Here is a 53,553-nt window from a genome sequence, read left to right on the forward strand (position 1 = left end):
ACTGATAAACAATAATGCTGCGCCTTTGACTGTATCGCCATCGAACCACAGCATAGGACGTAGCACACCCATTTCATTAAGCTCAATGTACCGCTCAACTGGAATGTCAACCGTCTGCGGTTCAAGGTGCAACATATCCATCATCATTGCTGTGATCTCATGCTGATAGTCTGCGAATTTTACCTGAGTTACTGGCATAATTACCCCGTGATTTCAACAACCGTGACCATGATGTTTAGACCTTCGCCTGTCATCGTTAGTGGTTCGTCTGCCTGTAACTGCTGATTGAATAGTGTTGATACGACTTCGGTTGCCCCTGCTGCAATAGAGCGTGACACCATAGCCAGTGCGTTAACCTCGACTGTGTAATTGATAGCCGCGCCTGTCGGATTGTGAACCGTAAAGGCACGTATCTGCGCGTCAGTCGGTGGCGTGTAAATTAAATTACTGCCAGTAGTCAGCGCGAGTTCAGCCGCTTGTTTGTTTGTGAAGCTCATAGTGTGCCCTTATACGGTATCTAGTGTTTGTATGCAGTCAGATTGACCGCTGACGGCTTGTAGTTGGTCTTGATGCGTCATTGATAGTGATACTGGCTGTAACGCGGTATCAGGCGATACAGGCACACTAACAGCACTAAGATACGGCATAACCTCTTGTCTCAACTGGTTCGCTATCGTAGCGGCTTGCTGTGCGTCTGCTGCTGCTGTCTCAATAATCGCTTGAATGTCTTGTGGCAGTAGGTCAAATGCAGATAGCTGCAAATTCTCCATTGCCTTGACCGCTTGCATATCGCCATTGAATACAGCCATCAACACTTGGCGCGGTATTTTAAAGGTTTTATTAAGCGCCATTACCGAATGCCTCCACGTCTGCCTCAATCGCTGTAAATGATGCTAGTGAGTCGTCACAGCCTCTGAATTTAAGCCCAACCATTTGTCTGAACATGCCGATAGCTCTTAGCCAAATAATCCGCTTGCTGTACTGACCGCGCATACCTTGTCTATGCAATCGCTCGTTACTCCATGTCATACCGTCTTTTGTCCAGGATAAAAACACCTGTGGATCAGCAATTGTGTTTGTGCGACCAGTTAAGCCGACAAGCTCAATCGATTTGATTTGTCCTGCTTGACCACCGTTGTACAAGAATGTCGTGTTAATTTGCCAAGCAACCGCTTCGCCATAGTGACTCGATAGCTTGTTAGTGAGTAAGCCCACATTGCTGTTGAATCTATCGCCCACTATCCACCTGTTGTAGCACCATACGTGGTTGATAGCTCGATACGCACCTTTGCCGTCGCTAGACGATGACAGCTCAAACCAAATAGGCTGCCCCATAACCTGACTTGCTGCATAATCAAAAACCATCGTCCTATCAGGTAAATGTAAGTACAAGTGCTTGTGGTGGTTATGCTCTTTAGACTCAAGAACTACCGTTGATAGTTGCTGCTCATCATACTTAGACAGAATTATCTCTATCTCTCTTGTAGCAATGGGAGTCAAGCCCCCATTAGCGCCCAAATAAACGCTGCACGGCTGGTTCTTACTGCTGCCAATAAAGGCGAATGAATCCAAGAATGAGCACTTAGCATGTGCACCAACAAGCCCTTTGGTCATCATTGCGCCATCGACACGACTAAACGCAAAGCCTGCATTGCCCGTGTTGTCAAAAACCTCAATGGTGTACCGGTTCAACACCACAAGCTCATTACGAACTTTCATGAGTCCGACAATTGGGTCGGGGTCAGCCTCACTTGAACCATACTTAGTAGGGCTAACCTGTGTTGGGTCGTTCAATTCAGTCTGAACAATAAACTCGCCATCGGTTGTGATGAAGTAACCGTCAATCCATTCAACATCAACGACCGTACCAAGATCAGTATCAGTTACCTGTGTCAACTCACCATCTTGCAGGTAGTACAGATTGCCACCTGACGCGATGCCTAAGCGGTCAAACGAATAAGCAAAGCTGCACTGCTCACCGCTGGCAATCTCACCTATTGATGTGCAATTGCCTTGCTCACTCACTTGCCACAGCATGGCGCCAATAACACGATAGCAAATGCCATTCCAATTGATACCACCTCTATCAATACCGTCCTTGTCTTTGCCACAAAACAGCTCGATGCCGTCAGCCTTTTTTAGATAGCCGTTAGCGACACCGTTTTGCTTTGGTACTGGCACAAGGTTAAGCGGGTATGATGTGCGATAGTCAGCCGTGTTATCTGTGTAGATACCGTTGATAATTGGGATTTGCATGTGGCACTACCTTATTTTTGGCATTAAAAAACCCCACGGTTAGGTGGGGTCTTTTAATATTATTTAATTTCGAGATTTTTACATGCTGGATATTTTAGAGTTATCAAATTCACCGTACTGTCTTTTTGCATCAGCAATAACAGTATCTTCATAAACCTCTCGAATCATATCAAGCCTATCCGATAGGGTTTCGCTAGTTGCAGGGTCGTAATCTCCTCTGCATACAAGGTTTACCAGTTTTTCGTTAATCAGCACTCGTGTTAATACTAAAAACTTAAAACGGTTTGATGTTTCAGACGCGAAGTCTATATAGACCTCTGTGGCATCTGAAAATTTGGATTTAACCGCATTTTTTATGGTTTTTCTTTCGTGCCACATTTTTAATGTTGATTGCTCAAAACTTTTTAAATCACTCATATCATTAACACCTATTCAGATAAAACACCCTATAAGGTGCGGCAATCGGGGGTGTAATCCGACTTTCGGGAGCTACCCTAGCCACATGGTTATTATACCACTAAAACCACCACCTTGCTTTATTACCAGCACCTAAAACTACGTTGTCAGTAGAGTATTCAACCGATGGTATATTTTGGTAGATGGTCAGCATGGCATTGTATGCATCGTCAGCCTGATTGAGTAGCAGGACTGGCGGTTGCTTGCCGAATAGACTACAAATGCGTAATGCTAGCTTATGAGAGATACCTGAGAGCGCGTCACGCTTAATACCTGAATCATCGCCTAGATAGCTGTCGGTTACGTCCTCAGCCAAGAGATAACCAAAGTCGTAGTTATCTGTTTGTAGCTCTGCCATCATGTCGTCGAGCGTTTGCAGAATGTCTTGCTCGTCCTCGGGCGAGTCGTCAAGTTCCATCCCGCTCATAGACAGCAACTTAAAAGCGCGGTCTACAATATCTCGTTTCGTGATGTTCATAATTTACTCGCTGTCTTTAGCCTTTTGGATTAGCGCGTCTTTGCTGTCACGTTCGACAAACTCAACGTCACGCTGCTCAAGCAGTGTTTTGAGCTCATCTTTGGTCATCTCGTCATAGCTGACCACGCCATCACCGTTTACGTCTTTGCTTTCTTCATAGATGGCAAGTTTGGCTTTCAGTCCTTCATTCTCTGCCTCAAGCTCTGCAATGCGGTCTTTGTCTGCACTGTCTGACAACACACCTTTCATCACTTTGTTTTCAGCTTCGAGCTTTTGTGTTTCAATCTGCTCGATAATGTCATCGGCTTTCGATAGCCAACCATCAGCCTTGGCTTGCTCTACTTCTTCTTTGTCGCTTGCGTCAATCGTGCGAACGCGCATCTTATGACCATAGACGTTTTCAATGTTGCCACCCGTAGCGGATAGCGGTGCATAAATCATCATGTTTGACATTGGTTGTTCTCCGTTGGTAAATTCATCGGCACATGCACCGACCTGAGCCAGTGCATGTAACTATGTATCTAAGTCGTTGATTTTGCTCCGTTGCTCACATCTGAGCATCGGTATTATGCAGGTAAATCAAGGAACGCTAGCGGATTAGTCGCACGATATGTCACGACCGCACTGCGCTTGGCTTGGTATTCGTTATCACCGAAACCTTCTGCTTTTACGGTTGTACCTGACACCGTATAACTTGCCTTAAACAAGCCCTTGATTGCGTTAAAAGTCACCACTGGTGCTGTAAACGATGGAACTGCCATAATCTACCTCTCTATGCTTGGTTAAATAACTGGATACCTGCCATTTCAGGATTTAGCAACGCTGTACCGAATGAAATATCCCAACGATACTTAGTTGATAAGTTGTTGATCTCACCTTGACGTGTGTAGTAAAGCGTCAAACCGTTATCAAGTGTTGCTTGCATGGTTGACCAACCATCTTTAGCATCGATAGCTAGTTTTGATGGTAGCAACTCAAGAGCGCCTTTGTTAAACGCTGTGTTAGCGTAGGCTGCGTTCTTGTTCAGCATTGTGATAGCTGCACCGTTAGCAGGTGTGGTCGTCACGTTAGCGTATGCCGTCTCAGATTGTGTTGCTCCGCTGTGGTCAGCAGCGACGATAGCAGGGACAATTCGTACAGACGTTGGGCTAACAGCCTCTACAACACGGAAGGTTTTAAGCTCACCTGTTGAGTCTTTGCTCTCATGATGCAATGCGTAAACACCTGCAATCGTGAAGGCATCACCAACTGCGAACGCGCCACCGGTAGCAGCAACGGTCAACAACATTGAGCGGTTATCAACGTTATGCTCATCACCTGACGCTGCGTCCTTCTTGGTTGCAACTGGAATGTGACGCTGATTAGCAGCAGCAACGGTTGCGCCTGTAGCAGTAGCAGCAGGTAGCATGATTGCATTAGGGTCACTATGGACCGTAAAGCCTGCAATCTCGTTGATATAAGCCTTTTCATACGCTGTTTGCGTCTTGCCGTTCAGTGTCTGACGGCTTGCAAGGTCGCTGGCCATCTTCACAAAGTCACGGCTTGAGTAGTTCGCCATACGCTCATCAGTTGCCACACCCAAGCTGTCAAACTTAGACATTAACGATGCAACATCATCAAAGCCGCTTGCTGCACCTGCGCGAGTATCAACAATTGATGCGTAGTAAACAGCCTGACGACGTAGCGCGTTATTCACATCACTAGCTAGTTTGCGTTTAGCTGCATCACCATAGCGTTTCAATGCGCGTGGGTCGCGTAGCTCTTTAGCGTTCATCGAGCCTGGCGCTGAACGCACACGGTCAACTTTCACTGGTACAGCCATTTCAGTTTTGCCGCCAAAGTTACCTGTCTGGTCTAGACCTTCGTAGGTATCGGCTTGCATTGGCATTGGACGCCAAATCGTATCGTTCGAGCTTTCACTATCGACAGGATAGTTGCTTGCTTGCTCTGTGTAGATAAGTGCTTCTTCAAAGCCTTTTAGAACATCATCAAACATGACGATTTCTTGCTTTAGGAAGTTATTAGTTGTAGCCATTAGGCATCACCTCAATTAGTTAAGTTATTTGTTTCGCTTGTATGCGATTACTTTTGATCTATCGCCAGTCTTGGCGGCTTCAGCTTCCAACTTAGCCAGTTTAGTATCAACACCACCTGCTGCACCTTCCAGCTCATGCGTTTTCGGCTTTGGCTTGTTTTGGTTACGTGATTTTGATTTGGACGACATTTGCTGCTCCATCAAGACGATTTGTTTTGTGAACTGAACGTCATCAAGCTCTGACAGTCGCTCTAGCTGTGCTGGTGAGTTCTTGCCGAGTGCGTAGACTATCTTTGCAGGGTTATCAACGAGCATTTGCAGTAAGCCTTGTTTTTGCTCAGACAATACCTCTACAACGGATGACTCCACCTCGTCATAATCGGGCGCTTTTGTCTTGATTGCATCAACATCAGCTTTGTATCTATCACGATACTGTTGGTACTTTTGCTGCTCAGCTTGTACCGCTGCGTTATACTCTTGTTTTTCACCAATCCATCTTTCAAGATCAGCTTTATACTCGGGTGACTGCTCGTCATAGTCGTAGTCAGCAATGGATGGCATCTCGCGCAACTCTTGCTGCTCAGGTTGAGATTGCTGTTTCTGCAACTCACGAAGCTGTCGCTTTAATTCACGGTTTTCATTACGAGTATTTTTAACCCACTCGGGCGCAGGCTTACCTGCAAACTCGTCTTTTTCATCACCGTCATCATCAAAACTAAACTCAAGCGCGTCATCATCTGCGCTATCGTCCTGCTCGGTATCATCGTCTTGCTCATCGTCTTGACTATCATCAATATCCTGCTCGTCATCGATAACCTCGTTATCTTCGACTTGCGGGGTGTCTTCTTGATAATCTTCGTTGTCGTCTAAAATATCGCTCACGTTGGTATCTCCTCAGATTTATAGCATCTGGTAGCTGTTGGTTAATTTTTGGCAATAAAAAAGCCACCTACTCAGGTGACTCTTGTTCTTCATGTTCTTTAACTTTCTTGTCCATATACCGTAAGAATTTATCGGCAAGTAGCAGTAGGATTAGTTTCATTGGTCATCGCCTTTTGTTTTGCGATTAGCAAGCATTTTATCTACACCTTCTTTTAGCTCGTCCCATTCGCTAATGGAGATAAAGAAGTTATCGTAAGGGTCTACTGGACACTCAACAACAATGTCGTTGTTAGATAATCGAACTCCAGTCCGACCTATCACTATCACCTCGTCGCTCATCACATACCCTCCATTGGTGGCATACCTTCTTGCATAGCTGCCATTTGTGCCATCTGCTGCATATCAGGCTGCTCTTGTGGTGTCACTTCTTGCTTAATCTGCTGCTCATTCTGCTGCTGTGCTTGCGTCATGAGCTGCATCATCTGCATAAGCTCTTGCAATGTCTGCTGTGTCTGCTGTTGAGCCTCACGTTGAGACTGTTCAATCTCAAATAGCTTTTGAGCGGTCGTTGCGCGCGTCTCGTCAGTCTCAGCAATCGTTTTCTGTGTGTCAGCTTTCGCTTTCTCTGCACCTGCGAGTGCTTTCGCTGCCTCTGCCTCAAAGTATTGCGTCTGTGCGTCAGGCGGCTGATTTGCGGCTGCTTGTTGCGCGGCTTCCATCTCTTTTTGCTCTTGCTCATCAGGTTCTACAATCCCCATATTGATTAGGTTCTTGCGAGCGTAACGGCTCAAGTCGTGCATACCCTCACCGTCTTGATTGGCTAAGATAGTGTTAAGTAGTGCTGCCTGTTGTTGTGAGTCTTGGATCATAGGAACAAGGTTAAGCAGACGTTTAATTGTCTTATCGCGCTGCGTGCTAAACGCTTCGCCAATATCAACCGTTACCTTGTACTTACCGCCCTGCATATCGTTTTCGTATGCAAGCTGACCATCTTTGATAGTGGGTTTATTGATAACAACCTTACTATCAGAATCATCATGACTAACGCCTGACATTTCGCGGTTTTCTTCATCGTAAACCACTTGAGCCATTGACAACCAAATGCGCCCAACGTGCTTTATGGTCTTACCAAAGTTATCAAGATAGATGTACGCCTGAGCATCAACCTTGTCTTGCACCATCTCAACCGCTTCGGTAGATACGTTGCTAACTAACTGCTCACCGTTCGACTGGTTGCCTGTCAACTCACCAATCAATGCACCGCTTGACTCAATCAATGCACCCATAGCTTGCGGTATTACTGGCGCTTTGGTGTAGGCTTGTGGCCCGACTGCGACTAAATTACCTTGCGCATCTTTGGTTTGGTTAATAGTTAAGTACGGCTTACGCTCAACCTCTTTGCTCGCCCACTGTCCTTCATGGCCTTTCACCTGTGCTGGCGTAAAGATAGGCGTTTCATCTTGTGGACGGCTTGCCAAGTCAATAAGGCCTGACATTTTAAGGTTAAATGCTATCTGAGCGTCACGAGATAGCCCTACATGCCCTTGCGTGACCTCTCGACCACTCACGTACATGCGTTTGCCGTAGAATGGCGCTACTGGCAGATAATCACCTGCTATCACACCTAGTTTTTCGACAATCTCACTACCACTTAATACATAACCTTTGACTTCTTTACGCTTAACCTTCTTAACAAATTCAATCTCATAGCCTTGCACTGTGTAGGTGTTTAGCTGTTGGTCAAAATCCTCGTCATCTTCGTATAGTTTGACTGGTTCGCCACCATCAGGATGAACGAGTTTAGTAACTTCAATCCTGCGCTCTGTCAGCTCGTAATGTTCAGCGACTCGTACATTGTCACCGTCACGCCAATCAAAGCGATAACCTTGCAGCTCATCAAAGCTAGACACGTCTTTATTGTACTTAGACTCAAACTGAGCCTTTGACATTGCGGTAACGATAGTTACATGCTTTGCGTCTGCCTTGTCATAACGACGTGCATTAGCATCCCAATAGACCATGGTGTCAGCTTCAAAGATCGGTTTGATGCGAATACGTTGATACTCATCATCGTCACCGTCTTCATCGTCATACTTAGCTTCAAGTAATATAGCACCGATACCGCCACTAATACCTTCCATGAACGCAGTAGAGTATGCTTCATCAGCATTACTGTCGCGCTCATCGGCTCTGAATAGCTCTTGCAAGTTATCCGCTGTATCTGTGTCTGCTGCGTTGTTCTGCGGTCTAAATTCAACGGTAAAGCGGTTTTTAGCCCATTCATTGTAGATACGGATAACAGATAGCTGAATCTTGTTGAACTCAAACTTAGGACGACCTTCAAATTGTCTGCCAATATCACCGTCCCACTGTGCGCCCTGCACAAAACAAAAACGCCTGTCATCATAGGACTGGCGCTGATTGTCGTGTGATTGGTCGTAGTCTGCATCGATACGCTCAAGCAAGCGTTGATGCAATGCTTCATTTTGCTTGCTCATAGTTTATTACCAATAGGTTGTGATTCTAGGGATGGGGGCTTGCTCAGGCTCAGGTGTGCCTATCAATCCTTTCTGTACAGCAAAGCGTCGCATCATGTATGCGTAGCGCATAGCATCCAGCAAGTCATCACCAGTTTTTACAATGCTGCCTTTTTCGTCACGGTGATACTGTAGAAACTCGTTCAGCAACTCTCTAAGTGTGTTAAATATCTTGAATTTACCGCTTTTCATGAGTAGTAATATTTCAAGCAAGCCAATCTCTACACCGTTTGTATTATCGGTCCACTTAGCATAAGTCGGTAAAAGGTCAAAGCCAACATCATCATATGATTTCTTTTGCTGATTACCTGAGCTTTTCTCGGACTGCAAGCCATCTAGCGGCCATGCAGTCGGAACACCATCAGACCATTTCTTTGTAGCAGTCCACGCCTCACTTGGCGTAACCTGTCTTTGCTTCCAAGCGTGAGTAACGTAGATAATGTCATTCTCAAGGTCGATAGCTAATTGAATCTGTGCTTGTGGATGGTCCCAGCCAAAGTCCATGCCATCAATAAGCATGAAGTGATTAGGTATTTCAAACGGATCACAAGTGACAAACTCCTCACCCAAATCATAAATACGACCATGACCTAACATTGGAATACCCTTAGTACGCATATCGCGTTGGTGAGCTGGAAATGACTCAAGCAGTGTTTTCTTGGTTCGTTCGTCCAAATGTGGTGCGTCATCCCAACCTGCATTAAGCATAATTTGTCCGTCAGCAGGATTATCCATAAACTGAATAACCAAATCGGTACGGCCATTCTCAGGCGTAAACGTCAAGATACCTCGACCACCTTTGCCGTTGTCACCTGTTGCTGTACGAGTTAATACCTGCGGATAAATATTAGGGTCTTTTGGCTCTTCGTCGATGTGAAACCAATCAACGTTATCACCCATCAAAGCGTGCTGACCTTGACTGTATGACCAAAGCTGAACAGCTGCTGTTTGATGCTGAACGTCACCGCCGCCGCCATGCCTAACATACACGGTACGCATGGCGTTAGGTGTTCCGGTCATTGACTCATAGTCAAGTATGTACTCAGGCGGAATCAAGCCACCTACCCACTCATTCTCTCTGCGAATACCAAAAATAGGTTTTTGCAAAAGGTCGCGGCACTTCTCGCCCGAATAACCAAGCAGCCATAATAGCGGTGCATGGTCAAACGCGTGCCCATCCCACCAATCGGGATATTGACCTAATGCGTGAATAGCATCAATGTATGTACCTGTCATGGTCTTACCAACTCGGTTGGCAGCCATTAAACAGACCTGGGTGTAACTCTTAGTGCATTGCAGCATTTCTCGTTGAATTGGATATAACTGCTCACCAAATGTCTTGTAGCGATAGACCTGCTCTCTGCGTCTTTTTTCTTTTAGCAGATGAATAAGTTTTAATTTTTCATCACGAGTCGCCATTGTTTAGCACCGCAATTTGTGCGTCCAATTCGTCATCAGTTAAATTGGTGACGCTTAGGTTGATATTGCTGTCTATCTCTTGCTTATCACGCCATCTTGCAGGCTGCCTATTCTTTAGCCAAAAGATAGCGGCTGTCGTATCAGGCTGCACATGCTTCTTAGTTGGTACAATCAACGGCTCACCATTGTTGTTGAATATCTTATCTTCATCATGCTCATAACCCACAGCACGTTTATACAATCGACTAGCAACATTTGCATCTGCTGAAATCTTGCCTCTTTTTATGGACTCGCAAAAGTCAGGATATTCAACCTTCCATCTATTAATTGTTGACTCGTCCACTTCAAAGAAGTCAGCCATATCTTTATCAGTTGATCCAAGCAAACATAACTTCTCGGCTTGGCGATTAAACTCTGGCTTGTACTTAGTTGGTCTACCCATCACGCTGTCGAGCGCTTCATTAGTCATAGCACCCTCCAGCGCTCGGTTGATTAAAAACGCCCATCTAAATCAATAGTGGGCGAAAGTGGTTATTAAACCTGTCTAATAATATTCACTACGAACAACTGGCCGTCAAAGGTAGTGCTGTGCTCGAACTCATCATCAGGCTCACTATCGCACCATTCCTTAAACTCATCTAATTTACCAACTGGCACATAATGGTTATTGCCTTCATGGTCTGTTGTTATAACTACGTTCTCAGCAATCATCACTCACCTCGTCATTTAGCTTTATCCATTCGATCTACGGTAGCCTTTGCCTTATCAGCATCTTTACCGCCACGCTTGGCACGCTTAGTCATGAACCCATACCAGTAGTCAGCTCCTTGCTTGGTATTGCGTCTATTGCAATCTTGCCAACGCTCAAACACTTCGTCATTAGATAAGTCGCACATAGCGTCCCTGCTAAATTATAGGCATAAAAAAAGCCCCACTCGTTAGAGTAGGACTTGGTATTATTGGTTCGCTTTACGTAATTCGCTTAGCGTATCACTAATGTATATTATTCAGGGTACTTAGTCAAGTTATATCAGCAAGATACTCACTTATCTCTTTTTGATTAGCTTTTAGTAGCTTAATCAAATCACCTTTGACCCAATCACTGATCGGTCTATCACCTGACAACCATTGCCTGATACGCCTACTGTCAATATCAAAGTCACGCGCTAAGTTTGCTTGCCATTGGTCGCCATACAATAGGCGACCTCCTTGCTCTAGTTTCTCAATAGTCATCATAACCTCCTATGCAAGCACCCATTACACCGTCCTCACTCTCTACGTTGATCGGCAAGATATAATCAGACTCATCATCAAAACGTTTGATCGCAATCTTTAGCGCCTCGTCGGAGCTTGCAGCTTTTACCCTAAAGCTATTATTTGCGCCATTGGTGCATAAAAACTCAGTATCATCTATCTCTAAGTCCTTACTGCCCGCAATCAATGCGTCAAAAACTGCATCTATATCATCGACTGGCTCGTGTTGTGCTAAGTCATACATACCATCTTGTTTACCAAAGCCGTGTAAGCTCTCATTTGGTTGTAGTGGATAGACATCAGATGGAGAGCTTTGCTTTATCGCATACGCCTCCCATTTAGCTAGCGCATCGTCAAAATTATCGACAAATCCGTACTTATCGCCCACCACCATCACTGGTCTGTTATGTCCGTTGTAAATAGCGCCTTTGTTTTTAATTGAGTTAGTCATGATCTTATCCTTGATTTAGTTTTGGTTGATTACTTGATAAATTTAACACCTTTTTTTGCTTCCATTTTTTTAACGTTTGCCAAAACTGATTTAGTAATTAAAGACCAAACGTTTTGACGCATATCTTTATAAGTTTTATCAGCAGCTAAGGCGATCAGCTCATTAAAACCCATGCTTGCATACTTAGTAACAAAATGAGCTATACCTTTGTTTAGCGTGGCGATAAGAGCTGGCATAGCGCGTACATCAGTGCGTTTGTTATAAAAATGATTTAAAGAGTCAGACTGAGCATTGTTAAGAGCAGTGATGATGTTAGCGATGATTGTGTTAGCCCATGCCACTTGCTTGACTGTACCGTTGATGTTGCTGATAGATTTGATGTACTTAACCGCAGCGCCAAAAGTTACTTGGTAATTATCGCCAGCTTTGATTGTTGCTTTGGTTAAGATATGAGCTAGTTTGAAAGTGTTTGAGTTATTCATGATTTTATCTCTCTTAGAGTTAGTCTGGTACGATTACCTCGACTTGATGATTTATTGTACCTCGTAATAGGTACTAGCGCAAGCACTTATTTAAAATAAATTAAATTATTTCGCATTTTAATGCTTTCCTTAAATAGCCCTCGGCTCGTGCTAAGTGCTGATAAACGACATGCTTGCTCACTTTGCGCTTACTATCCTTACCGTACTTGATGCGGGTAAAATGATTACTAGCGATATAATCTACTTTTTGCCCTATGTAGTAACGCAAAAATACGCTGTTATAAGCGTCCACGTCATCATCTCTTAGCTCAATCAGCACCTCGTTGACTCGCATAGCATCATCATCATTGAGCATTGCCACACTGCGATACTTACGGCACGTTGTCACATCGACAATCGGCGCTTTGTGCATGATAGATTCCATGTTTGACTTGTAGCTCAGATTGTCTAATCCGCTGCGACTCCATGCGCCCCATTGCTCTAGTAGCTCTACGATATTGTCAGTCATCACTTAATCTCCAACAGTCCGTTATCTACCCAATACTGCAATGTCTCAAAATGCGCTCTTAAAATATCTTTGTGGACGTCCTCGCCCTTTACCCTGCCATCAATTTTGTCGTGACAGCTACTACACGCAAAGCACGCCATATAATCAGGTGGCTTGATGCCGATACCGCAAAACCTGTTAATCCGTATATGAGCGAGTACCACCGTTTCAGGATTGTAGTTGCAGCCTGTGAGCCGTAACGTGCAATTCTGACCTCTTGCTGATTTGCGTAGCTTGCTCATGCGAACCTCACGAATGTAAATATAGTGGTTAAGAAAAGCCCAACTACAATAAACAACCTGCCAAAACCACCTTTGCGCCTAATGTAGTAATCCAAGTGATAACTTATTAGAAACGTCTCAAATAATATGAATATAGCTAGCGTCAAATCACTCATAGTAGACTCCATCAATCGGTGGCTGGGTAAGGTGTAATCCGCGTTTAATGACAAAGTGGTTGTACATGGCATCTAAGTATTCTTGCATCTGTGATTTGTCCATTAGTCTTGTCACTGGCAGATCAATCGGTCTTGTCATCAGTGCGACCTTTGTCTCATAAGGTAGCGGCTCAACGTCAGCCATGTAGACCGCTTCATACTCATCATCTGCCGCACAGAGTATGGGCACTCCAAACCATAATTTGCATAACGCCCTGTACTGCTCGTAGGTGTGCTCTTTGTTTTGCTCTGCTACCTCGGTTAGCCATTTGTGCTGTAAGCTGTTCTGTGGGGTGCTACGTTTCACCTTTTCGCCATCTTCCTCTGTAGCTGTGTAGGGTAATGAGCGACTAGCCAAATAACTCATGTGCTTTAATCTCTCATCGTCATTACGCACTATTCGGCTGACTTTGGTTGATTTAGTCATCGGCTGCCTCGCTATCGAACCACATCAAAAACATCAAGCAACAAATAGCGTGTGCCAAGTGATGCAACCCTGTCTCGTCGTCTTTTAGGTCACCGTTAAACCAAGCGTCGATATGTCTCATTGCTGCGTCGTAGTAGCGCGTTCGTGAGTTATCGACCTTCTGCCAGTTATTGTCTGCGTATTTCTTTGAGCCAAATTCAAGCACCTGCACCACTTGATTTACCGTTCCGCTTGGCAGTAGCGAGTAGCGTAGTTTTGAGCTGTCGTCTTTTCGACCATCTGCAAACTTACCGCTTAGTGCTGCATGACACATTTGACAGTTGTTGTTTTCGTCCATGCACATGATTTCCATTTGTTCGCCCGTGTAATCGTGCTTGCAGTGATTGCAAATAGGGCTTTTTTCTTTATGTCCGAGAATCGGATAATCAACTTCAAAATTCTCAGCATCAACTAAGCACAAACAGTTCTTTTCTAGCTTTCCGCAGTTCTTGCATATCCAACCCTCTTTGCTCCCATCCTTCCAGCTTTGTTCGTAACCACAATTACCGCAAACTGCGCCTTTCTTATAATGGTTATAACCGCATTTCTCACAATCCCATAAACTAGCCATCTCTAATCCCTCACCTAAACCCTTAATTGTATTTAAGCCACCCTTGCATCAAACCAACTTTAAAACCTCGCATTTAGCCGATTTGATGCGTTTGTGTGCGTTATTTACGTCTCTAGCACCTCGATACCGTGGATAGCTAGCATCATGTGTTTTTTTATTCGATACACTGGACTTTTCTTGGTTATCACTGACTTCACATCTTCCACAAACGTCAATCCTGTTTTGCAATCGATGTAAGAAAAGTCTGCAAAATACCTAATGGCAGGCTTAGCTCTTGATGAGCCTTTGAATTTAACGCTCTCAATCAGCGTAAATTTTGGTTGTAGCTGCAACTGTTTAATCTTGCCGTCGCGCTGTAGTGTTTTTAGTTCAATGTAGCGATTACCCTCCTTGATGCTTTTAAAATTGACACCATCAATGACAATCTCTTTGTTTTTGTACTTAGATTGCTTAGCCATCACTCACCGCCTCCCTCATAATTGTTTAGCGCATCAATAAGCAAGTCGACCGACTCATGAATTGCATCTGCATAGTGAATTTCACCCATTGCACCGCTATCGGTGTAATCAGCACTTGCTTTACGTAAACCCTTAGCGGCGATAATCAAATCAGTTAGCGCGTTGCATTGACCATCCGCATACTTGCCACTTAGCTCGGCTCGGCACATTTGGCAATTGCCATTTTTATCAAAACAAAGATGGTCGATTGAGCCTGACGTAAATGTGTCATCACATCGATTGCACCTAACTGGATTCGCTGGCACTAATCTTGGCTGCTGCTCTGATAGTTCGGTCATTTCTTGCCACCTTTTTTCGTCTTACGATTATTACGTGGGTTATGCGGTATTCGGTCTTGACCCTTAAAATCCTTAGACGTAAGCCACTTATGCTCACTATGCGCTGCTAATATCGCTGCTGCTAAACTTGACTTGTGCATCACTCACCACCTTTTAATTCGTTAAACGTCAACTTCATAGCTTGCAAGACCTTATGTAAATAACTTGCTTTCGCCTCCGCCGCAAAACGTGCATCGCGTTCTTCTTCGTAGCGGTCTTGTAGTTGATCTAAGTCCTCAGCAACCCATTTGCGTTCTTGCGCCCTTGCCTTACTTCGTGCTTTTTTGGCTGCTAGTCGTACTTGTTTATGTTCTGACCAATCATCTTGTGCGTAGCGTCGCACTGCGTCACGGAACGCCTTAGCATCGCGCACCACTGTCACCTGAACACCCATCATGGCAAAGCATATGTAATTGTTAGCGCCACCTGTCACGCTTTGGCTAGTAAACCGCTTAAATCGCGGAAATATCATTCTTGTCGTTTCAATAATTAGCATCACTTAACCTCCCTAATGATCTGCTTGGCTTTACTCGCTGCCATTTCCTCGCTCGTGCCGTCCGTGTAAGTCACAATCACAGTCGTCATGCCTTTGGGTGTCACTCGCTGCACGTATTTTTGATTATTGAGGTTTTTGCGTTTGATTTCGTTTTTCATGTTTAAGCCCTCACCACCGCATAGCTGTTAACCAAATCCACTTTCAATGTCTCGTCACCAGCTCTCAGCTCATCGACAAAATCATTACCAAAACCGAATATCACCTTGGACAAATCACCTTGACCGCCCTTGTCTCTAAAAACCATGCTTTGCAATCCGCGCTTGTGTCCGTCAATGTCGAATATGTGCAGCGTGACTTGAAACTTGCGGTCTTTCTTCATAATCCGCTTGCGTCTGCTTGCTATCCACTGACCAGTAAATTGCGCTCTATCGGCTGCCTTCTTGTAATCGTCATCGTGTAGGAATATCTTGAAATAGCCGTCGAATACTTGCTTAAAGTTGCTCATGCTGACAATCTCCGTAGTTCTGCTAACTCAGGCTCAATATCAAAATCCAATCCGACTGCGCGTAGTTGCTTGCGCTTTTCGCGCTCTTTAGTCACCGGACAATTCATAATCATGTGCCAGTAGCGTTTTGGCTCATCGAACGGATCAGGGAATAACTGGCTTTTGGTTTGAGTAATCATGATTCGCTCCCATAGGCAGGTATAACGTCAGTGTGATAACTTGGCAGTAAGTTGCTAAAGCGGCTGTATTCACCCTCAAAGCTCAATAGCACCTTACCAACCTGTCCTTGTCTGTTCTTAGCAATACCAACCTCAGCAATTCCTCGCGCCTCTGTGTTTTCGTTGTAAACCTCATCGCGGTAAAGGAACATAATCACATCCGCGTTTTCCTCAATCGCGCCTGACTCTTTTAAATCACTCATGATTGGGCGCTTGTCTGGGCGACTCTCCAAGCTACGGTTAAGCTGTGACAGTCCGATAACTGGACAATTAAACTCTTTACCGAACCGTTTAAGCTCTTTTGCAATCTCACCAATAGCATTTGCCTTTTGCCCTGCATCTTTACCACTAGCACCGCCCATGATTTGTATGTAATCAATCATAATCACGCCAATTTCACCGTGTTTACTGCGAATCATGTTTAGTGTGGTTCTCATTTGATGCACTGTCATAGCTGGCTGTGACTCGATGAACATTGGGTATTCTTTGCTGTAATCGCGTACTGTGTTGTTTAGGTTCTGCCAATCCTCTGTCTCGACGTTCGTACCGCTACGGATTTTGTGAAGCTGTACGTTTGACTTTGACGACATGAAACGCTGAACAACTGAGTCGTCTGTCATTTCGATACTAAAGAACACACCAGCGCGTCGCTTATAGTTGCCGTCCTTGTCTGTGTAGAAGTCATGCTCAACCATGTTTTGAACCATCGTTTGCGCGTAAGTCGTTTTACCCATTGATGGACGACCACCGACAATAACCAGGTCGCCATTTTGAATGGGTGCTTTTGCGTCGATTTCCTCAAATCCTGTTGGCTTGAATGGCAAAACATCACCCTTACAAGCTGACTGCAAGTCATCAAAGAACTTGTCCATCATTGAGCCAACCGTGCGAGCACCTGCGCTGATACGCTGCGTGTTGATAACCTTGGTCAACCCTTCAATCGTGCCGTTAATCTTGTCGTCTAAGCGCAATTCAGCGTTTTTTAAGTCCTCACGCGCCTGTACTAGCAATCTATCGGCTGCGCGGTACTGTGATAGCTCTCTGATACGCTCAGCGTAGGCGTTCAGGTTAAATAGCGTAGCTGGTGTGGTGGCTAACATTTCAGCAAGGTAACTATCACCGCCTGTGGCTTTCATTAGATTATTTGCCTCTAACCAGTCATGGATCATTACGCTGTCGTATGGCAAGCCCTCAGCGTGTAGCTGCTTGATACCGCGATAGATAGTTTTATGTCTGTCGGCTGCAAAATCCTCTATCTGAATCTTGTCAATAACGTGGTCAAGCGAACCTTCGATGCTAAGTAGTGATGCAATAACTGATTTCTCTAAGTCGATGTTGTGATAACTCATGCTTGTAACCCCGCTTCAATCATTGCTTGTTTGTTTTTTTCAATCTGCTGCTGTCTGGTCAGTCTTGGCTCATTGGTTTGGCTAAATGCGTCACTACGGTTGCTGTGTGGTCTTGCTACCGTGTCTGCTGCCTGCTTTGGCTGTCTGTCTGCAATACTTGCTAACCAATTTTTTAACTTTGACTGTCTTAGGTTTTCGCGCTTGATTGGTTTTCCATTGGCTGCCTGTTCTTCGTAATAAGCCTTAAAGTCACTAACATGAGATAGATATTGGCTATCTGTCATATCGAGCTTTTTACCTGCCATGAATAACAAAGAGTTCATCGTTTCTTTTGATGGTGGTTGCCAATTACTGATTGATTCAGTGTTGCTATCTCTAACTGCTAAAACATCGCCTTCAATTTTTTGTGTGCGCCCACTCTCTTTATTAGTCTCTTGTTGTTCTCTTAGAGATGGGCCCATTTTGGGCTCATGAGATGGGCTCATTTTGGGCTGTTCCTGAGCCCAATCTGATTTGTTCGATGGGCTCATTTTGGGCTGTTCGGTAACTTCGGGCGTTTGACGATGTTTTAGTTCAATTTTCATCAGTTCTGCATAGTTGATTGTGTAGTGATTAACTCTGTCAAAAGAGTTTGGAGCTAGTTTTTCAACAAAAATTAAATTCTGATCTTTCAAACTTTTTACTGATCGTTTGATTGTATTTTTTGACCAAAACGGAAAGTCTTGCTCCTTCCATTTATCTAAGTTTTTATAAATCCACATCTTGCCGTCATGCTCAACTTTGGCGTGTCTTAACCAGTAATGTAGTTGCTGTAGTAAAAGTGCTTCATTTAAACCGATAGCTGCTGCCAATGAAGGGAGTACCTGTAGTGGTGGCTCATTAATTAGTAAATTACTCATTCTTTATTACTCCCAAACTCTATGCACCAGTTCCACTCATGTGTGTCTACGTCGCGCTCAAGCGTTATGTTTGTGATCTTGTAGTGATGATCTTTGTTAAATACTACGAACCTGCTTGCATCATGCTTGGTAACAAATTCTAGATTGTCGCCAATAGCCATAGTTGGATGGTCAACGCCCCACTTTGGGTACGTGCCTTTTGCTACTGGCGTTCTAAAATTTATTAATAAGCCGCTTTTAGCTGCATCTCTGAAATACTTATCCGTATCTATAAGGTGTGTTCTTGGTTGACTTATAATTGCTGCCATGGTTATAATCCCCTTGCATATCTTCATATATGTTTGTTAGTTGGTAAGACGCTCTCAGTTCGCGCTGACGAGCGTTTTTTATTACCTTCTACAAATCCAGCCCTGTGTTGCATTCAAGTGGTTGTACTTAACTGAATAACCAAACCGAACCAAAACACCTCTAAGCACTTCTTTATTGAGTATGTGATTGACTCTATCTTTTGGTAAAAACCCTTCATCGTTCGTGCCTTCAATAACTGCCCTTTCCGCTTTGATACGTGCGCCTGATTTAACTGTTCTACCGACCATTGCCCTTGCTCCATTTCTTTGTTTGTTTAATTACGATCTGCTTGGTCTTTTTGCTGTAGTGATTGCTATTGCAAAACAGACCCGTGTTATCTGCTGCTGTGAGCGTCTTAACACCGTGTTGCTTAATGTGCTGCTCTACGTCTGATTGACTTGTTGCCATGACTAAACCCACCACATAACGATTAATCGATAAGCCACTGCTGCCAGTGTGACCACTGTTAAAAATCTCATTGCTCTAACCAAAAACCAGTTGCTATCTATCGTCGTGCGGTCTTTATAAGCCTGATTAGCTTGTTTGACCTGATGCTGTGGCTGATGGTTTTGCTCTGCGTCTTGGACTAACTCCAAGTGTGTGGCGTGGTCACTTCTCATCTTTGCTATCCTTGGCTGAATAAGTGTTGAAAGGGATTGTGATAGTCGCTTTAATAACTGGCTCTTTGCCGTCCCAACCTTCGCGACTCTTTCGCATCATCTGGTTGTGCTTAATCTCACGCTCCAGTGCTGCTTCGTCTTGTGTGTTCATAACTAAGTCCTTGTTTTAAATAGATTATTTTTAGCAGAAAAAAAGCAGCTAATTTTCTGCTATTTAGAATTTAGACGCTTCAACCGCGTACGCGGTCTACTGTCGCTCAATTTTTCTTGAGCCTTTTTTAAATACCAGCGGACAGCTTCGGCTTCCAATTCCTCAACTGTTAACCCTTTTTTGCCTGCTAGTGCTTTAAAGTCTTCGCCTGCTCTTTCTCCAAGTTTTTGGTTTATATTCATAAGTTCGCCTTAAAATTAGCAGCTAATAAAATGTTTTTACGCGCATTGATTGCGTGTACCGGTTGCTGCATTATCTAAGTCATCAAGTTCTCTTTCGCACTGCTCTAAATATGCAAGCATTGCTATACGAGCCAACGTGTTTGGTTGTTCGTTTTTGAGAGTACACAAAGCCATCCAACTGTCGTTTTCATAGTCGTCTAGCTTCGGGTAGTAAGGGTTATCTTTTCTGCGTTTTTTGTCTGCCCAGGTCATGGTTATGCTCCTTCTAGTTCTAAAGCTGATAAGTCAGCCTTGAGTTTGTTGTTAGATACAATTTGGATAACAGCTTGACGCTCAGCAGGTATGCCGTTTTTCTTCCACTTACCAATTGCTGTCTTGGTTAGATTGAATTTACGACCAACCTCTGCGTCATACTGAAACCCATAAAACGCTTTTACGTCGTCAAGAGTCATTGTAGTAAACCACCGTTAATTATTAAGTTAACCATAGTTTACTACGAGTAAAAAACAATTACAAGTAACTATAGTAAAATAGTTAACCTGAGTTTACGGAGTGGTGTACAATGACAAATGTTGAGTTGGAAATGCTAGGAAATCGCATAGATGACCTTATTAAAAGCACAGGACTTAATAACGTGAAAATTGCTAATAAGCTGGGCGTCTCTAAGGTTGCTGTAGGTAAGTGGCGTAAGGGTCAGTCTGAGCCAACAGGTAGCAACTTAAGCGGTCTAGCGGAGGTGTTGAAGACTAATGCGGACTTTTTATTAACTGGCAAACAGGGTGATCTGTTTTATGATGACCTCAGCCAATCACGCGTAGTCGGCTGGGATGATGAAACCGAACTCGAAGATGATGAGTTTGAAATACCTTACTATAATAAAGTGACGGTCACTGCTGGGAGCCAAGAGGGCGAGGTACAAGAAGTGACAGGTAAAACAATCAGGATGAGTAAAAGCTCAGCTAGGAAAGCTGGTGCGAGCATTACGCAGTCTTTTAGCTATGTTAACGATGGTGACAGTATGGCTGAGCGCATATCAGATGGCGCAAGGTGTACGGCTGACGCTAGCAAAAAGGAAATAAAAGACGGCAAGATATATTGCTTACGTCATGGTGTGATGAGACGCACCAAGTATTTATATAGGCGACCTGACGGTGGTCTATTGATACGCAGCCACAATCCTAATTACCCTGATGAGATTATCGCCCCCGAAGATATGAACGACATTGAAATACTTGGCTGGGTTTGGGAATGGTCGAACATGGAAAGATGGTAAAAAAATAACCAAAAGTAAAGCATGATTAATGAACCGTCCGTAAGGGCGGTTTTTTTGTGCCTGAAATTCAGCATAGGGAATAAAAGTTAATTTAAGTTAACTTTATTGTTGACATAGTTAATTAACTTCGGTAAACTTTGGTTAACTTGATAGGAAATGATTTAAACCTTCAAGTATCGCAACGAACAACGCAGACGATGCAAGCGATACCAAATTCAAGACGTAAAAAAGCCCTGAACATCCGACCAAGAACGCAGGGCTTTTACTTAAATAAGCGAGGATATTATGACACAGATTACGTTAGACCCACAAGCAGATAGTGATGATGATTACGTTTACGTCATCAAAGATAACATCGGCATGGAGATTAAATTTGACGCTGATTATCACGAAGATGGTGAGCGCGGCGAGTGTTGGAACGGTCAAGTGATGGTAGATGGCGACAGTTGGATTGAGGTTGATGAGGTTCGCAATCTGCAAATCACGCGAGTGTACGACCCTGAAACTGACGATGATTTGGCACTCGATAGCACGGTGATAAACGATGCCGACAAAGCGCAGATTATCGAGATTATCAAAGGCGTTATTTGCGGTTACATCGAGCCACAACACAAACCCGCTTACGACCACTACGTAGTATAAGGAGCATGACCATGAAACTTTGGGAATTAGCATTTTTTGATGGCGGTGTTTACTGCGTTGAGCATCACTACGGTACAACACGAATGGAAGCAAGATGCGGTGTCACTCACCGCTTAAAGCGTCAAGTGAAGTTTGAAGTTGTGCGCGTTGTTGATGAAAGCGAGGTCACAGCATGAACTATTACATAGCAGTACCAGTTGTAGCTGTACTTGCACTAAACGTCTGGCTTGTGTTGCCAGTGCTGAAAAGCGGGGTGGCGTGATGGATAACGTACAAAAATTACTATTGCAGCTTGATGGATTGAGAAAGCAATTAAAACTATCAGGTTATAGCAAATTAAATTCTCACTTGCAGCACGGCATAAGTTCGGACAATGCTGCTACCAAGTTTGACGCCTTCATGGTGGTGCGTGACGAAGTACAAAAGATGCAGGGTCATAAAACGGTTCAAATTAATAGTGAGGTTTATCACGCCTGTGGAGAAATGATATGCCTCTGCAATGAGGCACTTATTTATTACGCCTTAAAAGGTGTTGGTAGAGAGTCTGAGGTTCATGAATACGAAGGTTGTTTTGACAATATTCTCGCTTTAGTCGAGGTCGCCCAATGAAACAAATAATCTTCATATCATTTTGGGCTGTGTTTGGTGCGTTTGTTACGCATCAGGCACTTGCCGACACGGTGGTTATCGACGACAAGGCTTATCAGATGGTCCAGATACACGGTGAGCTATACACCAGCAACGAATGGCAGCCGACAACTGAGCAGGGCTATACGGACGAATATGTGAATTCTGAGCAGTATCAGACGGCAAAACGCGCTAACCAATTTATAGCAACAGCATATGGGAGACATGAAGATGAATAAAGATATTCAAAGAGTCGAAGTAGAACACAACCCTCCATGTAAAACAGACCCTAGCAGCCACTTTCTAACACTAAAATGTTGGGATGCAGATGTAAATATAGTAGTTATTGGCGGTCGCAATGAGGTGTTACTTTCTGTGATTGATATGGGAAGTGAGTGCTTATCTAACGGAGAGTTGGATAAAAACGAACTCAAGACAATTAGGGATTTCTTTATAACGGTTGAGCCACTATCAGTCAAAGATATTATGAGAGCTATTGCCAACAAAACGGTTAAGGCTGCGAATGAGTCATTGAGAAGAATTAAGGAAGGTGAGTTATGAGTAGGTTAACTAAGAATGAGCGTATTGATAGATTGGTAGCGTGTCTGAGAACACAGGGTATAAAAATGAGAGAGCTTGAAGCAAAGCTTGAAGCGTTGGATGAATGGTCTAAAGGTGCAGACGATATGCTGACCGAGCTAAATCACGCACTGCCTGACCCTGAATACGATGCTAAGTGTGAAGAAAATGCGGTAGCTGTGGAAGCATCACTAGCGAGGCATGCTGTACGACTTGGGCTAAAAAAGCCAGAGCTGACAGGTAGTGACTTGTGCAGACACATAAAAAGCAGGAAGCATTGGGTTTTGGCTGTAGCCAGCGACGAAAACGATGCGACTGCCGAGTTTCATCAGAGAGCTATTGTTGTGACGGATATAACAAACGACGGTAGATTTAAGTGTGGCGATGTGACTTGGCGTTATGCCGTACCTATTGACCATAAAGGCGAACCCCTAACCGCGTCGGAGGTCGGACTATGAAACAACAATGGCAACAGTTTGACCACCACGACACGCTGAGCTTTGAGCTGACCGATGATGAGGAACGCGAGCTGATAAGCGCGTGGACTCAATCACATATTTTTAGATAAGGAATAAGACGATGAGTAATGCAATTAAGCAGTACATGAGCAACCCTGGCATTCAAAGCAAACTAAACGATCTACTCGGTGAGCGCAAAGATGTGTTTTTAACAAGTGCGCTGCAAGTGGTGAACAGCAACAACCGCTTGAAAGATGCAACACCTGAAAGTGTCTTTGGTGCAGTAGTGACGGCAGCGACGTTAAACCTGCCAATCAATAACAACTTAGGGTTTGCTTATATTGTGCCCTACACGCGTAAATGGAAAGAAGGCAACCAATGGAAGGAGGTGCAAGAGGCTAGCTTTCAGATGGGTTACAAGGGCTTTGTGCAGCTTGCACAGCGTAGCGGTCAGTTTAAGCGTATCAGCGCATGTAAGACATACTCAGAAGATACTGAGCAATCGGTTTTTGAGCGCCTAACCGCATTTTTACCCAAAGAACCAAAAGGTGAAGTGACAGGTTATATCGCTTACTTCCAGCTAACAAACGGCTTTGAGGCTCATTTAGCAATGACTAGAAAGGAGCTTGACGCACATGCCAAGCAATATAGCCAGTCGTACAAAATGAATTACGGTGTGTGGAAAGATAATTTTGATGCCATGGCTGAAAAGACGGTTATCAAGTTACTGCTAAGCAAGCAAGCACCTTTATCTATCGTGCCAACACTGGCGCAAGCGGTAGAAGCTGACCAAGCAATTATCCGTGATGTTAATGGTCAGCCGTCTTATGAGTATGCAGACAATCAGCCACAGCAAGCGGCTATTGAAATGGATATTAGCAACAGCCCTGACATTTTTGCCAACGTCAAAACGTCTATCGCAAATGGCAGCATGGAGAAACGATCAGTGCTTGATGGTAGTGCAGGTTATACCATCAGCAACGAACAAAGACAGGAGTTACTAGCATCATGACTTTTAAATGCAGAGCAAGCGCGTTAGGTGGATTGATGACGCGCTTACAGAACAAAACCACGCTTGGCAAAACATCAAAAAAAGTGGTACTCAACGCTGTTTTGCTCGATGTGTTTAATTATCGTCGTGAGATTGACGCCAAGATGATTAACAAAGGCTTGGCGCTAGAAGATGACGCAATCAAAGCCGTTAGTCTGCTAAAGGCGGTCAAGTTATCAAAGAATACTGAGCGCAAAAGTAATGACTGGTTTAGCGGTGAGTGCGACTTACTGACTGATGACAGCATAAGAGATACCAAGTGCTCATGGTCTATTGATAGCTTCCCCTGGACACATGATGACGCTGTGCAAAAGGTCAAAGACGGTGGCTATGATTGGCAAGGTCAAGTCTATATGGAGTTATGGGGTAAAAAGGTGCATTACGTGGACTTTGTGCTACTGCCTACTCCGCATAGCTTGCTTGGCTATAACGATGATGAGTATGAGCACGTTGAACTGGTTAATCAGATACCGCTACAAAAGCGCATCAGGTCGGTCAAGATTGAGTATGACGAGTCGCTAATTGAGCAAGCAAAGGAGCGCGTCGAAATGTCGCGTGACTACTACAACGAATTATTTAAACAACTATCGAATTGAGGTGATGATATGGATATTTATAGCATAGAGGTAAAAACCTCATCAGGTATGTTTAATATTGAGGTTTCAAGAAGCGATAACGCATTACAGTCAATCATAAAGGACTTGCTGCTTAAAAAATTACTTAGTGAAAAGGAGGTGGTCACAAACAAGCCTGTTCCTGTAGCTCCAGTAGAGCAACCCCTATTGACTAAGTGCGTTTATACCAAAGGTGCATTAAAACAAAACTCTCGACAGATGCAGATTAGACGGCTTGTTATCGCTGATTTAATGAAAATAGGTAACGCTTGGCGGTGCAAGGAAATGCTTACCAATGAGATAGTTGACAAGGTGGAGCTAAGCAGGGCTAGCATCGACACCTATGTAAACGGCATGGCAGCAGCAGGCATCATAAAGAAAAACGGTGAAGATAAGAAGTTAATTAAGCTAACAGAAGAATTTATCAATCAATCAAAAGAAGGTGAAACAGCATGAGAGGCGTAAACAAAGTAATCATCATCGGTAATCTTGGAGCAGATCCAGAGGCTCGTCAATTCAACAACGGTGGCAATGTAACCAATATATCAGTGGCAACGTCTGAGCAATGGACAGATAAACAAAGCGGTGAAAAAAGAGAAGCGACTGAGTGGCATCGAATTGTTTTATTTAACCGTCTAGGTGAGATTGCAGCACAGTACCTACGCAAAGGATCAAAGGTTTATATCGAAGGCAGTCTACGCACTCGCAAGTATCAAGATTCAAACGGTCAAGATAAGTATATTACTGAGATACGAGCTGACCAGTTGCAGATGTTAGACGGTAGAGATGAAGGTCAAGCGCCTAATAATCAGCAGAATAATAACCGACCTGCTCAGAACAATCAGCAAGGCTTTAATCAGCAGCCACAGCAGAACAACAACCATCAACAGAGCGCACAGCCACCACAGAATAACAGACCAGTATCTATGCCAGCAGGGCCAGTAGATGACGATATTCCGTTTGCAAGACACTTTGATGGGGTGATGTGATATGAGCTGCTGGGATGCGTACAACGACGACCATGAATTACCGCCAGTTGGCGAGTGCAAAGAATGCGGATGCGATATAGATGTGAACGGAGACACCACGCTTGAATGTTGTGGTTATTCACCAAAATGCGCAACGTGTGGCTATCAACCTTGCGACCATAGCTGCTAACAATTACATCCTGCGTGGGAGCTAATACACGCCGTTATTGCCAGTAGTGACGTTACAACGCTGGCAGCTTAGATTGACACTCCTTACGTGCATAGCATGTGCGTTGAAAAAGCAGTCGAGGCAAAGCCGTTAGTCCACGATAAGAGCCACCCTATTTATTGATGAGGATTGAGATATGGAGTTTGTTACTTGTATTGAGTGCGGTCATGAAGTCGCATCACATTTAGCTGTCAAAGACGACCAGCATATTTTTTGCAGCACTGATTGCTTGGCTGCTTGTGTTGGATTTACTTATGTTAATAACAAAGGTTACAAGCCTGATGATGAGTTATTAAAAAAGCTGCTTTTTGCAGGTATGTAACTCACCTATTTACTAATGAGGATAAGAAGAATGAGTAATTTAAAGTTTAGACAATTTGATCCTACGCTTGATGATTTTATGTTTTTCGAGCTGAATAACGGGCGTGTGCATATCACCAATGGCGATATAAAGTCGTTTGATACTGATAGAAAGGGCAGCCCGCAAGAACAATTCACTGGATTAAAAGACGTAAATGGTGTTGAGATTTACGAGGGTGACATACTAAATATTTACTACACATCAAGCCATTATGATGAGGTACATAATCACGATGGAGTATATATCGCTGTCACGGGCGCTCTGGGTGATGTTGTTTTTAAGTTCAAAAAACTCTTATGGGATAACTACGGTCACAACCAATACCCATTTAATTCAACATTATGCCAAGAGTTCAGATCTTTAAGTTATCGATATTCGGAAGGCTTAGGTAGAAATGAGTTAAGAGCACCTGATAGCTCAACTTACTTTGAGGTCATCGGAAACGTACACCAAAACCCCGAACTATTGGAGAAAAACGATGAGTAATTTACAGCAAGTTAATTGCATATTCGCATTGCATTTTGATGATATTGACGACCCACGCTATAAAGCCATTACCAAGATTGTTATGGGCGGTGAAATGTGGACTGAACGAAACTTAGTCTATGCAGCGCATTTAGATAGTCGTGATGAGCTGTGTGCTCAAATAGAAAAACTGGAGTACAAAGACGATGAGTAATTTACCGTTACAGCCGTTGCGGTGGAATAGTCAAAATCATGCAAGAAGCGCGTTTCATGAGTATCTGATTAGAAAAGATGGTGAGGCTAGAAAAAATAGTAAGTCGCAATATGAGGTCGTTTACGGACGGCTGAACACACAGCAAAGTTATGATGTTGCCACTGGGTTTGCCACAATCGAAGATGCTAAAACATGGTGCTGGAATCACTACAACGAGAAGATGCAGCCGTATGTTGTTCCCGACTCTATCGCTGATATTGCAAACTGGTTTAAAGCTGCAAAGCCTGAGCCGACTGATGAGGACTTGTCTGTGCAAATTGGGTGCTGCTTGGAGGAGGTTTGCGAGTTACTAGAAGGATTGGGAGCGCAAACAGGTCATTATCGAGAACTAACCGACCTCGCTAATGAATTTAAGTATAAAGGCGAATGGGCGTTAAAGAGGGTTAGAAACCTGACCTACCAGCAACGTATAGACATCGTAGATGCTTGCTGTGACATCAATGTCACGTCTGTAGGTGTCATGAAGTTACTTGGCGGTGTCGATGTATTAGGCGCTCAACGTGAGGTCGTACGCTCGAATAATAGCAAGATGGTAGATGATAAGTTTATCTTTGATGATAACGGCAAGATAATGAAGCCTGATAGCTATAGTAAGCCTGATTTAACGCCATTTGTAAAACAAGGAGAGTGATGTGAGTAATTTTCTAGAAGATATTGAAAAAACTTTAGCTAGAGACTGCAACAACGAGCAAGTGGAGTCAATTGTTATAAGCAAGTATGTTAATTATGACAACGACTTTGATGGTAAAAGTATACCGCTAGATATGCTACATAAGCCTATCGACTGGGATTTAGCTAAGCAGGTTCTAAACTATAACTACGACACAGGTTATGGCGGTGCTGACTGCAATGCTATTTATTTATACACAAAGTCGTTCATAGTTTTTGTGTCTGAATATGACGGTGCTACCAGCGTCAACTGCATACCAAGAAATCCTATTGAGTGCGAACCAGACTATTTATAAGCGAGGTGCAAAGTGACTAACGGACAGATAAAAGAAATCGCACTAGCGAACGGCTTTAAGCTCAAAGAGCAGCCAAGCGGTGAAATGGATTTGAACCCTTATGTTTATAGTGCTATTCGCAACGCTATACTTTTCAAACTTGGACAGATAACAGCCGATATGGCTGACTTGATAGATAGCAAGGACACGTTAGAAAGTCAGTCAATGTTAGATAGGTGTGACGACATTATTGATAAGCATATTGCAGAATTAAGCGAGGTGACAGATGACTAACTTACGACGACTACGGATTGACCAAGTGGCTGACAAGGTAGCTTTGCCGAGGTCAACGATTTATGAGAAAATCAAAGCCGGTGCCTTTCCAAAGCAATACAAAGATGGTAGCTCGTCTTTTTGGTTCGAGCATGAGCTTGACGCATGGCTAATAAAAGTGCATGATTTGCACTTAGAGACAGTGACTGAAAACGAAGAAGAAACGGCTTGATATTGATTAATAACAGTAAAATTAACAGTAATTGACCATCAACTAAAATAACAAGTCAATTAAATCAATGGTTTACCTGTTATGTTCGAGTCCGACCACTGGTACCAATATGTAGTGCAATTCAACCTCCCCCTTCGGAGGTTTTTTTGTGCCTGTAACTTTATGACTATTACGTTACGCTTGTCACTTTTTACTGGTCTTGCCACTTCTTACTGGCAATATTTGCTTGTACTTATACCGCTACTTCGTATTGCGTAACCGCACTTATCTTAATCGGTACGGCATAGCTCCATGGCATGCCCGCACTGCAGTAAAAAAATCCATCACGGAATGATACGATATAGGCGGTAAAATCATTGCCACAATGATCCATCATTGCTTGCTCATCGCTGTCATCACAAACCGCACACCATATTCGCTTGGTACCGCGTGCTAGCATTGCCCGTGTTAAGTCACTCCCCTTCAGTTCGTTATTCATCATCGGCTCCTTGACATTCTGCACTCTCTCACAATACCTACTTTTCAAGAGTTGATTTATCCGTACTCAATTCGTAAATTTGGTATTAACGACAAACAATGTTTTCGTATAAAAAATCATGTTAGGCGTTATTTATTTTTCACCGCGCTTATTACTATTGAGTATCTACTAGTGTAAAACTTTAATGGACTGACTGTAATAGATAGCTATCAGATTAGCGATGAATGGCAAAACTACTAAGACAAACGGCTTAGTTGAATAAAAACACTTAACAAACTTTTTAATAAAACTGGGAAAAAAGAAACAACTGTTCACTAACGTTGCAAAAGCGTGAAATTTCCTATCTATCTAGAACAGTGGTGCGCCACTTATATTATATTTACTTTATGATATATATCAAAATATGGATATTAATGCAACTTTGTTTATCAGTTTTTATTGGCTCCTATCAAATCTAACAATTGATAATAGAAAAAGTCAGCAAGTCAGGTAAAATATCGACTATGAACATTTCTGAAGAATCCAGTCCTCGCAAAATCATTCATATTGATATGGATGCTTTTTATGCCAGTGTTGAGCAGCGCGACTTTCCCGAGCTTCGAGGCAAGCCATTGGTAGTTGGCGGTGATCCTAACGGTCGCGGCGTGGTTGCCGCTGCCAGTTACGAGGTACGTCAATTTGGCGTACGTTCAGCAATGTCCTGCTATGAGGCACGTAAACGCTGTCCAGAGGTGGTATTTGTCAGACCACGTTTTGAGGTTTATCGAGCGGTCAGTAGTGACATTCGCCGTATTATGCATAGTTTGACCCCCCATGTTGAACCATTATCACTAGATGAAGCCTATTTGGACGTTACTGGACTTAACGCGCACAAAGGCTCAGCAACGCTAATGGCCAACTGGTTGAGGGCACAAATTCTAGAGCAGACAGGGTTGACTGCTTCTGCTGGCGTCTCATTTAATAAAATGCTGGCTAAAATTGCTTCCGATATCAACAAGCCCAATGGCACTGCTATCATCACACCAAAAGATGCTGATGCGTTTATTAGTACGCTACCTATTGAACGCTTTCACGGTATAGGGAAAGCAACAGCAAAGCGATTGCATGCGATGGGTGTGAGCAATGGCGCAGATCTCCGGCGTGTGCCAGCAGCTACTATGGTTGAGGAGTTCGGTAAACGTGGTCAGTTTTATTACGATATCGCTCATGGCCGTGATGAGCGACCAGTCAAGTCTGAGCGCACTCACAAATCAGTCGGTTCAGAGACGACTTTTAGAGATAACTTGAGTGATAATGACGAGCTGCGTATACAGATTTATGAGCAGAATGCTGATGCTTTTAGCCAGCTGCACAAAAAAAAACTCGTTGCCCATACCATCACGCTCAAAATAAAATACTCGGACTTCACTCAAATTACGCGCTCGCATACTTTATCTACCACTTTTGATAGCGCTGAGTCTGCACATTACTGGTTAGACAAGCTATTTGCAGATATTCCACGCGAGCTGCCCATTCGGCTGGTAGGTGTGACCTTTTCTTCTTTATTACCTTCTACGCAGTTATTGCCTCAATTAACTTTATTTGAATAACCTAATCGCTGACTGATGGTTATTTTTAATAAAAGCAATCAGTTTCGTATTTCCGCTTAGGCTATTACTCTGTTCTAACAGTCATATCATACGCTGCTATCATCGGGTAAAGTATCCTTTCATAAAAGCATTTCTGCTACAATTATGCCAAAATCTCTATTGAACTAAAGACTGATTATGACTGACTCTCACACTGCATTTACTGATACAAACACATCGCTTGATACCATCGCCAATAACGATACCTCAAACTATTTGAGCGTTGAGGACTATGATTATGAGCTGCCAGATAGCTTGATTGCCCGCTATCCTCTAGCACAGCGTTCTGCTTCAAAATTGCTATACTTGCCTGCTAACTCTCAGACAAACACTACTCGAATAGAAGACTGTTTGTTTTCTGCATTGCCCGACTTATTGGATGCAGGCGATCTAATTGTCTTTAATGATACAAAGGTAATGAAGGCGCGTCTGTTCGGCCAAAAAGATACTGGCGGCAAACTTGAAGTCCTGATTGAACGCTTAGTTAATCTTGATGATTTAGATACTGCAGCCCTGCATCTAAAAGACATGAGTGATGAGCCAGTGAATCAAGAACACATTGCGCTTTGTCATGTAAAAGCAAGCAAAGCACTTAAGCTGGGTCAGCGCTTGCAACTTGCTGACGGTCATATGAGTGCTGCAATGATTGGACGTCAAGACAACTTGTTTATTTTGGCATTTGATGCGCCGATTTTACCGCAATTAGAGCTCTATGGTGAACTTCCTATTCCACCTTATTTTGAGCGTCATGCCGATGAGACTGACAACACTCGTTATCAAACCGTTTTTCATGATCCTACTAAGCTTGCTAGCGTAGCGGCTCCTACAGCGAGTTTGCACTTCGATGAAGCGGTACTGAGCAAGCTTGCAGAAAAAGGCATCAATACTGCTTTTGTCACATTACACGTTGGGGCTGGTACCTTTGCGCCAGTCAAAACAGACAACCTACTCAATCACACCATGCATAGCGAATATGCACACCTACCGCAAACGACGGCCGAGCTAATCAATCAGACTCATGCAAATGGGAACAAAGTTATCGCTATCGGTACAACAGTAACTCGTGTCCTAGAGACGGCTTATCAAAAGACAGCTATGGACGGGCAAAAGCTCTCTAGCTGGTCAGGTGATACCGATATTTTTATCTACCCAGGATTTAAGTTTGGCGTTATCGATCGATTGTTAACGAACTTTCACTTACCTAAATCAACACTGCTGATGCTAGTGTCGGCATTTGCAGGCAAATCATCTATTGAGCACGCCTATCAACATGCTATTGACAAACAGTATCGGTTTTTCAGCTATGGTGATGCCATGCTGTTAGATAGAAAAGTTGACTAAACATGACATAAACATTTTGTGCATTGCACACAACAGTTGTGAAATAAACTGGTAAACTAAACCGTATTTTGTTATAACAGCAAAGATAACTTATATCCTAAAGGACTACTCATGTCTTGTCATCTATCTCGTCGCTTGACTCCTGTACATCGCGCGGTATCGATGGCAATGCTTTGCTCTATAGGTTGGGCGGTCCTAGTATCAAGCGCACAGGCAGCAACTATCGGTAAAACGGTAGTTACCTCAGCTCAGCATGAGCCACTAGCCGCTAGTATCGCTGTTAGCAATATAGAAGCAGCGGACTTTTCAGCCAGTTTGGCAAACTCTACTATCTACCAGCAAATGGGACTCTCCCCTACTGACTCTATGATGGTACGATTTCAACCGACCTCGGCGACCAGTGGCCAGTTGCTTATCACCACCTCACAGCCTGTATCCAAGCCGTTTGCTGATGTTGTTTTGGCGATAAACGACAATGGACAGCGCAATATGTTGCCAAAAACATTACTGATGCCTTTGAAAGAAACCCTGCCTATCAATACCAGTAACACTATGGCGACAGCAGCAAAGAAACCAAATCTACCTAGCGTCTCTGCAAGTACTGCCATGCCTTTGACAGTCCGCAGAGGTGCTCCGCCACCGCTGATTTCGGTACCTGCAATATCCTCGCCTAAATTATCAACGCCCCAATTATCAACACCAAAAGCACCAACAGACGCCTTATTGGCGACCACGTTAGCGGCGCCTAACGTACAAGCGCCCACTGTGACCGTTACCTCACAGGTCAACCGTCTCGCTTATGCACCTAGTCGCCTTGATAATGGACGTTTGAAGCGTATCTCTGATACAGATAATAATTCTAGCCCTACTGATAATCGCGGTAACTTAACAAACTCTATGAGCAATAGCCTCTTGAGTACCGCAAGTAGCAATAGTGGCTCGGCGACAATTGACAGTAGCGCTATCAATGAACGCTCTAATAAAAACAGCATAAATACAGTGGCAGCAGATAAACCAAGAACCAATCAGCAGCTCGATATTCTCAATATACAAGTGACACGTCAAATACAGCCAAGCAGCAAAGCAGATGCTATAGCAAGCTCACCTCTCGTACCAACGAGCAAGCTCATAAGCGTATCAACAATCGCGCAAGATGCGAGTGATACTCCTACGGCGGCCTCTCAAGACCGCAAGACCGCGGATAGCACAGCACTATCTGTACCATCGCCTAATGATTCGATGACAGCCAGTAATAAAGTTGTGAGTAGCGCTACCACTCAGTATCAGGTACAGCGCAACGATAGCTTGTGGGTGATTGCTCAGCAGATTGCAGAAGAAAACAATCTAGATACGCCAACAGTAATGAAGCAGATTCAATCACAAAACCCTGATGCCTTTATCAATAAAGATGCCGATCAGTTAAAAGCAGATGCGAAGCTGAGCCTGCCCAGTTACGATATCATACCGTCGCAGCAGAGTTTGGAAGCTGCTATTAGCGCCCAAAGACAGTATAACCGTAGAGCTAATACACCTGTAATCAAAAAGGCTGCACCATCACCAACCAAAAAATCATCTGAAACGGCGCAAGTAGCCAAGCGTCCTGAAAAACCCACAACGACTAAAACAAAGATACTGCCGCAAGCGCAGTTTTCTGTGCTTGCCCCTGGTAGTGACGGCAATGCAGATGGAACACAAGCAAAATCTGCGGCGGATACTGGTAATGGTCTAAGCACTGATATTTTAGCGACGCTCAAATCGTCAAGACAAGGAACAGCCTCACAGGCGAAGCGTTTGTCAAAGACTAGCAGCGCACTCAATAGCTATACTAAAAAGCTCCAACTACAAAATCAAAAACTGGCTGAGCTACAAGCTCGTCTTAAAAAACTACGCAATCAATAATTGCCTAACTGATCAACGCAAGACGCTATGATCATAGGCGTAGGAGTAACAATGGACAATATGCTATATATTATCGCCGGATTGGTGCTTATTCTGTTAGTTGCAGGCTTGTTATTGCGCAAAAACAAAGCACAAAAACAGAGTGTTCAACCCCCTGTCAACTCGCTAAGAAACTCTGCTACTCGGGCACCGCAGACGGATTATGGCACTACTGCCCAAAGCAATGAACACGCTAACAATAAATTTGATCACATTACCATTGCTCAGCGCTTCATAGATCAACAGCGTTATGACAAAGCGATCGAAACAATCAATCGTGGTCTAAGTGAAAAACCTAATGATGGTCAATTATCTATCAAGTTACTCAGTATATACGCCACTATTGATCAGCCAGAAAACTTCGATAACGTCTATAACACCATTAAACTTAATAACGATGGCAAGACCCTTACGCTCGCTGATGAACTCAAAGATCTATATGTTGGCGAGCCACGTCCAGTCGCTACACAAGAACTAGCAACTGAGGATGCTGTTGATAATACCTTTGACGGTCTAGATTTTGATTTACCAACTAGCCAAGTCAATGACACAGATACAATCTCTGATCAGCCAGTCATTGAAGACAACAAAGATACTGTGATAGACGAGCCTATTGCTCAGCCAGTACTTTCGGATGAACTTAATGATACCAGTCCAACTACTGAAAATGCAGCAGATAGCTTTGACCTGACGCTTAGTGACTTAGAAAGCGACTCATTAGAAAGCGACTTAGAAAGTGATTTTGACGAGCCTCATACTACTGCTGACAATCCTGTTGCACCATTATCTATTGCAGACGATAACGCCTCTGTTACATCTACTGATGAAAGTACTGAAGTTATTGAAGACAGTGATTTCAGTGACTTTGAGTTTGATTTTGACTCGACGACTGACGATACGTCGACTGACAACGCTATCATCTCAGGTACTTTAGACGACCAAAACGAAGAGTTAGCGTTAGAAGATGACGATTTTGTCTTAGATTTTGATGACTTAGCTGCAGATACAGATACGGAAATAACTAACGATGTAACTGATAACTTAGTAGGCACTTCTACTGATGCTATTCAAAGCAGTGAAGATGACTTTTCTTTATCTCTAGATAGTTTAGATACGCCAGATAACGTTGATACTGTCTCTAATGTCGATACCGGTTTTGATAGTGAATTGTCTACTACCGAAGAAAGTAATGATCTCGATAGCTTTATTTTAGAGAATACTGATTTTGAAGAAGTTGCTGCTGAAGACAATACGTTTGAAAACAGCACATTTGAAGATGATAGTTTTGCAGAGCTTAACATTGAAGAGCAACTACTCGCTGATGATGTTGAAGGTAGTCCTGTTGAGGCATTGGATGATTCATCACCTGCACCGCTGAGATTTGATGACAATACAAGCATAGATGATGACTTTGGTATTGATGATGCTGACTCTTTATTAGAAACTCCCGCTTCTACAACCGCACCAGTGGAGCTCGAAGCTGATAACACCACTGAAGCTGTTGAATCAGCAGAAGACTTTTCATCACGCTTTGCCGCTGATTTCGATTTTGTGAAATCTCTAGATAGCAATCAGGTAACATTAGACTTAGCAGGTCAGTATCTACAGCTGGGTGAGTATGATAGTGCAAAACGTTTATTGAATGAAGTAGTTGCTCAAGGTAATAGCGAGCAAAAACAACAAGCACAAGTACTGCTTGAACGTACTGCATAGTCAACAAACAAAGTAGTCTTCAGCAAGTACGTTTTAATCAGCAAGTACTCCCTAATTAAGGTGTACTTGCTGTTTTTTTTGCATCTAATTCTGATACCATCTATTATTGAATGCTATCACTGCTGCTACTAAACTCTATAGCACCTCTTTTCTTCCATACTTTTTACTGTGTTGATATTATGCCATCTTCTGCTACATCCAAAAACCTATCCGATCCTATTCAACTGATTTATGCTGGTGGTACCTTTGGTAGCTATGGCCGCCCTTTGGCCCCTTTATCAGCAGAAATCTTTTTGCCCACACTAAAAAAACTATTGTCTGAACAAGATAACGCCGTTACTTCACCAACCATTTCATGGTTGGACAACACGCTAATCAAAGACAGTAGCCAGCTTACCCCCAGCGATTTTGTACATTTTTATCAACTGTTACTTAATGCTTACACGCAAGGTGAGAAACGCTTTGTGTTGATTAGTGGCACTGACACATTGAGTTACTTAGGTGCGTTTTTAGCGGAAGCTTTTGCCGGTAGCGATATTTGTATCGTAGTGACTGGAAGCATGCGACCATTGCTAAACAGTGAGGTAATACAGTCCTATGAGATTGACGACCATAGCGATGCTTGGAGCAATCTTAACGACTCATTAAAGCTGGCCGCTGCTGGTGATTCAGGCGTCAAAATTAGCTTTGGCGGTGAATCGTGGCCTGCACAAACCGTGCAAAAGATTCACAGTCATGATCTTATGGCATTTACGGGTCATTCGCGCGCGGCATATCCGGCCAACAGTTATATCAGAAACCTCCCAGAGACTCGCAGACAGCATTGGCTTGATGATCAGCAAGTCTTGCTACCTAATATCACGGCACGCGCTGAGCAGTCCAAGATCCATGCCTTATACTGCTTGCCCAATGATGCGTCTGTGATAAATAATCAATTACAAAACTTATTATCTCAGCCGCCATGCGGTATTATCCTGCTAGGGTTTGGCGCTGGTAATATTCCTTATTCAGATACACTAGCAGATACGCTCAGTCTTGCTCATGAGCAGGGACACATCGTGATATGCGCCAGCCAATGTCCGTTTGGCGGTGTAAGCGACAGCTATGCCGCTGGTAGTTGGCAATACGACTATCATGTAATTGCTGGTGGTCGTTTAACTATCCCTGCTATTTATGCACGGTTGCTGTGGTTGCTACTGCGCTATGACAGTCCAGCAAGACGTCGACAGCGTTGGTTGAACAATGTCAGTCAAGCGGGTACAAGCATCAAAAAAAGATAAGCAACTCTGCATCCATTCCAAATTTATAAGCTTAGAAACCACAATGTCTGATACTAAAATCATCGATCATGAACAATCGCCACTACATACTTTAGCGATTGCCATCGAATTCTTGGGTACACACTATCATGGCTGGCAGCGACAACGAGAGGTGCTGGGTGTCCAAGAAGCGTTAGAGAATGCCATTAGCAAGGTCGCCAACGAATCAGTTGAAGTCATTGCTGCTGGACGTACTGACGCCAGTGTCCATGCCAGTAACATGATTGCTCATTTCACCACCCATGCGTATCGCCCTACTCATAACTGGTTACGCGGCGTAAACAGCCTCTTGCCTGATGATATTGCGCTACGCTGGGTTCAGCCAATGCCCGCTGATTTCCATGCGCGCTTTGGCGCAATTGCCCGGCGTTATCGCTATATCACGCTCAATCAAACACAGAGACCTGCGATACTGAATCATCAAGTGACTCACATCTATGAGCCTCTTGATCTCACCGCTATGCAACAGGCGGCGTCCGATATCGTTGGCACGCACGACTTTAGCAGCTACCGTGCTGCGGCTTGCCAGTCCAACCAGCCAGTCCGTACCATCAGTCATGCTCATCTTTTTGCTCATGGACAGTTTATTGTATTCGACATACAGGCAGATGGTTTTTTGCATCATATGGTTCGTAATCTAATGGGTACGTTATACGCTATCGGTAGACATGAGCTAAAACCAGCAGATTTTTTGAACATTTTGAATAAAAAAGATCGAACCATTGCGCCGCCCACGGCGTCAGGCGACGGTCTGTATTTTATCAATGCCTACTACCCCGAACGCTTCCAATCCTTATTACCAGATGCACCATTAACGCCTGTCTGGCTAAATCTACCTGATTGATGCAACATAACCTGATATACATATCACTTACAGGCTGTCAAGTCAAAACCAGGTTCTGTATTGCTTTAATCTACTAACTTACGTATAATATGGGCTTATTTTTAATTGATTGATACAAATTATGGCAAAAGACGATATTATCGAATTTGAAGGCGAAGTCATTGACACCCTTCCTAACACTTTGTTCAAAGTTCGTTTAGAAAACGGACACGAAATCATTGCACACATCTCAGGTAAGATGCGTAAGCATTATATTCGTATTTTGACAGGTGATAAAGTTAAGGTCGAGATGACCCCTTATGACCTATCTAAGGGTCGTATCACGTACCGCGGTAAGAATTAAATACATACCAACCAAATAGTTATAAATGTATTTGTAAAAATACAGCCAACAACCAAATAGCTACTTTATCGCTGATAGCTGATATAGACGCTTGGGTGGTTTAACTGATAATAATAATGAAAATGCTGACCTACTCATTATTGCCTATCACAGTTTTAGTTATTTAGTATTCGCTGTTTATTTTTACCAAAAAATACCGCTCAATATTAGCGGTATTTTTTTGTCTGTGTTTTATGAACTGCTTAAATTATAGATTAATTAAACTCGACAGTTGCATCGCTCTTGATAACTCCTAATAGACTAAGTGCATCCCAGTTGGTGAGGCGAACACAGCCCGCTGATGCTTGACGGCTGATACGCTCAGGATCTGGTGAACCATGAATGCCATAAGAGGGCTTGCTTAACCCAATCCACACTGATCCGACTGGATTATTAGGACCTGGTGGTATGATCGACTTTTTACCATCATCACTCGTATAGGTGTAATTGGGCTCATGAATTTTTACTTTGACCTGATGCGTACCCGTTGGTGAAGGTGTTGCTGTACTGCCTACTGTCGTCGGGTAACTGGCTACCAAATTATTACTATCGTCATAAGCATATAGCGTTTGGGTGTCTTTATCAGCGACCACGCGACTTACTAGTGTGGTGTTGGGATTGCCTGGATTATAGACGATAATAGTTTCACCACTTTCGAAGCTAGCATTGGGATTGAGCGATTTAAGATAGTCACGACTGATATGGAATTTTTCACCTAAAGATTCTAGAACGCTTTCGTAATACATACCATCTAGCTTCGCTTTGGCTTCAGCACTAGCCGGAATCTGCGTTGTCTTGACGTTTACATCAGCGTCAGTTAACTGATAGCTGACCAATACCGGCTGTGAGGTAAGCGTACTATTTTGAGTTAATGCTTGCCACGTTGTTTCGTCCAGCGATTCTGTTACTGGTAGGCCTTGTGCTTTTTGGAACGCTTGCATGGCTTTACGTGTATTCTTTCCCCAGTAGCCATCTACTGCCCCAACACCACTATGATTCCAGTTCAATAGTGCTTGTACTTTAGTACTGACATTCCGATCTATTTTACTATCAGCTGTCCATGTGGCGTCATTTACTTTTTTGGCAGTTTCCGATAATTCTGTTGTACTATATTTAATTTTAGGAAGTAGTTTATTCAACGAGTTGGCAGTGTTGCTATCCCCTTCTATTTGCTGACTGACACCATTGGTGACGGGACTGGTATCGTTGCCACCCATCATCGTGCTGTCTGTTGCCCCAGTATTGGTACTGTTACTATTTTGATTGCTCATAGCGCTCATGTCAGTGTCTGTATCTGCAGCCATATTACTATCTGTTGTAGGAGATTCTGCACTCGTCTCCATACCTGCCGTGTCATTACTCGCTGACTTATCTTCAGTCGTTTGTACGCTGTTTTCAGTGGTATTAGCATTACTGCAACCCACTGATAATAATGATGCTGTCCCTATGGCAACGACAACGCCGCCAACCTTGAGTAGTTGAGACATAAAACCTCCTAAATAATTACTATATATCGAAAAAAGTATCGAAAGAATGTCAAAAAATTTATTGTAGGAATATATTGCCACAGCGCTACCACTATCCTCTAACAGCTTTATGTTAATAACTGACTATTCCTACTATGCATTTGTTAATAGAGCGTATAAACATACTGGTTTGTTTACACTAAAGGACGACTCTATGCCTATAGTATAAAAAAACCCATAAGTTACTTAATAACTTATGGGTTCAAAAAACATAAATGAGGCTATAAAAGAAATCTATATCATATCAGCAAACTTACGATAATTTAGCTAGAACAGCTTGACCCATCTCTTGGCACCCTACTTGTTTTAAGCCAGCTTCGCTACTGTCTAGAATATCAAGCGTACGCAAACCATCATCGAGAACCTCACTAACTGCTTGCTCGATCGCTTGTGCTGCTGCTTCTTGCTTAAAGGTGTAACGCAGCATCATAGCAACAGACAAAATAGTCGCCAGTGGATTGGCTTTATCCTGCCCAGCGATATCTGGTGCTGAACCATGGCATGGCTCATACATACCCTTGCCAGCTTCATCTAAGCTTGCTGATGGCAACATACCAATGGAGCCTGTCAACATTGCTGCTTCATCAGATAAGATATCACCGAACATATTGCCCGTCACCATGACATCAAACTGCTTAGGATCTTTGATCAATTGCATGCACGCGTTGTCCGCATACATGTGCGACAGCGCCACATCGCTATAATTAGCTTGTTGCATCTGAGTTATCGTCTGCTTCCACAGCTCAGTCACTTCTAGGACATTGGCTTTGTCTACTGAGCATACTTTAGCAGCTCTACCTGCGGCTTCGGCACGTGTTTTTGCCAGCTCAAAAGCAACTTTACCAATACGCTCAATCTCGCTGGTGCTATACACCATTGTGTTATAGCCTTGCTGCTCGCCGTTGTCTAGTGTACGGATACCACGTGGCTCACCAAAATAGATACCACCTGTCAGCTCACGAACGATAAGTAAATCTAAACCAGATATGATCTCAGGTTTGATGCTTGACGCATTGGCTAGCTGCGGATAAAGTTTTGCTACACGTAAGTTAGCAAATAGACCAAGCTCGCCGCGAATTTTTAGCAGACCGCGCTCAGGGCGTTTGCTGCGTTCAATTGTATCCCACTTAGGTCCACCAACTGCACCTAATAATACAGCATCTGCTGCGCGCGCACGCGCTAACGTCTCATCAGGTAAGGGCTCACCTGTTGCATCAATGGCTACGCCGCCAATAAATCCAGACTCTAATGTTAAGTCTAGCGAAAACTTATCATTGACTGCTTTGAGCACATCAATAGCTTGAGTCATGATTTCAGGGCCAATACCATCGCCCGCTAATGTTAAAATCGTTGCCATACTAATCCTTTTGGATATATTTTTATTGGTAAATTAATTTTATTACGCTTTGATCTTTTTGGCTTTGGATGATGATACAGTTTTTATGATGTCAGTCTCTACAAACTCACCTTGATGCTCAGCCCCCAGTTGCTTACAGAAGCGGCGCTGCACCTCATTACCTTGCAATAGCTCGATACACAAAGGCTCAGGTGATGCTGTTTCTAGTAGGCTGCCAGGCTTTTTGCTCATGTTTTTTTGATAAGCACGTAACTGATAAGTACCTGCCTCAGTAAAATCATGAATCATCGCAAAACGCTCAATATAACCCATGTTGTTTTCTGGATAAAAATTAACATGGACTTCATGTTTTGCAGGCAGTACTCGAGCATAGTAATTGGTCAACCCAGGCATGCTAGACGCTGCTAGTGGCACTATCTTTATAGCGTTTTTATTGATAAGAGGCGTCATATCCATACTTGCAGGGGCGTTTATCGCACCTTGGTAACTCGGCATATCTACTACAATCTGAGGATTGACTGGTTTGTGACTGTCAGGCGCGATGATGAGCGTCTTGTCTATTTGCACAATTTCACAGTGATAAGTGCCCACACATGCGATGTTTACTTCCCCATCGATAGGTTGAATTTTACCTACCCACGCTTGCGCACTTTTTGCCTCGTCTATTTTTTGGTAACCCGTCAGCAGCTGACAGCCTGACAAAAATAAGCTTGCAGTAACAATGGTGCTTGTCCATAGAGCATAATGTTTTTTATTCATAATGGCGGCTACTATTTATAAGAGAGATAATAAAATATTGTAAAAAACCACCTTTCATTTTAGCCAGTTCACCGCCATAACTCAACGCTGCGTTACGCCTGTCCGGTAGTTTTGTAAGCAATAACGCATAAACTCATCGTCGACCCACCAGCTAAGCGCGTACGCTATTGAATATCCATGGCGTTTTTTGCATCATTTTATGCTCATAGTCTTTGATAGCATCACTTTGCTGCAATGTTAAGCCGATATCATCAAGTCCATTGAGTAAGCAATGTTTGCGAAAAGCATCGACATCAAAGGCGTACTCTTCGCCTGTTGGCGTGATAACTACCTGACGCTCTAAATCAGCGGTAAGCTCATAGCCTTCATTGGCAATCGTGGCTTTCATTAGAGTATCTACAATAGCTTCGTCTAAAACAATCGGGAGCATACCGTTTTTGAAGCAGTTATTATAAAAAATATCTGCAAAGCTTGGCGCAATGACGGTGCGAAAGCCATACTCTGAAAGCGCCCAAGGGGCATGCTCGCGACTAGAGCCACAGCCAAAGTTTCTGCGTGCCAGCAATATAGTAGCGCCTTGATAGCGCGGCTTATTCAATACAAAGTCTGGATTAATAACGCGTGTACTATTATCCTGACCTGGATATCCTTCATCCAGATAACGCCAATCGTCAAATAGATTTACGCCAAAACCTGTACGCTTAATAGATTTCAAAAACTGTTTTGCGATAATTTGATCGGTATCAACGTTTGCGCGATCAAGTGGGCAAACGATACCGGTTTGGGTGTTATAAGCTTGCATAAAATTCCCTATCAATTGTATTTTTGCTGGCGGAAGACTTTGATGAGTCAGTAAAACGGCAATAAATCTCTCACTGATTCAAACAATATACTGGCATAAGTAATAACTATATATACCAGTTTTCAACTCATCTTCATCGGGCCTAAAATGTACGAACATCCACAAAATGACCGGCCAATGCTGCAGCGGCTGCCATTGCTGGGCTTACCAAATGCGTACGACCGCCATTACCTTGACGACCTTCAAAATTACGGTTAGAGGTTGAAGCGCAGTGCTCTTGTGGCTCAAGTTTGTCTGCATTCATCGCAAGACACATTGAACAACCCGGCTCGCGCCACTCAAAGCCCGCTTCAGTAAATAAAGCATCCAAACCCTCTGCTTCTGCTTGCAATTTTACTTGTCCAGAGCCTGCAACGACGATAGCTTCTTTGACGTTATCAGCAACTTTACGGCCTTTGATGACGGCTGCTGCATCACGCAGATCTTCAATACGCGAGTTGGTACATGAGCCAATAAAGATACGATCAAGCTGGATATCTGTTATTTTCTGACCTGCCTCTAGCCCCATATAGGTATAAGCGCGTAACCAGCCTTCTTCTTGCGCTTCATCAATAGCTTGATCAGGCGTTGGTACAGATTGCGTGATATCTACCACCATCTCAGGTGAGGTACCCCAAGACACCTGAGGCGCTATTTGACTACCATCGATTTCAACCACAGTATCAAATACCGCATCATTGTCTGAATATAGTGTGCGCCAGTAAGCTTCCGCTTGTTCCCACTGTGATTCATCAGGCGCATACGGACGACCTTTGACATAATCTATCGTCGTATCATCAACTGCTACCATACCTACGCGGGCACCGGCTTCGATGGCCATATTACAGACGGTCATACGACCTTCCATACTCATGTCTTCAAATACTTGACCTGCAAACTCAATCGCATGTCCTGTGCCACCCGCCGTACCGATCTTGGCGATAATAGCCAATACGACATCCTTCGATGTCACACCAGTACCCAGTTGACCAGTAACACGGATCTGCATGTTTTTTGATTTCTTTTGAATCAAACACTGCGTTGCCAATACATGCTCAACTTCAGAGGTACCGATACCATGAGCCAAACAACCAAGCGCACCATGGGTGGCTGTGTGCGAATCGCCGCAGACAACGGTCATACCAGGTAGTACTAAGCCTTGCTCAGGACCAACGACGTGCAAAATGCCTTGACGCGCATCGTTGATAGTAAATTCAGCAATATCAAACTTGGTACAGTTCTCGTCCAAAGTCACAACTTGCAAGCGTGACACTTTGTCTTTAATCCCAGGTACGCCTTCTAGTCGCTCTTTGGTGACAGTCGGTACATTATGGTCAGGACTTGCGATATTGGCAGATAGGCGCCATGGTGCCCTATTGGCAAGCTCTAACCCTTCAAAGGCTTGTGGACTGGTTACTTCGTGTAAAAGATGACGATCGATATAGATTAAGCTCGAACCATCATCGCGCTTGGTGACTTCGTGAGCGTTCCAAAGTTTGTCATATAATGTTTGACCGGCCATGATGCTATCCTTTATTGATGACTAATGACTTAATTTTCGCAGACTTACTCAATGGCAAGCTGGGATTTTATCTATTTGAATGGTTGTTTAAATATTATACTGGTCTATAACGTTGTCTCTACAATCGTGATAATTACCTATGCCGTTTAGGTTATACCCTTTAAATTATATTCTTTAGGCTGTGGTTTTTAAGGCCAAAAGTAAGACTGCTAATTTTTCAATCGCTATTTTTAGACCCGTAGTTAAACCAGTAGTACAGATTACTTACCTATAACTTGCACTCTATGACGATTATCAGTGCTCAAAGCATGTCTTTGTGTCGTAAATAATCAGGTTTGTAGAATAAATATGTGACAATACGTCTTGATGTCTTGTGATTATAGCAGGCAAATCCTATAATAATAATTGATGATTTTTAACCAGATGCAAACTTTTATTTCTAATACGTTATAATTAGATACGCCAACTTTTATTTATAGCTCATAAAGTAGCTAAGGACACCCGCTTGAACACTACAAACTTGACGACATTCGTTACCGTTATGCACACCGGCAGTATATCAGGTGCAGCAGAAAAGCTGTTTATCACTCAGCCGGCCGTCAGCAAGCGCATCAAAAACCTAGAAGATGAATTTAACATTACTCTGTTCGATACTGTAGGGCGCGGGATTGTACCTACTCAAGCAGCCAGCGAGATGTTACCACATGCCAAGCGCTGGTTAGAAGATTATGAGAATTTTAAGATTAATCTACAGCACTCTCAGCATATCGTATCTGGAAAGCTTGTGATTGGTACGAGCCATCATATTGGCTTACATCATCTGGCACCAGTACTGAAGCATTTTATCCAGACTTATCCAGCAGTCCAGTTAGAAGTGCATTTTGTTGATTCAGAAAAAGCGCACAAAGCAGTATTGGATGGTGATCTGTCGTTGGCATTTGTGACACTACCCCCTGTATATGATAAGCGTCTAACGTATCATACGCTATGGTCAGATCCGCTCTACTTTATGACCGGTACGCTATCACCTTTGGCTACCAAATCGAATGTCACACTAGAGCAGCTAGCACGCTACCCTGCCATTTTGCCGTCTGCCAATACCTTTACCAGTCAGATCACTTTGGCTGAATTTGCTAAGCATAACCTCAAACCTTATGCCACGATGAGCACCAACCCTCTTGAGTCCATTCGTATGTTGGTCTCTGTTGGACTTGGCTGGTCCGTGTTGCCACAAACAATGGTCAGTCAAGATTTAGAACGTATCGATATGGCTGACAATATCGAATTACAACGCTATTTAGGTGTGGTTATCAATCCAAAGTTAACCCAATCTAGTAGCGTGACTGCATTATTAGACCTGCTTGCACCTATCGAGTAAAAACCGTCTACTATAACAATTTATCAGATTAAGCTATTCGCATTTGTGACTGCCATGCGTTATAATGCGCTTGACGTTGCTTTAATAACAAAAACTTACCACAGGGACACTGATAGTCATATATCGAATACTTCTAGTAAGATATGATGGTTAACAGTAAGTTTAATGGTTTCATCTGATTGATTATGTAGGTTGCTAATACTCATATATAAATAGCAGATGCGAGCAATAATAAATAAGCGGAATGCGACATTCCCGTTGTTCTCTATCTCTATATGAGTGCTAGCCATAGAGCCATCTCAATCATATAAAACTACATTAGATACTGAAAAAAGCCATTATGTCTCACATTAATGGCTTTTTTTGTCTTTAGATATTGTTTTGAACATCGCCTTGTAGGATGAAGACTTTTATAGTTAAAAAATAATTACAGCCAACCATGTTGGTTAAGGATAATTTATATGAACGGAGTTTCTAGTGGCGTGCTGATATCGCTTGGCGCCTATTTTTTAGTGATGATCGGGATTGGCGTCTATGCTTACTTTAAGCAAGCCAATGATACTGAAGGCTACATGCTCGGCGGCCGTAACTTGGGCCCAGCAGTAACTGCACTATCAGCAGGTGCCTCAGATATGTCAGGTTGGTTATTACTTGGTCTTCCAGGCTATATGTACGCTGACGGTGTCGTTAGTATATGGATTGCACTTGGCTTGACCCTTGGTGCCCTTTTAAACTACATCATTGTAGCGCCTCGCCTTCGTGTTTATACCGAAGTAGCTGACAACGCTATCACCTTACCAGATTACTTTGCCAACCGCTTTGAAGATAAGTCGCACATGCTACGCGTTATCTCGGCGGTGGTTATCATTCTATTCTTTACCGTTTACACGGCTGCAAGTCTAGTAGGTGGCGGTAAGCTTTTCGAAAGCTCACTTAACCTATCTTATAGTACTGGTCTATGGGTTACTGCTGGTGTCGTTGTTGCCTACACGTTATTCGGCGGCTTCCTAGCGGTGTCAATGACGGATTTTGTGCAGGGTGTTATCATGCTTTTTGCAATGGTAATCGTACCTGTCGTTGCCTTTACTGATCTTGGTGGTATTTCTGCCACAAGTGAAGCGGTTAGAAACATTGATCCAAGCCTGTTAAATGTGACGAGTGGTATGAGTGTTATCGGTATTATCTCACTCATGGCATGGGGTCTTGGTTACTTCGGTCAGCCGCATATTATTGTACGTTTTATGGCTATTCGCTCGGTTAGAGATGTACCGACAGCACGTAATATCGGTATGAGCTGGATGGTTGTCAGCCTTATCGGTTCATTAATGACTGGTTTTGCGGGTCGCGCATATGTACAAAAAACAGCGATGACGCTTGATGATCCTGAGACGATTTTCTTAGTATTTACTCAGTTCTTGTTCCATCCATTAGTGTCAGGTTTCTTATTAGCGGCTATTCTAGCTGCCATCATGAGCACAATTTCATCACAGCTGTTGGTGGTATCAAGTTCTCTAACAAAAGATGTTTACAAGCTATTTTTTGATAAAGACGCACCAGAAGCGCGTCAGGTATTGGTTGGACGTATTTCAGTAATCATCGTTGCTGTTGTCGCTATTATGCTAGCCTCTAACCCAGATAGCTCAGTATTGAACTTGGTTTCTAATGCATGGGCAGGATTTGGTGCAGCTTTCGGTCCGTTGGTTATCTTTAGCTTAACATGGCGTGGTATGAACCGTAACGGTGCTGTTGCTGGTATGGTTGTTGGTGCATTGACAGTTATCCTATGGATCTATGGTCCATTCCAAGTCGATGGTATGGCGCTTAACAGCTGGTTATATGCTATCGTTCCAGGCTTTATCTTAAGCACTATCGCTATCTTTGCCGTTAGTATTATGACTGGTGGTCCAAGACCTTCAGTATCTGCTAAGTATAAAGAGATGGAGCTTAACTTAAATAAATAAGTTGATACACTCGCTTTATTTTATGATTAAAAAACCTCGCCATTAGTGGCGAGGTTTTTTTGACTGTGCTTATCAGTAACTCTTAACTACAAGCTAAGCAGCCGCGATAAATGAAGCAATTGAGGCAGTGATCTAAAGCACTATATAGGCATCTACTCTTGAGCAAATAGTGATCTAGCAATCATGGCGCTAGATGTATATCTCGCTGGAGCATTGATAGTAGAATGACAGCATCATGTCGTTATTCACTCATGAAGACGACTATCATTAAAACTCATCGGGCAGCTACAACGTATCTTCCACAGGTATCAAGTTAGCATTAATATATAAATAAAGCTACGAAGCTAAACGCTATTATTGTAATAGCACTCGTCCCCCCCCCAACTGACTATGATCACATAACCACCTATACTCAAAACCTTATATAACAATCACAATATTACAGTCCACAAAAAAGCGACCTATTGTAGGTCGCTTTTTCATTATCTAACAGTTACATCAAGAAACTATTTTCCCTGATAAGACAGTTTTACACCAGCGATGAAGCCATCATTGTCTTCAAAATCAGCAACGATTTTATCGCTAGGTAGCTGACCTTGAGCATCACCGAACCACAAGTATTTACCGCCAGCTGATACTGCCCAGTTTTCAGTTACGTTGTACTTGGCACCAAGACCGACACTATAGTAGCCTTCAACAGGACCTAATGATGTTGTTGGATCGCCAGCACCACTATCCCAACCAACCGTACCACTAACAGCTAACGCTGGTGCAATACGCTTGGCAAGACCTAGCTCTACTTGCCATTGGTCATCATCATACTCAACCAAGTTTAATCCATCAGGGCCATAGCTGATTTTACTAGTATCATTATAAAGTGGTGGTGTGATAACGAAATCACTCCATGGCACCCAGCGCACTTTTGCCGTAGCTAAAGTCGTTGGGTTAATACCTGTTTGGAAATCAAAGTTGACTGATTTAGGAGTAGAAATCTCATAATTACTCACTCTGTTTGACAGCGCTGCTGCCTGTTCTGGCGTAGCTCCTGCTGATATAGCTCTAATCGCTACCAAAGGATAAGACTCAGATATTTCTACATCATGATCAATTTCAGAACGGTAGGTCAAAGCAGCTTTCAAAGCAATTTCAGGCTTACTAAAAGATACACCTGCGATATAACCATAATCCATATCAGGATTGCTATTTGAGGTATAACCAGAAGCAGGACCGTAAGCTAAGCCGCGCAGTTTTGTTTCTGCTTGAATACGCTGTGCTACTGGACCACCATAAATTTGAAAGTTTTTATTCGCACCAAACTTCATCCCAAGAATACCTGTTAAGCTCTGGCTACGAACTTCAACATTAGTATTTTCACCAGCACCAGTAGCTTCTGCTGTTGCTACTGCTACTGCTCCACGCAATCCATCCAAACTTGCTTGTTGTTCATCGGTCAACAAACCAGCAGTTTCTCCTGGTTCAAGTTGAGATATACCAAATTGTGCTGCTGCAAGGCTCGGAGCAGCACCATCAGTAATAGACGCGATGGAAGCATCAATGTCTCCTTGCCCTACAAAATTACCTTGCGTGTATTCAGCTGCTGCGCCAAAAGGCTCATCGTATAAAACACCAATACTGAAAGTATCGTTGATATCAGTTTTTACACCATAACGGAAGAAATCGTAAGACTCGGCAATATCACCCGTTGCATTACCACGTTCATAATCGTTTTGAGATGGGTTAGTATTAGCACTATCTCTACCACTGACATCAGCATCGATGTAAGTATAGACAGCTTCAGCATAGGTACCATCTTGAAAAAAGGCGGTGACATCTTGACCTGAACGATCAAGACCAGCAGCGTTGGTTACGCTAGCGAAAGAAAGAGCGGCAATTGCTACTGCAAGGGTTTTCAAGTGAAAGGTAGTGCGCATTATGTATCTCCAACGGTCCTTGTTGTATTACTACTTTAATAATCAGTATTTAGCATTGATTTACCAAACATTGAAACTATTAAAGTCGTGTCCTAAGTTGAATACTAATGCCTTTTTGACACTAAAACAACAATTAAAGTGCTTTATTTCTCAATTATGACTGAACAGTACAAATAAGATATTAGTGAAATATTGTTTTTTAGTTTTGTTTCATCGTGATATTTACATTGCCGAGTAATATCAACAATCTAAATATGTTGGTTCACAATATTTCAAACAGCACGTATCGAGAAATACGACATAAAAAAAAGCGACCCTTAATAGAGTCGCTTTTTTTATCACTAGACGATAAAAATCATTTTATAGTGAAACTATGATTTATTGGGCTTGGTAAGAGACCTTTACACCCAATACAAAACCGTCATTGCTTTCAAAATCACTAACGATGGTTTTACTTGGAATTTGACCTTCGGCATCACCGAACCATAAATACTTACCACCAGCAGATACCGCCCAGTTTTCGGTCACGTTGTATTTGGCACCAAGGCCAGCGCTATAGTAGCCTTCGATAGGTCCTAGTGAAGTTACAGGGTTACCTGCTCCGCTATCCCAACCTACAGTACCACTAACAGCCAATGCTGGTGCGACACGCTTGGCTAGACCCAACTCCACTTGCCACTGATCGTCGTCATAACTGACTAAGTCTAAACCATCTAAAGGTATACCAGCACCAGCAGGTGTTGTTGCAAGTACTTGGCTGACACCATTATATAGCGATGGGGTAATTGCAAAATCGCTCCATGGCACCCAACGCACCTTTGCAGTCGCTAGCGTTGTAGGGTTGATACCTGTTTGGAAATCAAAGTTTATTGACTCAGGAGTAGTAACCTCAATAGTATTGGTACTATCTGTTGATAACCCTACTCTTGGAGCAAAAGGATAAATTTCAGCCGCTTGCGTGTTATGTTCGATTTCTGAACGGTACGTTAATGCTGCTTTTAATGCAATTTCAGGCTTACTATACGCCACACCGGCGATATAACCGTAGTCTTGATCAGCACTAATATGTGTTGTATAGCCATTGGCAGCACTATAAGCAGGTCCACGTAACTTTACATCTGCCTCTACGCGCTGAGCAACTGGGCCACCGTATACTTGGAAGTTTTTGTTTTGACCAATTTTTGCACCAAGGATACCAGTAATACTTTCTGTACGTACTTCTACATTCGTACCTTCACCTGTTGCATCTACAAAGTTGCTATCGCCTACATAATCAGCCGCTGCACCGAAAGGCTCATCATATAAAACACCGATGCTAAAGGTTTCGTTGATGTCTGCTTTTACACCATAACGAAAAAAGTCATAAGACTCTGCAATATCATCGAGCTTGTTGCCTGAAGAGTCTTCACCTGTTACATCAGCGTCGATATAAGTATAAACAGCTTCAGCATAGGTGCCATCTTGTAGAAATGCGGTGACATCTTGACCTGAACGATCAAGACCGGCAGCACTAGCGACGCTAGCAACAGAAAGAGCAGCGATAGCTACTGCAAGAGTTTTTAAATGAAAAGTGGCGCGCATTTTATATCTCCAAACATCCGCATTGTTTTACCGCTGTATCCGATTTTTCTAGATAAGCAGTATCCGAGGTGGAAGATAGTAAAGATTTTTTAACACTAAAACAACTGCAAAAACACATTATTTCCGAATTATGACTTCATAGTCACCAGACATTACTCTTAATCAAAAATGCTAATATAGTATTCATTAATTACCAGCTATATGTCTCATTTACGTCTGTTTTTGCACTTATTAATAATGTGGCGGACGGTCTGCCATGACATCAAATGGTGCAATACCATTGTCTGTGTCCTGCCCCTCAATTTGTTTGTAAATCAGCTGAAGTTGACGCTGTAGGGTCTGAATGTCCTTATCTTGACGTGCAATAACCTCATCGAGTCGCTCTACTGTAACCTCAAGATGCGTCAAGCTCATTTGTAGGTCAATCACTTGGTTTTGCAGGTCATCTTGCATATTATAAGCCTCGTTTTTATTATCGGATTGGTTCATATGGTTCTCTACGGTATAGTGAGTATAGTTCGGAGGGCAAGCGAGCACAGTGGTCGATAAATACTAGACATCAGCGGTAAGCCTATGATGACAATCACAAAATGTCAGTTGTTGGTCATCGCCATAAATAGTACTGATAAAACCATTTACGCGCACTACAGTTAGACGGTGGCATGTTATACTGCTGGCAATTTTGCAACAACCCCTACCTCACTATTATATAAGCTTAAGATACTCTATGGCACTGATACATTTAAAAGACATTCACTTAGCCTTTGGCGTCGCACCTGTTCTTGATGGTATTGATTTTTCTATCAACTCAAGTGAGCGTGTTTGTTTGATTGGCCGTAATGGCGAAGGCAAGTCAACTTTATTCAAACTTATCAATGGCTCATTGCAGCCTGATAGCGGTGAGATTATCACCAATAGCAGCATGCGTGTCGCTATGCTAGAACAAGATGTCCCTGAGTCTAGTGGTCGTATATTAGACATCGTCATGGGCGGTAGTCGCCGTACAGCTGACTTGCTCATCAACTATAACAAGCAAGTCGATATGTGTGCCAATGGTGACATGGATGCCTGCGAGCATATGGCGACATTGCAACATGATATCGATGCGGTACATGGCTGGGATCTAGAACGCGATGCTAGGCGTCTTATCACCACCATGGGACTTGATCCAGACGATGACTTGTCATCACTCTCGGGTGGCCGTAAGCGCCGCGTGTTACTTGCGCGCTCACTAGTGACTAAGCCTGATGTACTCTTACTTGATGAGCCAACCAACCATTTGGACGTTGAAAGTATCGAATGGCTTGAGCGCTTCTTGCTCGACTGGCAAGGTCTGACTTTGTTATTCGTAACCCATGATAGAGCATTTGTAAACAAGCTATCGACTCGCATTATTGAGCTTGATCGCGGTCAACTGACCAGCTACGACGTCACACAAGGTGAAGGTGGCTATGCACGCTACCAAGAGCTAAAAGAACTACAGCTACAGGCTGAAGAAAAGAACAACGCTAACTTTGATAAAAAACTGGCGCAAGAAGAAGTATGGATTCGCCAAGGTATCAAAGCACGTCGTACCCGCAATGAAGGCCGCGTCCGTGAGCTAAAAGCCCTACGTGAAGAGCGCAGTGAACGCCGTGAGCAAGTGGGCAACGTAAACATCACCATGGGTCAAGGCGAGAAAAGCGGCAAGCTTGTCTGTAAAGTTAAAAACTTACATCTTGAATACGATGGTAATGTACTGGTAGATGATTTTACGACCACTATTATGCGTGGCGATAAAATTGGTATTGTCGGCCCTAACGGTGCGGGTAAAACTACCCTTATTAAAGCCCTACTCGATATGTCTGATGCCGAAGTTACCAAGTCTGGTAGTGTAGAGTTAGGTACTAATCTGAAAATCGCATTCTTCGATCAGCTGCGTGATCAATTGGATCTTGAAGCAAGCGTGGCGCAAAACGTCTCAGAAGGTTCTGACTTTGTCGAAGTTGGCGGTCGCAAGACACACATCATGAGCTATCTGCAAGACTTCTTGTTTGCACCAGAGCGTGCGCGTACCCCTGTCAAAGCACTGTCAGGTGGTGAGCGTAACCGTGTTTTACTTGCCAAGCAGTTGCTAAAGCCTGCCAATATC

Annotated in this window: 76 protein-coding genes (2 of these 76 running past the window's edge); 28 read left to right on the top strand and 48 right to left on the bottom strand. The window is 43.3% G+C overall.

What is annotated here, in order from left to right:
• The 39 genes from ACTXGL_RS01345 to ACTXGL_RS01535 form a co-directional block, all read right to left on the bottom strand.
• A protein-coding gene (locus ACTXGL_RS01345; RefSeq protein WP_443524326.1) for a hypothetical protein crosses the window boundary here: on the bottom strand, window positions 1-198 show its 5' portion. Its footprint begins 228 nt before the window's first position; 198 of the gene's 426 nt are visible here — the first part of the coding sequence; the start codon lies at window positions 196-198; its stop codon lies beyond the left edge, outside the window.
• 2 nt (window positions 199-200) lie between these two features.
• On the bottom strand, window positions 201-497 hold the full coding sequence (locus ACTXGL_RS01350; protein ID WP_443524327.1) for a hypothetical protein: 297 nt from the start codon (window positions 495-497) through the stop codon (window positions 201-203).
• A 9-nt stretch (window positions 498-506) separates the two neighbouring features.
• Window positions 507-851: a hypothetical protein gene (locus tag ACTXGL_RS01355; RefSeq protein ID WP_443524328.1), complete on the bottom strand. Its 345-nt coding sequence runs from the start codon at window positions 849-851 to the stop codon at window positions 507-509.
• Window positions 841-2,256, bottom strand: a complete 1,416-nt coding sequence (locus ACTXGL_RS01360) for a packaged DNA stabilization protein (protein ID WP_443524330.1) — start codon at window positions 2,254-2,256, stop codon at window positions 841-843. Before ACTXGL_RS01360 ends, ACTXGL_RS01355 begins: the two co-directional genes overlap by 11 nt.
• A 78-nt stretch (window positions 2,257-2,334) precedes the next feature.
• Window positions 2,335-2,673: a hypothetical protein gene (locus ACTXGL_RS01365; protein WP_443524331.1), complete on the bottom strand. Its 339-nt coding sequence runs from the start codon at window positions 2,671-2,673 to the stop codon at window positions 2,335-2,337.
• A gap of 100 nt (window positions 2,674-2,773) precedes the next feature.
• Window positions 2,774-3,190, bottom strand: a complete 417-nt coding sequence (locus ACTXGL_RS01370) for a packaged DNA stabilization gp4 family protein (RefSeq protein WP_443524332.1) — start codon at window positions 3,188-3,190, stop codon at window positions 2,774-2,776.
• A gap of 3 nt (window positions 3,191-3,193) precedes the next feature.
• Window positions 3,194-3,643, bottom strand: coding sequence for a hypothetical protein (locus tag ACTXGL_RS01375; RefSeq protein WP_443524333.1), 450 nt, complete (start codon window positions 3,641-3,643; stop codon window positions 3,194-3,196).
• A 113-nt stretch (window positions 3,644-3,756) separates the two neighbouring features.
• Window positions 3,757-3,951, bottom strand: coding sequence for a hypothetical protein (locus ACTXGL_RS01380; protein WP_443524335.1), 195 nt, complete (start codon window positions 3,949-3,951; stop codon window positions 3,757-3,759).
• A gap of 11 nt (window positions 3,952-3,962) precedes the next feature.
• Entirely contained in the window at window positions 3,963-5,225 is a 1,263-nt protein-coding gene (locus ACTXGL_RS01385; protein ID WP_443524336.1) for a P22 phage major capsid protein family protein, read from the bottom strand.
• A 24-nt stretch (window positions 5,226-5,249) separates the two neighbouring features.
• Window positions 5,250-6,107 (bottom strand): hypothetical protein, encoded by an 858-nt coding sequence (locus ACTXGL_RS01390; protein WP_443524337.1) that lies wholly within the window; start codon window positions 6,105-6,107, stop codon window positions 5,250-5,252.
• 156 nt (window positions 6,108-6,263) lie between these two features.
• Window positions 6,264-6,446, bottom strand: coding sequence for a hypothetical protein (locus ACTXGL_RS01395; protein WP_443524339.1), 183 nt, complete (start codon window positions 6,444-6,446; stop codon window positions 6,264-6,266).
• Entirely contained in the window at window positions 6,446-8,605 is a 2,160-nt protein-coding gene (locus tag ACTXGL_RS01400) for a portal protein (protein ID WP_443524340.1), read from the bottom strand. Before ACTXGL_RS01400 ends, ACTXGL_RS01395 begins: the two co-directional genes overlap by 1 nt.
• Window positions 8,606-8,611: 6 nt before the next feature.
• Window positions 8,612-10,063 (bottom strand): phage terminase large subunit family protein, encoded by a 1,452-nt coding sequence (locus ACTXGL_RS01405; protein WP_443524342.1) that lies wholly within the window; start codon window positions 10,061-10,063, stop codon window positions 8,612-8,614.
• Window positions 10,050-10,532 (bottom strand): hypothetical protein, encoded by a 483-nt coding sequence (locus ACTXGL_RS01410; RefSeq protein WP_443524343.1) that lies wholly within the window; start codon window positions 10,530-10,532, stop codon window positions 10,050-10,052. The genes ACTXGL_RS01405 and ACTXGL_RS01410 overlap by 14 nt, the downstream gene beginning before the upstream one ends.
• Before the next feature lie 65 nt (window positions 10,533-10,597).
• Window positions 10,598-10,774, bottom strand: a complete 177-nt coding sequence (locus tag ACTXGL_RS01415) for a hypothetical protein (RefSeq protein WP_443524345.1) — start codon at window positions 10,772-10,774, stop codon at window positions 10,598-10,600.
• A gap of 11 nt (window positions 10,775-10,785) precedes the next feature.
• Window positions 10,786-10,959, bottom strand: coding sequence for a hypothetical protein (locus ACTXGL_RS01420; protein WP_443524346.1), 174 nt, complete (start codon window positions 10,957-10,959; stop codon window positions 10,786-10,788).
• A 124-nt stretch (window positions 10,960-11,083) separates the two neighbouring features.
• Window positions 11,084-11,296 carry a transcriptional regulator gene (locus tag ACTXGL_RS01425; RefSeq protein WP_443524347.1) on the bottom strand — a complete coding sequence of 71 codons (213 nt, stop codon included), beginning with the start codon at window positions 11,294-11,296 and terminating at the stop codon, window positions 11,084-11,086.
• Entirely contained in the window at window positions 11,286-11,768 is a 483-nt protein-coding gene (locus ACTXGL_RS01430; RefSeq protein ID WP_443524348.1) for a hypothetical protein, read from the bottom strand. The genes ACTXGL_RS01425 and ACTXGL_RS01430 overlap by 11 nt, the downstream gene beginning before the upstream one ends.
• A 29-nt stretch (window positions 11,769-11,797) precedes the next feature.
• On the bottom strand, window positions 11,798-12,250 hold the full coding sequence (locus ACTXGL_RS01435) for a hypothetical protein (RefSeq protein ID WP_443524350.1): 453 nt from the start codon (window positions 12,248-12,250) through the stop codon (window positions 11,798-11,800).
• Between the two features lie 100 nt (window positions 12,251-12,350).
• On the bottom strand, window positions 12,351-12,758 hold the full coding sequence (locus ACTXGL_RS01440; protein ID WP_443524351.1) for an antiterminator Q family protein: 408 nt from the start codon (window positions 12,756-12,758) through the stop codon (window positions 12,351-12,353).
• On the bottom strand, window positions 12,758-13,039 hold the full coding sequence (locus ACTXGL_RS01445; protein ID WP_443524353.1) for a nuclease domain-containing protein: 282 nt from the start codon (window positions 13,037-13,039) through the stop codon (window positions 12,758-12,760). Before ACTXGL_RS01445 ends, ACTXGL_RS01440 begins: the two co-directional genes overlap by 1 nt.
• A gap of 147 nt (window positions 13,040-13,186) precedes the next feature.
• Window positions 13,187-13,660: a NinB/YbcN family protein gene (locus ACTXGL_RS01450; protein WP_443524355.1), complete on the bottom strand. Its 474-nt coding sequence runs from the start codon at window positions 13,658-13,660 to the stop codon at window positions 13,187-13,189.
• Complete coding sequence (locus ACTXGL_RS01455; protein ID WP_443524357.1) at window positions 13,653-14,270, bottom strand: dATP/dGTP diphosphohydrolase domain-containing protein; 618 nt, start codon at window positions 14,268-14,270, stop codon at window positions 13,653-13,655. The genes ACTXGL_RS01450 and ACTXGL_RS01455 overlap by 8 nt, the downstream gene beginning before the upstream one ends.
• Window positions 14,271-14,374: 104 nt before the next feature.
• Window positions 14,375-14,728, bottom strand: coding sequence for a DUF1064 domain-containing protein (locus ACTXGL_RS01460; protein ID WP_443524359.1), 354 nt, complete (start codon window positions 14,726-14,728; stop codon window positions 14,375-14,377).
• Window positions 14,728-15,066: a hypothetical protein gene (locus ACTXGL_RS01465; RefSeq protein ID WP_443524360.1), complete on the bottom strand. Its 339-nt coding sequence runs from the start codon at window positions 15,064-15,066 to the stop codon at window positions 14,728-14,730. Before ACTXGL_RS01465 ends, ACTXGL_RS01460 begins: the two co-directional genes overlap by 1 nt.
• The gene (locus ACTXGL_RS01470; protein WP_443524362.1) at window positions 15,063-15,206 is read right to left on the bottom strand and encodes a hypothetical protein; all 144 of its coding nucleotides are present in this window, start codon (window positions 15,204-15,206) and stop codon (window positions 15,063-15,065) included. Before ACTXGL_RS01470 ends, ACTXGL_RS01465 begins: the two co-directional genes overlap by 4 nt.
• Complete coding sequence (locus ACTXGL_RS01475; RefSeq protein ID WP_443524363.1) at window positions 15,206-15,601, bottom strand: hypothetical protein; 396 nt, start codon at window positions 15,599-15,601, stop codon at window positions 15,206-15,208. The genes ACTXGL_RS01470 and ACTXGL_RS01475 overlap by 1 nt, the downstream gene beginning before the upstream one ends.
• Window positions 15,601-15,759, bottom strand: coding sequence for a hypothetical protein (locus ACTXGL_RS01480; RefSeq protein WP_443524365.1), 159 nt, complete (start codon window positions 15,757-15,759; stop codon window positions 15,601-15,603). The genes ACTXGL_RS01475 and ACTXGL_RS01480 overlap by 1 nt, the downstream gene beginning before the upstream one ends.
• A 2-nt stretch (window positions 15,760-15,761) precedes the next feature.
• On the bottom strand, window positions 15,762-16,106 hold the full coding sequence (locus tag ACTXGL_RS01485; protein ID WP_443524366.1) for a hypothetical protein: 345 nt from the start codon (window positions 16,104-16,106) through the stop codon (window positions 15,762-15,764).
• Entirely contained in the window at window positions 16,103-16,285 is a 183-nt protein-coding gene (locus ACTXGL_RS01490; RefSeq protein ID WP_443524368.1) for a hypothetical protein, read from the bottom strand. The genes ACTXGL_RS01485 and ACTXGL_RS01490 overlap by 4 nt, the downstream gene beginning before the upstream one ends.
• Window positions 16,282-17,673, bottom strand: a complete 1,392-nt coding sequence (gene dnaB, locus ACTXGL_RS01495) for a replicative DNA helicase (RefSeq protein ID WP_443524369.1) — start codon at window positions 17,671-17,673, stop codon at window positions 16,282-16,284. The genes ACTXGL_RS01490 and dnaB overlap by 4 nt, the downstream gene beginning before the upstream one ends.
• Window positions 17,670-18,572 (bottom strand): hypothetical protein, encoded by a 903-nt coding sequence (locus tag ACTXGL_RS01500; protein WP_443524370.1) that lies wholly within the window; start codon window positions 18,570-18,572, stop codon window positions 17,670-17,672. The genes dnaB and ACTXGL_RS01500 overlap by 4 nt, the downstream gene beginning before the upstream one ends.
• Window positions 18,569-18,880: a hypothetical protein gene (locus tag ACTXGL_RS01505; protein ID WP_443524371.1), complete on the bottom strand. Its 312-nt coding sequence runs from the start codon at window positions 18,878-18,880 to the stop codon at window positions 18,569-18,571. The genes ACTXGL_RS01500 and ACTXGL_RS01505 overlap by 4 nt, the downstream gene beginning before the upstream one ends.
• Before the next feature lie 277 nt (window positions 18,881-19,157).
• On the bottom strand, window positions 19,158-19,328 hold the full coding sequence (locus tag ACTXGL_RS01510; RefSeq protein WP_443524372.1) for a hypothetical protein: 171 nt from the start codon (window positions 19,326-19,328) through the stop codon (window positions 19,158-19,160).
• Window positions 19,329-19,330: 2 nt separating this feature from the next.
• Window positions 19,331-19,540, bottom strand: a complete 210-nt coding sequence (locus tag ACTXGL_RS01515) for a hypothetical protein (RefSeq protein WP_443524373.1) — start codon at window positions 19,538-19,540, stop codon at window positions 19,331-19,333.
• Window positions 19,530-19,691, bottom strand: a complete 162-nt coding sequence (locus tag ACTXGL_RS01520) for a hypothetical protein (protein WP_443524374.1) — start codon at window positions 19,689-19,691, stop codon at window positions 19,530-19,532. The genes ACTXGL_RS01515 and ACTXGL_RS01520 overlap by 11 nt, the downstream gene beginning before the upstream one ends.
• Before the next feature lie 59 nt (window positions 19,692-19,750).
• The gene (locus tag ACTXGL_RS01525) at window positions 19,751-19,933 is read right to left on the bottom strand and encodes a hypothetical protein (RefSeq protein ID WP_443524376.1); all 183 of its coding nucleotides are present in this window, start codon (window positions 19,931-19,933) and stop codon (window positions 19,751-19,753) included.
• Window positions 19,934-19,969: 36 nt separating this feature from the next.
• Window positions 19,970-20,185 carry a hypothetical protein gene (locus ACTXGL_RS01530; protein WP_443524377.1) on the bottom strand — a complete coding sequence of 72 codons (216 nt, stop codon included), beginning with the start codon at window positions 20,183-20,185 and terminating at the stop codon, window positions 19,970-19,972.
• A gap of 2 nt (window positions 20,186-20,187) precedes the next feature.
• A complete protein-coding gene (locus ACTXGL_RS01535; protein WP_443524379.1) occupies window positions 20,188-20,385 on the bottom strand; it encodes a hypothetical protein in 198 nt (65 codons plus the stop codon).
• 131 nt (window positions 20,386-20,516) lie between these two features.
• Here ACTXGL_RS01535 and ACTXGL_RS01540 point away from each other — a divergent pair, with 131 nt between their 5' ends.
• From ACTXGL_RS01540 to ACTXGL_RS01625, 18 genes are all read left to right on the top strand, one after another.
• Window positions 20,517-21,206, top strand: coding sequence for a S24 family peptidase (locus ACTXGL_RS01540; RefSeq protein ID WP_443524833.1), 690 nt, complete (start codon window positions 20,517-20,519; stop codon window positions 21,204-21,206).
• A 285-nt stretch (window positions 21,207-21,491) separates the two neighbouring features.
• The gene (locus tag ACTXGL_RS01545) at window positions 21,492-21,848 is read left to right on the top strand and encodes a hypothetical protein (protein WP_443524380.1); all 357 of its coding nucleotides are present in this window, start codon (window positions 21,492-21,494) and stop codon (window positions 21,846-21,848) included.
• An 11-nt stretch (window positions 21,849-21,859) separates the two neighbouring features.
• Complete coding sequence (locus ACTXGL_RS01550; protein WP_443524382.1) at window positions 21,860-22,024, top strand: hypothetical protein; 165 nt, start codon at window positions 21,860-21,862, stop codon at window positions 22,022-22,024.
• A gap of 85 nt (window positions 22,025-22,109) precedes the next feature.
• Entirely contained in the window at window positions 22,110-22,457 is a 348-nt protein-coding gene (locus tag ACTXGL_RS01555) for a hypothetical protein (protein WP_443524384.1), read from the top strand.
• Window positions 22,454-22,714: a hypothetical protein gene (locus ACTXGL_RS01560; RefSeq protein WP_443524386.1), complete on the top strand. Its 261-nt coding sequence runs from the start codon at window positions 22,454-22,456 to the stop codon at window positions 22,712-22,714. Before ACTXGL_RS01555 ends, ACTXGL_RS01560 begins: the two co-directional genes overlap by 4 nt.
• Entirely contained in the window at window positions 22,707-23,036 is a 330-nt protein-coding gene (locus tag ACTXGL_RS01565; RefSeq protein ID WP_443524388.1) for a hypothetical protein, read from the top strand. Before ACTXGL_RS01560 ends, ACTXGL_RS01565 begins: the two co-directional genes overlap by 8 nt.
• Complete coding sequence (locus tag ACTXGL_RS01570) at window positions 23,033-23,512, top strand: hypothetical protein (RefSeq protein ID WP_443524389.1); 480 nt, start codon at window positions 23,033-23,035, stop codon at window positions 23,510-23,512. The genes ACTXGL_RS01565 and ACTXGL_RS01570 overlap by 4 nt, the downstream gene beginning before the upstream one ends.
• Before the next feature lie 121 nt (window positions 23,513-23,633).
• Window positions 23,634-24,524, top strand: coding sequence for a recombinase RecT (locus tag ACTXGL_RS01575; protein ID WP_443524390.1), 891 nt, complete (start codon window positions 23,634-23,636; stop codon window positions 24,522-24,524).
• A complete protein-coding gene (locus tag ACTXGL_RS01580; protein WP_443524392.1) occupies window positions 24,521-25,159 on the top strand; it encodes a hypothetical protein in 639 nt (212 codons plus the stop codon). The genes ACTXGL_RS01575 and ACTXGL_RS01580 overlap by 4 nt, the downstream gene beginning before the upstream one ends.
• 9 nt (window positions 25,160-25,168) lie before the next feature.
• Window positions 25,169-25,633: a hypothetical protein gene (locus tag ACTXGL_RS01585; RefSeq protein WP_443524393.1), complete on the top strand. Its 465-nt coding sequence runs from the start codon at window positions 25,169-25,171 to the stop codon at window positions 25,631-25,633.
• Window positions 25,630-26,166, top strand: a complete 537-nt coding sequence (gene ssb, locus ACTXGL_RS01590) for a single-stranded DNA-binding protein (protein ID WP_443524395.1) — start codon at window positions 25,630-25,632, stop codon at window positions 26,164-26,166. The genes ACTXGL_RS01585 and ssb overlap by 4 nt, the downstream gene beginning before the upstream one ends.
• Before the next feature lie 344 nt (window positions 26,167-26,510).
• Window positions 26,511-26,696 (top strand): hypothetical protein, encoded by a 186-nt coding sequence (locus ACTXGL_RS01595; RefSeq protein WP_443524396.1) that lies wholly within the window; start codon window positions 26,511-26,513, stop codon window positions 26,694-26,696.
• 30 nt (window positions 26,697-26,726) lie between these two features.
• A complete protein-coding gene (locus ACTXGL_RS01600) occupies window positions 26,727-27,221 on the top strand; it encodes a YopX family protein (protein ID WP_443524398.1) in 495 nt (164 codons plus the stop codon).
• The gene (locus ACTXGL_RS01605; protein ID WP_443524399.1) at window positions 27,214-27,414 is read left to right on the top strand and encodes a hypothetical protein; all 201 of its coding nucleotides are present in this window, start codon (window positions 27,214-27,216) and stop codon (window positions 27,412-27,414) included. The genes ACTXGL_RS01600 and ACTXGL_RS01605 overlap by 8 nt, the downstream gene beginning before the upstream one ends.
• Window positions 27,407-28,105 (top strand): hypothetical protein, encoded by a 699-nt coding sequence (locus ACTXGL_RS01610; RefSeq protein WP_443524401.1) that lies wholly within the window; start codon window positions 27,407-27,409, stop codon window positions 28,103-28,105. Before ACTXGL_RS01605 ends, ACTXGL_RS01610 begins: the two co-directional genes overlap by 8 nt.
• Before the next feature lies 1 nt (window position 28,106).
• Window positions 28,107-28,439 carry a hypothetical protein gene (locus tag ACTXGL_RS01615; RefSeq protein WP_443524403.1) on the top strand — a complete coding sequence of 111 codons (333 nt, stop codon included), beginning with the start codon at window positions 28,107-28,109 and terminating at the stop codon, window positions 28,437-28,439.
• Window positions 28,440-28,451: 12 nt separating this feature from the next.
• On the top strand, window positions 28,452-28,712 hold the full coding sequence (locus tag ACTXGL_RS01620; RefSeq protein ID WP_443524405.1) for a hypothetical protein: 261 nt from the start codon (window positions 28,452-28,454) through the stop codon (window positions 28,710-28,712).
• Window positions 28,705-28,923: a helix-turn-helix transcriptional regulator gene (locus ACTXGL_RS01625; RefSeq protein ID WP_443524407.1), complete on the top strand. Its 219-nt coding sequence runs from the start codon at window positions 28,705-28,707 to the stop codon at window positions 28,921-28,923. The genes ACTXGL_RS01620 and ACTXGL_RS01625 overlap by 8 nt, the downstream gene beginning before the upstream one ends.
• 232 nt (window positions 28,924-29,155) lie before the next feature.
• On the opposite strand, the gene ACTXGL_RS01630 is transcribed toward ACTXGL_RS01625, so the two are convergent.
• Complete coding sequence (locus ACTXGL_RS01630) at window positions 29,156-29,401, bottom strand: hypothetical protein (RefSeq protein WP_319050185.1); 246 nt, start codon at window positions 29,399-29,401, stop codon at window positions 29,156-29,158.
• A 503-nt stretch (window positions 29,402-29,904) separates the two neighbouring features.
• On the opposite strand from ACTXGL_RS01630, the gene dinB reads away from it, so the two are divergent.
• The 7 genes from dinB to infA all read left to right on the top strand — a co-directional run bounded on the left by dinB (window position 29,905) and on the right by infA (window position 38,527).
• Entirely contained in the window at window positions 29,905-30,990 is a 1,086-nt protein-coding gene (gene dinB / locus ACTXGL_RS01635; protein ID WP_443524409.1) for a DNA polymerase IV, read from the top strand.
• A gap of 177 nt (window positions 30,991-31,167) precedes the next feature.
• A complete protein-coding gene (gene queA / locus ACTXGL_RS01640) occupies window positions 31,168-32,370 on the top strand; it encodes a tRNA preQ1(34) S-adenosylmethionine ribosyltransferase-isomerase QueA (protein WP_443524411.1) in 1,203 nt (400 codons plus the stop codon).
• 111 nt (window positions 32,371-32,481) lie between these two features.
• The gene (locus ACTXGL_RS01645; protein WP_443524413.1) at window positions 32,482-34,269 is read left to right on the top strand and encodes a type IV pilus assembly protein FimV; all 1,788 of its coding nucleotides are present in this window, start codon (window positions 32,482-32,484) and stop codon (window positions 34,267-34,269) included.
• Window positions 34,270-34,320: 51 nt separating this feature from the next.
• On the top strand, window positions 34,321-36,021 hold the full coding sequence (locus ACTXGL_RS01650; protein ID WP_443524415.1) for a FimV/HubP family polar landmark protein: 1,701 nt from the start codon (window positions 34,321-34,323) through the stop codon (window positions 36,019-36,021).
• A 179-nt stretch (window positions 36,022-36,200) separates the two neighbouring features.
• A complete protein-coding gene (locus ACTXGL_RS01655; protein ID WP_443524417.1) occupies window positions 36,201-37,301 on the top strand; it encodes an asparaginase in 1,101 nt (366 codons plus the stop codon).
• A gap of 43 nt (window positions 37,302-37,344) precedes the next feature.
• Complete coding sequence (truA, locus tag ACTXGL_RS01660; RefSeq protein WP_443524419.1) at window positions 37,345-38,184, top strand: tRNA pseudouridine(38-40) synthase TruA; 840 nt, start codon at window positions 37,345-37,347, stop codon at window positions 38,182-38,184.
• A gap of 121 nt (window positions 38,185-38,305) precedes the next feature.
• Window positions 38,306-38,527 (top strand): translation initiation factor IF-1, encoded by a 222-nt coding sequence (gene infA / locus ACTXGL_RS01665; RefSeq protein WP_021814850.1) that lies wholly within the window; start codon window positions 38,306-38,308, stop codon window positions 38,525-38,527.
• A 254-nt stretch (window positions 38,528-38,781) separates the two neighbouring features.
• Here infA and ACTXGL_RS01670 read toward each other — a convergent pair whose 3' ends face one another.
• The 5 genes from ACTXGL_RS01670 to leuC all read right to left on the bottom strand — a co-directional run bounded on the left by ACTXGL_RS01670 (window position 38,782) and on the right by leuC (window position 44,571).
• Window positions 38,782-40,053, bottom strand: coding sequence for a L,D-transpeptidase family protein (locus tag ACTXGL_RS01670; RefSeq protein ID WP_443524421.1), 1,272 nt, complete (start codon window positions 40,051-40,053; stop codon window positions 38,782-38,784).
• 292 nt (window positions 40,054-40,345) lie between these two features.
• A complete protein-coding gene (leuB, locus tag ACTXGL_RS01675) occupies window positions 40,346-41,449 on the bottom strand; it encodes a 3-isopropylmalate dehydrogenase (protein ID WP_443524422.1) in 1,104 nt (367 codons plus the stop codon).
• A 42-nt stretch (window positions 41,450-41,491) separates the two neighbouring features.
• On the bottom strand, window positions 41,492-42,208 hold the full coding sequence (locus tag ACTXGL_RS01680; protein ID WP_443524424.1) for a hypothetical protein: 717 nt from the start codon (window positions 42,206-42,208) through the stop codon (window positions 41,492-41,494).
• Between the two features lie 151 nt (window positions 42,209-42,359).
• Window positions 42,360-43,010 (bottom strand): 3-isopropylmalate dehydratase small subunit, encoded by a 651-nt coding sequence (gene leuD, locus ACTXGL_RS01685; protein WP_319050174.1) that lies wholly within the window; start codon window positions 43,008-43,010, stop codon window positions 42,360-42,362.
• Window positions 43,011-43,152: 142 nt separating this feature from the next.
• Complete coding sequence (leuC, locus tag ACTXGL_RS01690; protein WP_443524426.1) at window positions 43,153-44,571, bottom strand: 3-isopropylmalate dehydratase large subunit; 1,419 nt, start codon at window positions 44,569-44,571, stop codon at window positions 43,153-43,155.
• A 505-nt stretch (window positions 44,572-45,076) separates the two neighbouring features.
• On the opposite strand from leuC, the gene ACTXGL_RS01695 reads away from it, so the two are divergent.
• A complete protein-coding gene (locus ACTXGL_RS01695; protein ID WP_058023799.1) occupies window positions 45,077-45,949 on the top strand; it encodes a LysR family transcriptional regulator in 873 nt (290 codons plus the stop codon).
• Window positions 45,950-46,410: 461 nt separating this feature from the next.
• The gene (putP, locus tag ACTXGL_RS01700; RefSeq protein ID WP_443524427.1) at window positions 46,411-47,910 is read left to right on the top strand and encodes a sodium/proline symporter PutP; all 1,500 of its coding nucleotides are present in this window, start codon (window positions 46,411-46,413) and stop codon (window positions 47,908-47,910) included.
• 506 nt (window positions 47,911-48,416) lie between these two features.
• Here the strand turns inward: putP and ACTXGL_RS01705 are convergent.
• The 3 genes from ACTXGL_RS01705 to ACTXGL_RS01715 all read right to left on the bottom strand — a co-directional run bounded on the left by ACTXGL_RS01705 (window position 48,417) and on the right by ACTXGL_RS01715 (window position 51,911).
• Window positions 48,417-49,841, bottom strand: coding sequence for an outer membrane protein transport protein (locus ACTXGL_RS01705; RefSeq protein WP_319050171.1), 1,425 nt, complete (start codon window positions 49,839-49,841; stop codon window positions 48,417-48,419).
• A 378-nt stretch (window positions 49,842-50,219) separates the two neighbouring features.
• Complete coding sequence (locus tag ACTXGL_RS01710) at window positions 50,220-51,422, bottom strand: OmpP1/FadL family transporter (RefSeq protein WP_319050170.1); 1,203 nt, start codon at window positions 51,420-51,422, stop codon at window positions 50,220-50,222.
• 231 nt (window positions 51,423-51,653) lie between these two features.
• A complete protein-coding gene (locus tag ACTXGL_RS01715; RefSeq protein WP_443524429.1) occupies window positions 51,654-51,911 on the bottom strand; it encodes a SlyX family protein in 258 nt (85 codons plus the stop codon).
• 238 nt (window positions 51,912-52,149) lie between these two features.
• Here ACTXGL_RS01715 and ACTXGL_RS01720 point away from each other — a divergent pair, with 238 nt between their 5' ends.
• A protein-coding gene (locus ACTXGL_RS01720) for an ATP-binding cassette domain-containing protein (RefSeq protein WP_443524431.1) crosses the window boundary here: on the top strand, window positions 52,150-53,553 show its 5' portion. Its footprint extends 540 nt past the window's final position; 1,404 of the gene's 1,944 nt are visible here — the first part of the coding sequence; the start codon lies at window positions 52,150-52,152; its stop codon lies beyond the right edge, outside the window.

Origin of the sequence: Psychrobacter sp. T6-6 (assembly GCF_052258185.1) — a bacterium.
Taxonomy (GTDB): domain Bacteria; phylum Pseudomonadota; class Gammaproteobacteria; order Pseudomonadales; family Moraxellaceae; genus Psychrobacter.

Excerpts from the sequence above, each read along its gene's own strand:
- ACTXGL_RS01475 (WP_443524363.1), bottom strand. The coding sequence starts at position 15,601 with ATGCTAATTATTGAAACGACAAGAATGATATTTCCGCGATTTAAGCGG.
- ACTXGL_RS01465 (WP_443524360.1), bottom strand. The coding sequence starts at position 15,066 with ATGACCGAACTATCAGAGCAGCAGCCAAGATTAGTGCCAGCGAATCCA.
- ACTXGL_RS01710 (WP_319050170.1), bottom strand. The coding sequence starts at position 51,422 with ATGCGCGCCACTTTTCATTTAAAAACTCTTGCAGTAGCTATCGCTGCT.
- ACTXGL_RS01605 (WP_443524399.1), top strand. The coding sequence starts at position 27,214 with ATGAGTAATTTACAGCAAGTTAATTGCATATTCGCATTGCATTTTGAT.
- ACTXGL_RS01375 (WP_443524333.1), bottom strand. The coding sequence starts at position 3,643 with ATGTCAAACATGATGATTTATGCACCGCTATCCGCTACGGGTGGCAAC.
- ACTXGL_RS01500 (WP_443524370.1), bottom strand. The coding sequence starts at position 18,572 with ATGAGTAATTTACTAATTAATGAGCCACCACTACAGGTACTCCCTTCA.
- ACTXGL_RS01600 (WP_443524398.1), top strand. The coding sequence starts at position 26,727 with ATGAGTAATTTAAAGTTTAGACAATTTGATCCTACGCTTGATGATTTT.
- ACTXGL_RS01580 (WP_443524392.1), top strand. The coding sequence starts at position 24,521 with ATGACTTTTAAATGCAGAGCAAGCGCGTTAGGTGGATTGATGACGCGC.
- dnaB (WP_443524369.1), bottom strand. The coding sequence starts at position 17,673 with ATGAGTTATCACAACATCGACTTAGAGAAATCAGTTATTGCATCACTA.
- ACTXGL_RS01575 (WP_443524390.1), top strand. The coding sequence starts at position 23,634 with ATGAGTAATGCAATTAAGCAGTACATGAGCAACCCTGGCATTCAAAGC.
- ACTXGL_RS01435 (WP_443524350.1), bottom strand. The coding sequence starts at position 12,250 with ATGAATAACTCAAACACTTTCAAACTAGCTCATATCTTAACCAAAGCA.
- ACTXGL_RS01545 (WP_443524380.1), top strand. The coding sequence starts at position 21,492 with ATGACACAGATTACGTTAGACCCACAAGCAGATAGTGATGATGATTAC.
- ACTXGL_RS01480 (WP_443524365.1), bottom strand. The coding sequence starts at position 15,759 with ATGAAAAACGAAATCAAACGCAAAAACCTCAATAATCAAAAATACGTG.
- ACTXGL_RS01400 (WP_443524340.1), bottom strand. The coding sequence starts at position 8,605 with ATGAGCAAGCAAAATGAAGCATTGCATCAACGCTTGCTTGAGCGTATC.
- ACTXGL_RS01625 (WP_443524407.1), top strand. The coding sequence starts at position 28,705 with ATGACTAACTTACGACGACTACGGATTGACCAAGTGGCTGACAAGGTA.
- ACTXGL_RS01610 (WP_443524401.1), top strand. The coding sequence starts at position 27,407 with ATGAGTAATTTACCGTTACAGCCGTTGCGGTGGAATAGTCAAAATCAT.
- ACTXGL_RS01470 (WP_443524362.1), bottom strand. The coding sequence starts at position 15,206 with ATGCACAAGTCAAGTTTAGCAGCAGCGATATTAGCAGCGCATAGTGAG.
- ACTXGL_RS01560 (WP_443524386.1), top strand. The coding sequence starts at position 22,454 with ATGAAACAAATAATCTTCATATCATTTTGGGCTGTGTTTGGTGCGTTT.
- leuC (WP_443524426.1), bottom strand. The coding sequence starts at position 44,571 with ATGGCCGGTCAAACATTATATGACAAACTTTGGAACGCTCACGAAGTC.
- truA (WP_443524419.1), top strand. The coding sequence starts at position 37,345 with ATGTCTGATACTAAAATCATCGATCATGAACAATCGCCACTACATACT.
- ACTXGL_RS01525 (WP_443524376.1), bottom strand. The coding sequence starts at position 19,933 with ATGAATATAAACCAAAAACTTGGAGAAAGAGCAGGCGAAGACTTTAAA.
- ACTXGL_RS01650 (WP_443524415.1), top strand. The coding sequence starts at position 34,321 with ATGGACAATATGCTATATATTATCGCCGGATTGGTGCTTATTCTGTTA.
- ACTXGL_RS01505 (WP_443524371.1), bottom strand. The coding sequence starts at position 18,880 with ATGGCAGCAATTATAAGTCAACCAAGAACACACCTTATAGATACGGAT.
- ACTXGL_RS01410 (WP_443524343.1), bottom strand. The coding sequence starts at position 10,532 with ATGACTAATGAAGCGCTCGACAGCGTGATGGGTAGACCAACTAAGTAC.
- leuD (WP_319050174.1), bottom strand. The coding sequence starts at position 43,010 with ATGCAAGCTTATAACACCCAAACCGGTATCGTTTGCCCACTTGATCGC.
- ACTXGL_RS01550 (WP_443524382.1), top strand. The coding sequence starts at position 21,860 with ATGAAACTTTGGGAATTAGCATTTTTTGATGGCGGTGTTTACTGCGTT.
- infA (WP_021814850.1), top strand. The coding sequence starts at position 38,306 with ATGGCAAAAGACGATATTATCGAATTTGAAGGCGAAGTCATTGACACC.
- ACTXGL_RS01355 (WP_443524328.1), bottom strand. The coding sequence starts at position 851 with ATGGCGCTTAATAAAACCTTTAAAATACCGCGCCAAGTGTTGATGGCT.
- leuB (WP_443524422.1), bottom strand. The coding sequence starts at position 41,449 with ATGGCAACGATTTTAACATTAGCGGGCGATGGTATTGGCCCTGAAATC.
- ACTXGL_RS01450 (WP_443524355.1), bottom strand. The coding sequence starts at position 13,660 with ATGACTAAATCAACCAAAGTCAGCCGAATAGTGCGTAATGACGATGAG.
- dinB (WP_443524409.1), top strand. The coding sequence starts at position 29,905 with ATGAACATTTCTGAAGAATCCAGTCCTCGCAAAATCATTCATATTGAT.
- ACTXGL_RS01570 (WP_443524389.1), top strand. The coding sequence starts at position 23,033 with ATGAGTAGGTTAACTAAGAATGAGCGTATTGATAGATTGGTAGCGTGT.
- ACTXGL_RS01715 (WP_443524429.1), bottom strand. The coding sequence starts at position 51,911 with ATGAACCAATCCGATAATAAAAACGAGGCTTATAATATGCAAGATGAC.
- ACTXGL_RS01425 (WP_443524347.1), bottom strand. The coding sequence starts at position 11,296 with ATGACTATTGAGAAACTAGAGCAAGGAGGTCGCCTATTGTATGGCGAC.
- ACTXGL_RS01415 (WP_443524345.1), bottom strand. The coding sequence starts at position 10,774 with ATGATTGCTGAGAACGTAGTTATAACAACAGACCATGAAGGCAATAAC.
- ACTXGL_RS01350 (WP_443524327.1), bottom strand. The coding sequence starts at position 497 with ATGAGCTTCACAAACAAACAAGCGGCTGAACTCGCGCTGACTACTGGC.
- ACTXGL_RS01510 (WP_443524372.1), bottom strand. The coding sequence starts at position 19,328 with ATGGCAACAAGTCAATCAGACGTAGAGCAGCACATTAAGCAACACGGT.
- ACTXGL_RS01380 (WP_443524335.1), bottom strand. The coding sequence starts at position 3,951 with ATGGCAGTTCCATCGTTTACAGCACCAGTGGTGACTTTTAACGCAATC.
- ACTXGL_RS01420 (WP_443524346.1), bottom strand. The coding sequence starts at position 10,959 with ATGTGCGACTTATCTAATGACGAAGTGTTTGAGCGTTGGCAAGATTGC.
- putP (WP_443524427.1), top strand. The coding sequence starts at position 46,411 with ATGAACGGAGTTTCTAGTGGCGTGCTGATATCGCTTGGCGCCTATTTT.
- ACTXGL_RS01485 (WP_443524366.1), bottom strand. The coding sequence starts at position 16,106 with ATGAGCAACTTTAAGCAAGTATTCGACGGCTATTTCAAGATATTCCTA.
- ACTXGL_RS01630 (WP_319050185.1), bottom strand. The coding sequence starts at position 29,401 with ATGAATAACGAACTGAAGGGGAGTGACTTAACACGGGCAATGCTAGCA.
- ACTXGL_RS01585 (WP_443524393.1), top strand. The coding sequence starts at position 25,169 with ATGGATATTTATAGCATAGAGGTAAAAACCTCATCAGGTATGTTTAAT.
- ACTXGL_RS01705 (WP_319050171.1), bottom strand. The coding sequence starts at position 49,841 with ATGCGCACTACCTTTCACTTGAAAACCCTTGCAGTAGCAATTGCCGCT.
- ACTXGL_RS01520 (WP_443524374.1), bottom strand. The coding sequence starts at position 19,691 with ATGAACACACAAGACGAAGCAGCACTGGAGCGTGAGATTAAGCACAAC.
- ACTXGL_RS01515 (WP_443524373.1), bottom strand. The coding sequence starts at position 19,540 with ATGAGAAGTGACCACGCCACACACTTGGAGTTAGTCCAAGACGCAGAG.
- ACTXGL_RS01655 (WP_443524417.1), top strand. The coding sequence starts at position 36,201 with ATGCCATCTTCTGCTACATCCAAAAACCTATCCGATCCTATTCAACTG.
- ACTXGL_RS01365 (WP_443524331.1), bottom strand. The coding sequence starts at position 2,673 with ATGAGTGATTTAAAAAGTTTTGAGCAATCAACATTAAAAATGTGGCAC.
- ACTXGL_RS01370 (WP_443524332.1), bottom strand. The coding sequence starts at position 3,190 with ATGAACATCACGAAACGAGATATTGTAGACCGCGCTTTTAAGTTGCTG.
- ACTXGL_RS01405 (WP_443524342.1), bottom strand. The coding sequence starts at position 10,063 with ATGGCGACTCGTGATGAAAAATTAAAACTTATTCATCTGCTAAAAGAA.
- ACTXGL_RS01565 (WP_443524388.1), top strand. The coding sequence starts at position 22,707 with ATGAATAAAGATATTCAAAGAGTCGAAGTAGAACACAACCCTCCATGT.
- ACTXGL_RS01430 (WP_443524348.1), bottom strand. The coding sequence starts at position 11,768 with ATGACTAACTCAATTAAAAACAAAGGCGCTATTTACAACGGACATAAC.
- ACTXGL_RS01445 (WP_443524353.1), bottom strand. The coding sequence starts at position 13,039 with ATGAGCAAGCTACGCAAATCAGCAAGAGGTCAGAATTGCACGTTACGG.
- ACTXGL_RS01535 (WP_443524379.1), bottom strand. The coding sequence starts at position 20,385 with ATGACTCTTGACGACGTAAAAGCGTTTTATGGGTTTCAGTATGACGCA.
- queA (WP_443524411.1), top strand. The coding sequence starts at position 31,168 with ATGACTGACTCTCACACTGCATTTACTGATACAAACACATCGCTTGAT.
- ACTXGL_RS01395 (WP_443524339.1), bottom strand. The coding sequence starts at position 6,446 with ATGAGCGACGAGGTGATAGTGATAGGTCGGACTGGAGTTCGATTATCT.
- ACTXGL_RS01670 (WP_443524421.1), bottom strand. The coding sequence starts at position 40,053 with ATGTCTCAACTACTCAAGGTTGGCGGCGTTGTCGTTGCCATAGGGACA.
- ssb (WP_443524395.1), top strand. The coding sequence starts at position 25,630 with ATGAGAGGCGTAAACAAAGTAATCATCATCGGTAATCTTGGAGCAGAT.
- ACTXGL_RS01360 (WP_443524330.1), bottom strand. The coding sequence starts at position 2,256 with ATGCAAATCCCAATTATCAACGGTATCTACACAGATAACACGGCTGAC.
- ACTXGL_RS01555 (WP_443524384.1), top strand. The coding sequence starts at position 22,110 with ATGGATAACGTACAAAAATTACTATTGCAGCTTGATGGATTGAGAAAG.
- ACTXGL_RS01440 (WP_443524351.1), bottom strand. The coding sequence starts at position 12,758 with ATGACTGACAATATCGTAGAGCTACTAGAGCAATGGGGCGCATGGAGT.
- ACTXGL_RS01490 (WP_443524368.1), bottom strand. The coding sequence starts at position 16,285 with ATGATTACTCAAACCAAAAGCCAGTTATTCCCTGATCCGTTCGATGAG.
- ACTXGL_RS01385 (WP_443524336.1), bottom strand. The coding sequence starts at position 5,225 with ATGGCTACAACTAATAACTTCCTAAAGCAAGAAATCGTCATGTTTGAT.
- ACTXGL_RS01540 (WP_443524833.1), top strand. The coding sequence starts at position 20,517 with ATGCTAGGAAATCGCATAGATGACCTTATTAAAAGCACAGGACTTAAT.
- ACTXGL_RS01645 (WP_443524413.1), top strand. The coding sequence starts at position 32,482 with ATGTCTTGTCATCTATCTCGTCGCTTGACTCCTGTACATCGCGCGGTA.
- ACTXGL_RS01680 (WP_443524424.1), bottom strand. The coding sequence starts at position 42,208 with ATGAATAAAAAACATTATGCTCTATGGACAAGCACCATTGTTACTGCA.
- ACTXGL_RS01455 (WP_443524357.1), bottom strand. The coding sequence starts at position 14,270 with ATGGCTAGTTTATGGGATTGTGAGAAATGCGGTTATAACCATTATAAG.
- ACTXGL_RS01595 (WP_443524396.1), top strand. The coding sequence starts at position 26,511 with ATGGAGTTTGTTACTTGTATTGAGTGCGGTCATGAAGTCGCATCACAT.
- ACTXGL_RS01460 (WP_443524359.1), bottom strand. The coding sequence starts at position 14,728 with ATGGCTAAGCAATCTAAGTACAAAAACAAAGAGATTGTCATTGATGGT.
- ACTXGL_RS01530 (WP_443524377.1), bottom strand. The coding sequence starts at position 20,185 with ATGACCTGGGCAGACAAAAAACGCAGAAAAGATAACCCTTACTACCCG.